The organism is Leptospira johnsonii (genome assembly GCF_003112675.1).
In the GTDB taxonomy this organism is placed as follows: domain Bacteria; phylum Spirochaetota; class Leptospiria; order Leptospirales; family Leptospiraceae; genus Leptospira_B; species Leptospira_B johnsonii.
In genome coordinates this window covers 460,387-508,309 of the sequence record NZ_BFAY01000005.1, presented here as the reverse complement: position 1 = coordinate 508,309, position 47,923 = coordinate 460,387, and the positions used below count along the sequence as shown (strand labels likewise).

Genomic DNA, 47,923 nt, shown 5'->3' with positions numbered 1-47,923 from the left:
CATGAATTGTTCATTATTTTTTCGGGTAAACTAAAATGATCGCTCACTTCAGTTTATGCGAGATTCTTAGGTTTAAAAATCTCGCGGGTCACGCTACTCTATATGTTTTCAAAGATCTTGTTAGATCCCCTCAGGTTCATTCCTTCCCAGGCGAACTCCTTCAGGCGTAAAGACCATATTAATTACGTCGCTCAACCGGTCAAATAACTTTTGTATCTATTTCATTGAGTTTTTCCCTTTTTTTTGGATTTTTAGAACTTCGATTTTGGATGTAAATAGACTGGAAATAAGGCGATGATCACGAATTGAAAGATGCTATCTTTATTCAACTTATGACCATTCTTCTGTCGCATAAATGGATTTCCAAGAGATGAGGATATTATTATTTTAGAATTATAAATAGAAGCTTGCTGGATTGGGAAAGTATTCTACGGACTTAAAGATAGGAGAATTCAATTGGGACCGGCAAAAGAATACATAGATCAATATCTAAAAGAAAATGTTCTGCAATCTGAAACAATTCATAGAATGAAACATGTGATCCGTGAATTTAGTTTAAGAACTCCTAAAGTATTAGTCACTAAATGTATAGACGGAAGAGTTCACGGAAGTAAGTTAAAAGGATATCCCGTTACAACGATCCGTTTCGGTAGAACGGATGGAAATATTGTTTCCACTAACATAAACAATTTTTGGTTTTGGAACCGTATTGATAGAGTTGTGAATGACGCGTTATGCAACACTCCCGGAATGCCCGCGTTATTCATCGCATATATGCATAGGTCCGATATTCCTGGTCTAGGTTGTGCGGCTCATGGAGGAAATGAAGAAGCTGCCCGTGCCGCCATCAAAGAACAGGCAGAAGCAGTCAGAAATGTTTTCCCAAAGGAACAACTCTACGTGATCGAAGGGATCACAAATACGGATCTGATGTCGGAAACTTTAGTTTTCGATGATGGGACGATTATAGATTCCCAGGAGATAGTCGCAAATTTCGGCTTCAACGAACCTTCTGAAATATTCCATTCTGCTTTTTTAAAATACCAAATTAAGGATCCTGCAATTTCCAAAAATGTGGGATTTAAAACTCCTGAAGAGTTGTTTTCGGGAAAGGTGCCAGATTTTTACGCGGATTTCCAGACTTCTCTTTCTCTTAAATCCTTTTTGATCCGAGAAATTTCCGGTATCATTTCTTCCGGAGAAATAGATTCGCAAAAATTGATACAACCGGATCTATTCCACGCTGTTTATCAGAAACTTTCCGGGATAAAGGATCTACCTTCTACACTTTTTCCTAGTTTGTTATATCAAATTATCTGGAATGTGGCTTATACATTAAACCAAAAACGTAAACTTTCCAAATTACCTGCGGAAGAGCGTTGGAAACATTTGGATCATGCTGAAGAGCTGATCTGTTATGGAGAAGGTTTCGAACTATTACAAAGAAATAAAGCGGTTCTTGTAAAAACGGGAAGAGGGGACGATACCGACGCCCTTCTCGTTGCCAAGAAAGTTTTGGAGAAGAATAGGCAGAATGATCCTAAGCCCTACCCTCCTATCATTCATTTGAATGTGGAGATCTCTGGGGAACTTAGGAGCTGGGAAGATTTTAATGAAAACGTTTCTTCCAGAGTGAATACGATGGTCCGTAATTTGGAAGCAGTCTTTAAAAATCAGGAAGTGGTGATCTTAACTACTTATTCCTATCTGGACCAAAAAAGATTTTATCCTATCCATACAAAATTGGATACAAGGATCTCTTATCCTACGGATGTGATCTCCGATATAAACGGCGAAGATAAATTTTCCGGGATTGGTTTAAAAACAAAGGAAGCGTTTTACGCAGGAGAAATGATCTCTTCTACGTAAAACCTTCCAGTTTGGGAGATTTAAGATTTAGAGCGCCGTTCCGAAATGAATTTGGAGAGTTCTTCTCTGAAGGAGAACTTCTTCCTGCCCATCAAATAACGAAACGCGCTTACTATTACATCCGGCCTAGGAGGGTCTCCTCCGATAAATAGATCCGGCTCTTTTGGCAATTTCCCTCTTTGGAATAATCCGCCGGAAACTGCTTCGGTTCCGCAGGCAATCAGAGCTTTAGGTCCAGGGGTTGTGTCCCAGGCGACTTGCAAAGGAATTTCCATATTCGGTCCTACAGGTCCTGCGAACACGACTGCATCCGAATGTTTGGGAGAAGCCACCACTCTTACCATACTTGCTTCGCTGTCAAAAACTGCATTGAAACTTGCATTAATCTCAGCTTCCGTTGCGTTATTCCCGCTTGCTGCAACTTCTCTGTATTGAAAACCTGTGTTTTTGGTGATCTTACGGAACTGTTTTACGTTTTCGGAAACTTCTTCCTCGTAGGCGACGGGGACCCCATCTATATAACGTACTTTTAAAGCTTCTCTATCGACGGAGTATACATGGACGAATCCTGAATTTTCCAATTGTCCGGAAGAGGCTTCTACGCAATGACCGCATTGTAAACAGGCGCCGTAATCGAATATTACTTCCTTAGAGGAAGATACCTTCAGTCCTCCGGTGGGACAAACCTTCTCTATCGATTTGTCCAGATGAAATCCTTTTTTAGATGCAGGTACTGGAATACCTCTCGCATTCGGATTAGTCGGTCCCATCTTTTCGAAATTTAGATTTTTTGCCGGACGGAATATATTGATGATTTCCTGGATTTGTTTCATAGATCCACTCCCACATAACTGAGGTTGAAAGATTTATTATTTAGAGGAAAGTCCCCTATATTCTCCCCTCTAACTGCAAGTTCTAAAGCATGCCAGTTCAGAACGGAAGGATCTCTTACATACGCTTCTGAAATATCACCGGAAGAATTTAAGGAGAAGGAAACTAAAACAGGACCTCTCCACCCTTCTGCAGAGCCGAAATACACTCCTGCTTTCGGTTTGGAAACTTTCGTTTTTTCTAAACTTTCATATGCTTTATGAAAATTCTTTAATACTGGAATTGCCTTGGTCAACCAGCGCCCGCTATTCTTCAATTCCTCGTAACGAAGATAGAATCTTGCCCAAGCATCCCCGCTCATTTGGCCTGCATCCAGACCCAAATTGATGGATTCTCCCGCGAGAGAATAACTAGGATCGTGATGACGAAGATCTCTGGAAAAACCTGTGCATTTTTCCACCATTCCCACAAAGCCTAAATCTTTGAGCTGTTTATGAGTGATCACTCCACAGATCTGCAATCTTTCTCTGTTGGTGGATTTGTTTGCTGCTCGTTCAAAATGGCCTGCCACATCTGAAGTAACGTCTTGGATCCTTTTTGCCAGATCATTTAAGAAAGATTCCGTAAGTTCTTTTTTAAGTCTGACTTTTCCTGGACTCAATGCACCTCTTCCGAAACGAGAACCTGTTAGAGCTTCCATCACTCCCAAAGGAACTCCTCTTTGCATGGCGCATACACCTTGGAGAGGATAATAGCCTATATCGCCCGCAATTGCACCCATATCTCCGATATGGATAGCGATCCTTTCTATTTCCAAAAGGACCGTTCTTGCGAAATTTACTTCTTCTGGAACTTGGATGCCATGAGCTTCTTCGAATGCTTTACTGAACGCAATTGTATAAGCGATCGTAGAATCGCCGGAAATTGCTTCCGCATAAGGAGAGATAGAGTCCTTGTTCAGTCCTTTCATTTTTGCAAGAAGGCCTCTTTTTTGAAAACCTAGACGAATATCCAGGTTTTGGATCTCTTCTCCTTCTACTATAAAACGAAAATGTCCAGGTTCTATCACGCCCGCGTGGATCGGTCCTACAGCGTGTGAATAAAAAGAAGAAGGAACAGGGACATTGATCCCTCTATATACTAAATCCTTGATTCCGGACTTGGTCAGGAATTTTTCGAGAAGATGTTTTCTATCCTGAGATAGATACCTCTCATAATCCATAGAAGAATAATCTTCCGCACCTTGGTCAATGCCTAGGCTATGTCTGAGGACCCAAATCGGATTCGAGTGATCCTCATATAAACTTTTTTCCGCGGTTTTAGAAAGAATTTCTTTCTCTATTCCATCTCGAGTTAGCCAGAAACGATGAGTCTGTTTCGTTTCCGAAGTGTGAAAAATTCCGGTAACGTTTTTCATAATACACCTTGTAATAACAGGTAAAATCCCCAGCATCCAGTGCTGAGAAGAAGTAGAAGTAGCAAAAAGCCGTTAGTCATTCTGATCCTAAGAATGGTGGAAAGATCCTTTGAGAATGGTCTTCCTTTGATATTCAATAAAGGGGCGAGCTTATACAACATCACTCCAAAGAATACGATCCCTAAGATCGGAACCAAGATTACGAATGTTTTTCCTCCGATCTGTCCGGCCTTGATCAGGATTATATCCATCACGAATATTGGCGAGCCAGGCATCACGAATGCTAAGAATAGTGCTAGAATGAATAAGGATAAAGCGGGTTTATTGATTGAATCCGCCTGTATGATCTTATGAAGCTCTCTTTTTCCTGCGTCCATTCTCACGATCCCCATGCTGATGAACAGTAGAGATTTCACCACAAGGTTAGTCGCCATCATGAATAAGAAAACAGTCTCGTTTAGATCCATCCAAAGAAAAACGGCCAAGGCTCCCGTATGGAAAAGAGCAACTTTTGCGGAAATTCTTCTGATATCGTCACGATCATATACTGCAAAAATACTTAATAAAATCGTTAATATCCCTAAGACCAGTAAGCCGTCCGCACCACTGAATGTATGTGGAAAAAGTTGGTGATCTAAATGTACAAAAGGTCTAAGTGCGAAACATACCGAAACAGGAATGAATGCAGAGAGTAAGGAAGAAACCTGTGTAGGACTTTCTCCATACGTATCTTCTATCCAAACATGGTTCGGAAAGAGTCCGAGTTTCGCTGTGTATCCGAAGATCGCAAGCCAGAGACCGATCTCGACCCAAATGATTTCTGGATGAGAAGCAGAATTTGCAGCCAAAAATTCGATAGGCTGGTTGATCACATGCAAAGAAGAGCGGATCAGAATGATCCCTAAGAATGCGATACCAAGTCCGAAAGAATTGATCAGTAAAAATTTCCATGCAATTGGGAAAGACTTTACGGTTCTGCTAGAAGAGATGAGTAACGCGCCTACGAAGGTCGTTGCTTCTATCAAGACCCATTGTAATGTAGTACCTTCTTCATTCCAATCCCGTATGATCCAGACAGCAAAGTTGATCGCTGCGCAGATAATCAGCAAGATCGACCAGAAAAGCAAATTTGTCTGGTTTTTTGTAGGAGCTAAGACATAGGTCAGAAAAATTAAGACGAAGACCGCGGCTCCGATCCCTAAAAGAATATCGAAGTTCATTTGGGCATTTCCCCCTTATATTGTTCGCTGTTGATCCTGAGAGCGGCACCCGCTCCAATGATCAAGACCGCATCCAAGAAGGATCCGAACTCGCTCCCTATCGGTACTCCCGATTTTAAAAGTAAGGTAAGTAAGAATGTTCCATTCTCAAAGATACTGAAACATGCGATTACGCCGATCCAGTTCCTTCTAACAATAAAGCCGATCACTCCGATATAGATCAGAAGAAGAACATAAAGTAATCCGTATTGATGGGACTTCCCGAAGAATGCGGAGACTATATCCATGAAGAAGTAGCATGCTGCCGCACCCGCAAATAAGAGCGCGAGTGTAGGAAGATATCCTACTTTAGGAAAAGTTGATTCTGGAGAATGTATCCTTCTTGCTGTCCAAAAAAGAATGATTGGAGTTAAGATCCCTTTGAAAACGATCACCATCGCCGCTAAAAAGATGGAATGGAAACCCTCCCCGCTTTCTTCTTGGTATAGAGGAAGAAGTAAAAGAAAACCTTGGATCCCCAAAAGGATGACTACCCTTTTGAGCCTGTTCTCTAAAAGAATGACCACACCGGTCAATAGAATGATAAGATAACTAAGGTCTGCGCTCATATTTATTTACCTAGTTTCAGAAGAATTCCCAAGATCAGCATGAAGATGAAGTTCAAGCCGAGTAATTCAGGGATCCAGATCCATTTTCTTCTGGTGCTGTTTGCTTCCCAGTAACCGATTAACGCGGAAAGAAGAATGGCTCCTCCGAAGGATGCCAATTCTTTCCAGATCGGGACCGAAGAAACTCCTAAGAATACTTCCACATGTTCCAGTCCTAGTTTGGTCAGAAGTAAGAACAAGGAAGCGGTTTTGAATTGGTGGGCCAGTTCGAAAAATGCTCTGGTTCTTCCTGAAGCTTCTAATAACATCGCTTCGTGAACCATTGTAAGTTCCAAATGTGTTCTTGGATCGTCAAACGGAGGTTTGGCGAGTTCGGAAAGAACGATCAAAGTTGCTCCCAAGAAGAACAAGATCGCAAAGGAAATATGTGCGAAGTTCTCGTGGAATACTACATTGGATTCCAATACCACGAGCACTAAGATCAGGATCGGTTCTCCAAAAATGAAAAGAAGAGTTTCTCTTGCCGCTCCCATTCCACCGAAAGAAGTTCCGTTTTCCACGGCATATGCCACAGTCGCAAATCGGATCATTCCTATCAAAAATGGGATCAGTAATAAAGAAGCCCATTCGAAAGAAACCAAGGACCATAAGACAAGTCCGAAAGCAAAAGCGAATATCGCCGAACTTTCTGAGAAAAATCCTGAGAAAGGACCGTCTATAGGGCTCTTTTTGATCATTCGAATTGTATCATATAGGATCTGTAGAACGGGCGCACCTTTTCTACCTTGGGCATACGCCCTGATCTTTTGGAGAACGCCTCCGCATAAGAACGGAAGAGATATAAAGGCTAAAATCTGGATCAGAATGCCCAATAAGAAAGTAGCTGTGACCATATGTCCCCCTCCGCAAGACGAACGATAATGATTACGATCAGAATGGCTAAGACAGTGAACGAAGAATAAGTTAAGTCCACGGAAATGGACTCGTCATCTGCTCCTCGGATCTTAGCTTTCAAAGAAGAAAGTATTCTTAATAGAATCTTAATGAACCCTTTGTCCAATCTGGAATTGCCTGCCTCGTCAGCAAAATATCTGCCTAAAGGAGCGACAAGCGGATCGGAAAGAGCAGAACTTGCGATCGCTACCTCCGATCCGCCGAATAAGCCGCCGCAATCCCACAGTTTTCTCTCTTTGATCCTATGTCTGAGTCCTAACAACCCTACGCTTAACAAAATGACTAGACCGATTACGTTCAATATCCCGATCCCTCTGAACCAAGAGAAATCCAACCATTCTACTCTTATCGCATAATAATTTGTGAGGCCCAGAATGATCAGTGGTGAGATCAGTACTAAGGCTCCCGTTAAGAATAGAGAAACGTTGATTGTAGTGTTCTTTCCATGGTCTTCGAAATTCGTGCGAGGTCTGGAAAGAACAAGTCCCAGGAAAAGTTTTAAGTGAGCGGCGGCTCCTACGGCTAAACCTGTGCAAACTAAAATGAGAAGTGGAAGAACAAGTGCAGCACTCGTATCAGTTACTTCTAAAACTGCGGATAATAATTTAATAAATGTGGATTCGGATAAGAAACCAGTGGTTCCAGGGATCGCTAGAAAACTCATAGTCCCGATCGCGGCTAGGAATGTTGGAATTCCACTGATCCTTCCCACTCCAGTATTCGAATCCGCTTCGGATCTGCCCGATAATTTGGTAAGGTATCCGAAAAATAAGAACTGGAAAGTTTTACTGATACTATGATGTACCAAAGAGATCAAGAAAAGAACTCCGAATGCCTTGCTGAGCATTCTTAAACTTTCCTGTTCACTCGATTGCCAATAAGCAGAAATGAGTAAGCTCAACCACAAAAAGTTCATATTTTCCACAGTGCTGTAAGCAATGGATTTTTTGACTTCTCGACTGAACAACGCCGTGATCCCTGCCCATAATACCCCGATTCCGGCTAACGGTATCAGTATGGTTGCATAATGGGTTCCAGGCAAAAGTGGAAGAGCGAATTTAGAAAATAATACCAGAGGTAGATTGACTAATAATCCAGAATAAGCCGCCGAAGCGTGTGCAGGTGCACCTGCGTGAGCTTCCGGCAGCCAAAAATGAACTCCGAAAAATGCGGACTTGATCAGAAGCCCTAAGATCAGGAAGAACAATCCCGATCTTGGATCATTTGAAAATATCCAGAACGTAAAACAGAAGGCGCCTATCCCTCCCGCTGCGACCAAGGCCACGAAACTTCTAATGGAAGCGTCATTCCATTTTCCTCCGATATAAAGAAGAAAGGCGCTTATCGTTGATAATTCCCAGAAGAGGATCAGCCATAAACTTTTTCCTACCAGGTAACAAATCCCTGTGCTTAGGAAAAAAGCTGCGTAGCCGAAAATGACCAACGCCTTTCTTTCTTTTTCATACCCGTATACATATACGGATATGAAACTGCCTAGTATCGCTTGGAGAGATAATCCAAGACCGATCGAACTATCTTTCCCGAAAAAATCCACTCCAAGCACATTTCCTATTAGAAAAGGTGCAAGGAGAGAAGTTATGACGGATAGATAAGCCAATACTGTCATACGTGTTCCTTTTTAGAAGCCTGCGTTCACTTGGAAGAAGAACATATGTGCCATAGAGGCCGTTCCGCTTGCTCCTGTCGCAACTCCTGTGTTCAAATGAAGACCTGCTGATTCTGTTCCTACAGCTTGAAGATTATAATGATAGAGAGCGTTTCTCTGATTTTTAACCGCATTACCCGCAGTCAAGATACCTCCTCCGATCCAGATGGAAACGTAATCATTTACGACATACATCCAAGTTAGGTCGAATTCGTTGTAGATATTTTTACCTGTTCCGCCTACTGCGATCGTGGTTTGTCCTACACCGTTACTTTCAGTAGAAGCTCCAGTGTTTGCAGTACCGTTGATCGCATACCAAGCGTCCTGGGTTTGTACCTTGTTATTAACGATATAAGCAGCATAGAATGTTCCGTAATGGTCTGTCTTATACGAAAAATTGAAATTGTAAGAACTTAAGTTTTTTGTATCTATGTTCTCTGAAAGACCTGCTACGTTATTCCAATAAGGAAATACTCCGAATCGTGGATTGGTAAGAGTTTGGAAAGTCCCGTTACTTCCATCCGTACGATTATTATCTCCCGACGCGTAAGTATATTGGAATCCTGCTCTTAACTTTTCAAAAAAAGTATAACCGGTTTGCAATACATGCATGGAACCTGAATATTTTTGAGCTTGGGTGCCGTAACTTTGGCCGGACATTCCTGCAATATTCTGCTGCACGTAAGAATCCAAAAGTGGATCTTTTACGTTTCTTTGTCCTGTAGCTCCAGTTTGCCAGGCACTTTCGAAAGCCCAGTCCCAAGCTCCCCAGAATCCGTCCTTAGGTAGATTATTATTCGCAGTTCGGTTCGTGATCCTAAAACCGGTGGTGATCAGATCGCTTTGTTGTTTTGCCCAAGAGTTATTGTAAAGATCCAGATCTGATTTGGCTCCTGCGATCGCAGTCTTTTTGGTCAAAAGTCCGATGGAATAAACATCCAGAGTAAACCAATCTTTTGCAGTTACCGAGTTATATGTACCTACTATATATTGGTCCGGTTGACCAGGATTTACCACAGTAGCTTTTTTAGTTACAGGGTCAGTAACAGTAATTGGAGCATTAGCCGAAACCACTCCGTTTACACCGTTCTGATTGGCTGCAATTTTAGTTCCGAAGAAGTGGATCTTGTAATTGTCCTGATCAAACATGATACGAGCTCCGTCATAAGACAGGCCGTTTATAGTCCAGTTCGCTCCACCCAGTAATCTCTGGTCCCCGTAGGCTAGAATTTGTCTACCCACCTGAACCTTTGCATCTAAGGGAAGTTTTTTCAAAAGAATAAAAGCTTCCCTTAGCGTGGTTTGGCTCGGGATAGTGGTCCCGGTTCCGCCAGCAGCAGGATTACTCGTCGTAGTAGCTCCTGCTCCGTCGAAAACGTTTGCACGAACGTCACCTACGCTAGCTGGAGTTTCTCCTCCCCAGACTCTTGCGTCTTGGAAGGTAACTTTTGCAGAAAAATAAGGGCTAGGATCGATGATGAAAAATACCTGAGAGGTTTGCATCGCTCTAGAGGTATAACCTTTATTCGATTTATCGAATGCTAGGTTATACCTGTCCTCATACCTAGGGCGAACATAGGCTCCGATACGGATCCAATCGTTTAACCATGCTTTTTTATGGTTCGCGACTTTCTTTCCCAACTCAGGTTCAAAGAACATGCTCCTAGTAAAATCCGGAGTTAAACCGCTGGATTTCATAGGAGAAACATAACTGTCTTCTTCCTCTGCTGTAGACTTTTGAGGAGCGGCGGCAGCTGGAGCAGTAGTCGCAGGCTCTGTAGTTACAGTACCTTTATTGGCTCCTTGAGAAAATACGCTTGGGGAACCTACAGTCAAAAACAGTAGAATTAAACTGAATTTGCCGATCGGTTGAATTTTATAGATTATCTTTATGAATTGAAACACTTTCATATGGTTCTCCGTGTTTTATTTGTCCCAAATATTAGAAAATCCTTCTAAAATTTAAAACCGGATACAAAACCCCTAGTTTTAGGGATCGTCCAAAGAATTTTACGTTTTTTTTTATATAAGCAAAAATAATCCCTCCGAGAGTTTGCTTCTCGGAGGGGAAAAATACCCTACATGATAGCTTTGACTAAGTAGTGATACAAAGGGATACCAAGGATGATATTGATCGGGAACACGATGGATAAAGCCACCGTGAGGTAGATACTCGGATTTGCTTCCGGGATCATATCCTTCATTGCCGCAGGAACCGCGATATAGGAAGCGGAAGCGCAAAGAACTACGAACATCAACGCATCTCCTTCTGGCATGTGGATCACTTTGGTGAGAATTAATCCTATACTTGCGTTGATTATCATTAATAAGATTGCCGCGAATATCAGGAAGAAACCAACGTGAGTAAGTTCTTTAAATCTTTTCGCTGCGGAGATTCCCATATCCAAGAGGAAGAATGTTAAGATCCCTTTAAATAAGTCCTCGGTAAACGGTTTCTCAGCATTCCATCCACTGTCTCCAGTCAGATAACCTACGATCAAAGCGCCTACTAAAAGGTAGATTGAAGATCCGAATAACGCTTCATGAAGAAGAGCTTTCCAGTTGATGGATCCGCCGCCGTTCGCTTTATTCTTAGAAAGTCTGTCCAGAATAACTGCAATCACGATTGCTGGAGATTCCATAAGAGCCATACCGGCTACGATAAAACCGCCATATTCTATATTTAGATTATGAAGATAAGCTCCTGCGGTTACGAATGTCACCGCGCTGATAGACCCAAACGATCCGGCCAAAGCAGCAGCGTTATGTTTTTCTAATTTGGTCTTAAGAATAAAATAAGCGTAGATTGGCACTATAGTGGCCATGATACTACATGCTAATAAAGTCAATGCATGTTCGGAACTAAAAGGGGTCTTGAAAAGTTCGTGGCCTCCCTTGAATCCGATCGCGAAAAGTAGATACATCGAAAAGAATTTCGATAGAGCCTCGGGGATCACCAAATCTGATTTGAAGATGATGACTCCCATTCCTAAAAAGAAGAACAGTACCGGTGGGTTAAGTATGTTCTGTAAAATCGCCGAATCTGCCATTTGGTTTTTCTCCTCGGGTTTTGTTGTCCAGGTTTCCCGACTTTTTTAGCTCTCTTCCTAAGTAGGAGACGAACTTATATAATACAAGACCTTCCAATCTTATAAAATTGGACACTAAAAAATTCTAAATTAGGAAAAATTTTCTAAGATTTATACCCTTGGACTTTTCTTGCTTAATTTCTCAGCAGTACATTTCGATTTTGCAAACTTAATGACAGCGTGGCATCATACCTTTGGGCTACTTTGACAAAGGAGATAGAATTAGTTTTTCCCGAGCTAATTCTGTTAGGATTGCTCCACAATTTCCTTATTTCTTCCTTCATTTTGCTTTTGAAAGTTTACCCGAAACGAGATAGGTGAGAATTCCAAGATTATAAATTTAGAAAGGTCAGTTTAGATTTTTGGAATTTCTTATAATTTTGAACGAAATTCGACTCTAGTATTACTTTTGGCAAAAAATGAAATGACTGCGGAAAAATACCTGGTATCCTACCTGGAAAAGGATTCACTGGTATCAGGCTTAAATGAAACAATCCAGTTATAGAATCCGAGATCTACTACTCTCCAATATCTATTTTCGATTTCTGATTCTATTCTTCTTGGGTCTTGTTGTAGCAATCGGAGCAAACTTATACGCGGCGCCTACTCTTCCCGTAGTAGACACCATTCGACTAACCCCTTCTTCCCCGGTTGAAAATATTAGTTCAAAAATGGAATACAGGTATAGAGGATACCAATTCCGTCATTGTAAACCGGAAACTATTACTTCTCTACATCAACTGGAATGGCATCATAATGCAGGAAATGTTTTACGTTTAAAAAGAAGTTCTTCCGGAAATTGGCTGAGATTTAGGCTCGCGAATGATGGAAAAGAACAACTTCACAGAACTTTGGTCTTACTTTGGCTAAATGTTCCAGATGCGGAACTTTGTTCTGTTGATTCGAAGGGAAATTTCGAAGCAGGGTTTGCCGGTTACGATTTGGATCCTATTTGGAACGACTTTATTTCTCCACTTCCGCATTTCAATATCCGTTTGGAGCCTAAGGAAGAAAGGACCTTCTACCTTTACGTATTGTCCAACGAGGACATCAACTTTCCTGTTCGATTATTATCAGAAGATGATTACATGGTGATCGTGAGATTACGCTCCGTTCTATTTTTGAGCGTAGGATTCGTGCTTCTATTAGCTTTTGGTTATAACTTATATTTGTATTTTAAATCCAGAAAACCATTGTTTTTAGCATTGCCCCTGCATTTGACTGCAGTAGGGGCCACGCTGTATTTTTTACATGGAAAAGAATTCGCTTCTATCGTAGGAAATGAGAACAATCTATTTCGTCATAACTACTTCCTGTTTTTAGGGATCACTCATATAGCATTCTTCTTCTATTTGGCCGCATGGAATAAGGAAAATTCAGGCTCGGTATATAGGTCTCCATTCTTCTGGTTGGTATGTTTTACAGGTATCTTATATCCTCTCATCCCACTCTACCAATTCTGGTATGACCATAGGATCTTAGTTTTAGTGCTCAATTATGGATGTATGTTATTCTATTTTGGGAAGACGCATATTTCTTCCATTCGGAATAATACTGTCTATGAAATGTTCTTTATCTCGGTCTGGGGGATCTTTCTTCTTTTGGATCTATACAAGACTATTTTCCATTTCGACTTCTATCCTTATAACAGAATGGCAGTTTACGGAGTATTGTATTATCTGCCACCTCTGACAGTATTTGTGACCTTATTGTCCAGAGAGATATTAAGAAGAAAAGAAGAAGAAGGTTCCAATCGTAAAACCCATCTTTCTTCCTTAGATGTAAAAGACTTTGTGCTTAAGATTGAATCCTTGCTGGAAAAAGAAAAAATTTATCTGACCAAGTCTTTAAAAGAAGAACATATGGCAAAAGAACTTGGGATCACTATCCATCAACTTTCAGAGCTGATCAATACCGAGTTCAAGACCAATTTCCCTTCTCTTATCAATCAATATAGAGTAGAAGAAGCTAAGGTATTGCTGAATGAGTTCCCGGACGAGAACACCACGGAGATAGGAGCAAAAGCAGGATTTAGTTCCAGATCTGCGTTCTATCTGGAATTCAAAAAACTAACCGGAACCAATCCTAATTCTTATCGTAAAGAAAGTAGCGGAAAAGGCGCTTAGGCGTTTACTCTGAAGAATATAACGTCTCCATCTTGGACGATATATTCTTTTCCTTCTATCCTGAGTTTCCCTTCTTCTTTTACTTTGTTCGGGCTTCCTGTTCTGTCCAGGTCTTCGAACTTCATTACTTCTGCGCGAACAAATCCTTTTTCGAAGTCTGAATGGATTACGGATGCAGCGATCGGTCCTGTGCTTCCCACGCCGGTGGTCCAAGCTCTTGCCTCTACTTCTCCCGCTGTGAAGAATGTTACAAGTCCCAGAAGTTTATAGGCTGCTTGGATCATTCTATCTAACCCGCTGCTTGTCTCTCCGATCTCACTTAAGAATTCTAATTGTTCTTCTTTACTTAGTCCGGAAATTTCCTCTTCGAATTTTCCGCAGAGAGTGACAACTTCGGCTCCTTCTGCCTGAGCCATTTTTTTTACGGATTCCACGATCGGATTATCCTTCGCGATCGCCGCCTTATCCGTGATATTAGCCACATAAAGAACAGGTTTAGAAGTGATCAGATTGAATGTTTTGACTAGCTTTTGTTCTTCTGGTTTGATATCTGCGAGTCTAGCCGGTTTTCCTTCTTTTAAAACCGCCATGATTTTATCTAAAAGTGCAGTAGCTTCTTGTGCTTCTTTATTTCCGGCCTTAGCGTTTCTGGAAATTTTTTGGTACTGCTTTTCTACGGATTCCAGATCCGCAAAAATAAGTTCCATTGTGACAACTTGTGCGTCTTCTACCGGATCTATCTTGCCGTGAACATGAGTGATATTCTCGTCTTCGAATGCACGGACCACATGACAGATCGCATCCACTTCTCGGATATGAGAAAGAAATTTATTTCCAAGACCCTCCCCTTGGCTTGCACCTTTAACGAGTCCTGCAATGTCCACAAATTCCATGATGGCTGGGACTTTCTTTTGGGGTTTGTAAATTTCTACGAGCCTGTCCAGTCTTGTGTCCGGAACTTCGACGATACCCTTGTTCGGTTCGATGGTACAAAACGGATAGTTTTGCATTTCGGCACCGGCCTTGGTCAATGCGTTAAATATGGTTGATTTTCCTACGTTTGGAAGTCCTACGATCCCGCAATTCAAGCTCATACAGGTCAATTTTTGGAAGAAAGAGAATCTGTAAATTCGTTTAGACTTACAGAAGGGAATAAGAAGTCTTTATTCCAGGATCCAGGATTTATTCGATTCTTTGGAATTTAAGGTTTGGACTTCTTCATTGATCCGGATCAGTCTTCCATTTCTAAAAAATAACTCTAAAACGCTGATCTTTAAGGAATCGGGGGTTGCCCCACATCCAAAACTATACTCTCCATTAAAAAAACGCAAAGCTCTTGGAGAGGATAGAAGAACGATAGAAGGTAGAGTATCCGAAAGGTCTTTTTTAAAATTGGAGAGTCCTTCTGCGATTGGGTTCAGATCTTCTTTTGGTTTTTCACTCGGATCTTGGGCGAGTAAAAAGTGGAATATCTGAGACTCGAAAGTTTTAGAGAATTGGGTCTTAAAGTCTCCGAGCCAGGAAGATGGATTTTTTTCCTCAGCTTGTACGGATTCCGGAGAAGGAGAATAAAATACGAAGTTCAGTCCAGCTTCTTCCTTTACTGTTAAAATTCCGGGAGGGATCACAGGTTGCTTTTTGGCGGAGAGTTTTGCTGCTTTCTTTTTGGATTTTTTCTTTGAAGAAACTTTCTTTTTAGTAACTGGTGCCTTCTCTTCTTGTTTAGAGGTAGTTTCCGTAGTTTGCTCTTCAGGTTTCTGAGTTTCTACTTTTGGTTTAGAATCATCCGGCTTTGGAGTCAGTTTCTCAGGCTGTTCTGGATTTGTCTTTGATTCTGAACTAGAAGGTTTCTTTTTGCGTTTTGTGACCTTCTTCTTTTTGCCTTTTTTGTCGGAAGGTTTTGCGGTTTCCTTTTTAGGAATCACAGAATGATGACCTGTGAATATGATCTCTGCGCCTAGATTTTTTTTCAGTCTTTCTATTTCGTCTGAAGTTTTAGGTAGATAAGGAGCGGAGACAAGTAGAATAGCCCCTCCTCCTTCTTGGATCTTTTGTTGTTTGTATCTTTTATACCAAAGGCCCAAGGTCCTTTCGAAATCAAACGGAGCTTCTTTCTCCGACTGCAGAGGACAGTAGACCACGAGTCCTATCGGAGAATCTTTTCTTTCCGATGAGTTAGACTGAGTTTGGAGAGAAGGTCCTAAAAGAACTAAAGCGGCTAAAACAATCAGCGCACCTAGTTTTTTGATCTCGAATTTTGGGATATAATCCATTTGGGTTAAGAGTATTGAAAAACTTCTTTTCTTAAATTTTGAAAGTACTTTTGGAAAAGTTTTTGTTCTTTTTCTCTGAATTCTAATGTTCTGGATCCGAATTTAGGGTCCATTTCAGAAAGTCGTGTATCCATTTCGGAAAGATGGGATTCTTCCTCTTTTATGATCCCTTTAACGGAGATCCCTATATCCTTTTGATCCAAAATTTGGTCGTAAACTTCGTAGACCAAACCTGCTCTTTCTTCTATTAATTTTGTGACATATAGATAGCAGAGAAATGATTTCGTATGTTTGGGAAAGTTTTCTGGTGCAAAAGATCTTTCTACAGAAAGATCTAATTTTTGAAAATAGGAAACCGCGGAGTATCCGCAGAGTAAAGAATCCTTTTCGAAATTTTGTGTGCCTTCCGGTTTTATTTTCAATGCTAATTTTTTAAAATAAGCGGCATGTCTTGCTTCTTCCGAAGCATGTCTTAAAACCATTTCGGAGAGTGACGGTCCGGATTGGCTGGTATGTATTTTACGAGAACCGATATGTTCCAAAAGAGAGAGAGTATTTAACCATTTAAAATGTAGTTCTGGAGAAGATACGATCTCAGTTAATAGAGAATCAATTTCCTCGGAAGAAATGTTTGGATTTGGCTTGGTATCCGTGTTTTGGATCATGAAAACTAAGATTTCTCCGGGAGGCCAAAAAATCATCCATTTTCGTTTTGGTTCTAAAAAATCTGCTTTCTAACTTATAGGTTTCTATGAGACTTCCTCTGATGGCTTCCAATACTCTTGCCGCTATAGGCAAATACGGTCGTTTTATAAAATTCTCCCATACTTTATTCGCTCTTCCATTTGCAGGTATCGCATTTGTTCTCGCGATCTTACAAGAACCAAGTCTTTCTCTTCTTGTCATGGGCCAAAAATTGTTTTGGATCTTGGTTTGTATGGTAGGTGCAAGAAGTGCCGCTATGGGATTTAATAGATGGGCAGATCGTAAGATTGACGCTAAAAACCCAAGGACCGCAAATAGAGAGATCCCAAGCGGTCAGATCTCCGATTTTATGGCGGTGGTTTTTATCGTTGGGTCTTCTCTTGTTTTTTTTATTGGGAGTTGGTTTTTAAATCCTCTTTCCTTTTATCTTTCCTTCCCTACTCTATTTCTTCTATTAACTTATTCTTATACGAAACGTTTTACGTTTTTATGCCATTTTTATCTAGGGCTAACGATCGGGCTTGCGCCTTTGGCTACTTGGATCGCGATTCGCGAAGAATTTTCCTGGATCGCAGGATTTTGGACCTTAGGACTTGCTTTCAATTTGGCAGGATTTGATATTCTATACGCTTTACAAGATAGAGAATTCGATAAAAAAGAAGGACTACATTCCGTCCCTGTTAGTTTCGGAGAGAAGAACTCGTTTATAATATCAAGAACTTCTCATATTCTTTCCGTTTCTTTCTTAGCGACTGCGGGCTGGTATGCAGGTTTTCAAGGAGCTTTCTGGGCTTTCTTGGTATTTGTAGCATACTTACTGTTTAAAGAGCAAAAAATCGCCTCCGAAAACAAGGACGGAAATTTTCCGCCTAGTTTCTATCAGATCCATTCTTGGATCTCTCTTGTGATCTTTTTGGGAATTCTTGCAGAAACAGGTCCAAGACTCGTTTCCCTATTTTCCAGGTTTTAGAGATGAGTGAAGAAAAACCATTAAGACTGGTACTTGCGATGGCTGGGGCAAGTGGCTCCATATATGCTGCCAGATTTTTGAGAGCTCTTATGGAAATTCCTGGGGAGACCTGGTTTGTTCCCAGTCCAGCTTCTATCCGAGTTTTTAGAGAAGAATATGAGGCGAATGTACAAACCGGAGAGGATGTCCTGGAATTTGTACGTAAAAAATGGAATCCTAAACAAACCAATCGTTTTCATTTCAGGAAATTCGAAGATATAGGAGCAGATATAGCCTCTGGTTCTAATATTTGGGATGGAATGGTCGTGCTTCCTTGCTCTATGAAGACTGTTGCTGCGATTAGGACCGGGATCACTGAAAATTTGATTGAAAGAGCGGCTGACGTTTCCTTAAAAGAAAGAAGAAAACTCATCTTGGTGCCGAGAGAAACTCCTTTTAATAGAATTCATTTGGAGAATATGTTGGCTCTTCATGATGCAGGTGCAATCATCGCTCCCGCTTCTCCCGGTTTTTATCAAATGCCCCAGAGCCTGGATGACCTGGGAGATTTTATGGCAACTCGGATTTTTAGATTACTCGGAAGAGAGATAGATCTTTATCCTCGTTGGAATCCTTAGATAAAGGGTTTAAAGAAAGGCACGTAACAAATAAGTGAAAGTTTCGGGACCCGATAGATCCCGAAATTATTAAGAACTAACTGATTCAATTGCTTGGATCTTTTTATTCAGATCGGAAGCATCTTCGTATCTTTCGTAAGAGATTGCATTGAATTTTTGCAGATACAACCCAACTAATTCTTCTCCGGTTTGGCCTGGAACTTCCAAGGCTTTACGGAAATTATGAAGATCGAACTCAGGATGTTTTCCGGAAAAAGTTTCTACCAATCTTTCCATATGTAGAAGAGAGGCTTCTCTAGCGATCCCACTAGAGCGTCTTACTTTTAAAGAAAGATTTGCTAAGGCGTCCAGATAATCTCTAACACCTTCAGGTTCTTTTTCCTGAACCGGGAAATTACTTCCTTCTCTGTTCTTACATAGTTCTACGTATCGAATGACAACATTTTCGAAATGATCCATTCTTTCTTTAATATAAGAATTGGAATCTTCTTGGCCCGCTGGCATTTCGAAATCTTTGATCTTTACCACATCATACTTATCGTAATGATCTGTGATGATCCTTTTTAAGTCATCATAACTGTCCAAGGAGACGGGAGGAAATGTTACAACTGGGAAATTTTCTCCTATTCTGAGAAAACTAACCACTACGTTGGAAGCGATAATTTTGCCGCCCGGAAAAAGCGGGTTTTCTCCAACAACGTTGCAATATACTATGAGGTTTCCGGATGGATTCTTCTCTGTGCCTTTTTCGAACTTCACGGTTTGCCTCCCTCTGTACTAACTGACTGACCCCAGACTATTATTCCCACTTTTTTATCTCTTCGGCCAGGTTTTGGAGTATGTTTTTGTAGGATTTTGCGATAATTCCGTCAGGTTCTTGAAAAACCAGGGGTTTTCCTGCTTCTCCTGCGTTCATCACATCCATAGTAAGTGGGACCCCTCCCAGGAATTTTGTATCGGCAGAATCAGCTAATTTTTGACCTCCGCCTTGAGAAAAAATTGCGGAAGAGTGTCCACAATTTGGACACACAAATTCACTCATATTCTCAACAACACCTAGTATCGGTACTTTGACTTGTTGGAACATGGATGCGGCTCTATTTGCATCCAAAAGTGCTACAGTTTGTGGTGTGGTTACCAAAATTGCACCGTCTAAATCTATGAGCTGAGCAAGAGACAATTGTACGTCTCCTGTTCCTGGCGGAAGATCTATAAATAAAAAGTCTAGTTCTCCCCAGACGATATCATACAAAAATTGTTCTACCGCCTTTCCTAACATTGGACCTCGCCATACTACCGGTTGTTTCTCTTCTATTAAAAAAGAGAAAGAGATGATCTTCAGTCCGTCTTTTTCTAATGGATAAATTTTATCTTCTTCTGCTTTGAGTGCGACCTTGCCGTTGACTCCGAACATTTTTCCGATAGAAGGTCCGTAAATATCGGCATCCATCACGCCCACTTTGTATCCCATTGCAGCTGCAGCAGCGGCTAGGTTTACTGTGACTGTAGATTTTCCGACTCCACCTTTTCCGGAACCGATCGCGATTACTTTTTTGACTCCAAGTATTTTATTGGAATCATCCAAGGTCATTTTAGGATCTACTTCGAACTTGATCTTTACTTTTCCGACTCCTTCTTTTTTAGAAAGTGTCTGGCGGATCTGCGCTTCTAGTCCGATTTGTATCCTTCTGTCCTGGCTAGGAGTTTTGACTAGGATATTTGTTTCTTCTTCTCCGATTTCTAGAGAACCGATCATTCCGAGAGAGACGATGTCTTTTTTTAGCTCAGGATGTTTGATTTTGGTGAGTTCTCTCTGGATATCGATTGGTTGGATTTTACCGGCCATTTGTTTCCTTTTCTTCGTATGAGATCGTTTGCGTTTCTGTAAATTCCCCTTCTTTATTAGAGAATGAGAATCTTTTAATATTAAATTGCGTTTCGTTCCATTCTAATAAATGGAAACCGCTTTGGTGCCTTTGGTCTGAAATTCTAGTGCTGGATGCAGAATTGATCACGTAATACGGTTTTTGGGGACCAGGATACTTTACCCAGTTCGTATGTACATGACCGTGTAAATAGGCTAAAGGTGGCCTTTTTTTCAGAAGTTCCGCTATCTCTTCCCTATTTTTCATTTTATGACCGGAGCTTTCCTGGCGTTCCGGAGGATTCCATATAGGATGATGGCAGATTAAAATATAATGATCCAGTTTTTCTTTTTCCAGATATTCTAATGTAGAATGTACTATCTCTTCTCCAACATAGCCGTACGCGTTCAATACGGAGAGTGGCATATTAGAGTCCCAGCCGACGAGCGCGAGTTTTCCTATTTTTTTGATCCTAAGATATCCGTTTTGCAAAGGAACACTCTCCCCCATCCATGGAGAGAAAAATTTTTCGTAATAAGGTAGATCCGTTCCTTTTTTCCCGGCAGCAATATTAGTATAACGATCATGATTTCCCGGGACCATGAATGTTTTGTCCCCGAGCACAGGCTTTAAGATCTTTAAGGCCTCTTCGTATTCTTTTAAATGAGAAATGTTCGTGATATCTCCGGAGATAATGATCGAATCCGGATCTAAAGACTGTATTTTTCTAACGATGGCATCCCAAAGAGAAATCGGATATTTTCTCATACGCCGAAAGGTATAGTTCATATATCCCGGGATCATCTTTCCTTTCAAAGTCATGAAAGGAAGTACTACGGGAAAATGCAGGTCCGATAAATGGACCAATTTCACTCGGAAACTTTCCTCCGGATCATTCCCAAAATTTCTCCTTTTTTGATGATGGAACCTTTTTCTCTGTCGATTCTCGCAAGTATTCCGTTAATTGGAGATTCCATCGGAAAGGAAGCCTTGTCTGTGACTAGTTCGCAGACTTCTGCTCCTACATTGATTTGATCTCCCAACCGAAAATTCCATCGAACTAGTTCGATTTTGTCGGTGTCTCCCAAATCGGGAGTGATTAGTTCGAAATCTTCGGTTTTTGATCCCATCTTTCTAAAACCAGCTTGCCGTATAGAGTCCACAAGCCAACGTGTACTAAATTTTCTAAGTTCCCTCCTATGGCAAACCAGAAATCTGTCCTCAAAGGGGCTCAAATCCTCCAAAATATAGAAGAACTCAAACAGAGACGATTCTTCCATTTAGAACTGAAAGGTCTAACTAAACCTACTAGGGATATTCTTTCCGAACTCGTAAACGGTCTCTTAGAAGAGATCGGTGCCAACCCTCTCGCTGCATTTCATCTTTTCAGCGGGCTGATGGAGGCATTATTAAACGCGATCAAAGGTAATATCCGTCATATTATTTTCAGAGACGAGCTTCTCAGAAAAATAGAAAGACTTGGTGAAACCCAAGAAGAAGCGGAAGAGCTGCTTGAGATCATCATGGACACTTCTCCTCTTCGTGATGCGATGCAGAGATATGTGGTTCCGGATAAGATCAAAAGACAGGTCCAGAACATTCTTCAATTGGAAGATAGGATCCGCGCAAAAAAGCAGATCTTAAAAGACGAAGAGAAAGAATTCCTCACAGATATCCGTTATAAACTTAAGAAAAACAGAATGAGAATTTCTGTTAAGATCAGGATCACCAAAGACGAACTGAATTTCAGGATCCGTAACGATTCTCCGATCCATAATATGGATTTTGGAAGGATAGAAGAGTCCCGTATTCGCCATAAGGAATTGTTCGACCAAGGGAATTCTGCTGATTTCTTCCGTCCTGAGTTCTTGGACGAAAAAGAAAGTGCAGGTTTCGGGATCGCGATGATAGACGAAGGTTATTATACTATGGGCCTGAATCCACTAGATCTGTTAACCATTACTTCCGGTTCCAGAACTACTACTGTATATATGAGATATCCATTAGAAGCGCTTCGCGAAATGGCCTTTTAAAGAATATAACGGCTTAAGTCTTTATCTTCTATAATTCCCTTTAACTTGGACTCGACTGCTTCTTTATTGATAGTTAACTTTCTTTGGTCTTCCGGTAGATCCGGGCCTTCGAAGCTTAAGTCTTCTAAGAGTTTCTCCATGATCGTGTTCAATCTGCGAGCGCCTATGTTTTCATGTTTTTCGTTCATGTCATAGGCGATCTTCGCGATCTCCTTGATCCCGTCCGAGGCGAATTCTATTTTGATCCCATCTGTTTCGAGTAATGCTTGGTACTGTTTTACTAAAGAAGATCTGGGAGCGGTTAAAATCTTTTCGAAATCATCCATTGATAATTTTTCTAGCTCCACTCGGATCGGAAAACGTCCCTGCAATTCAGGAATTAGATCCGAAGGTTTGGACATATGGAATGCGCCAGCTGCGATAAACAGAATATGATCTGTTACGATCGGGCCGATCTTTGTGTTTACAGTAGCGCCTTCAACGATCGGGAGTAAGTCTCTTTGTACACCTTCTCTGGAGACGTCTGCGCCTGCTCTTCCTTCTCTACTTGCGATCTTGTCTATCTCGTCTAAGAATACGATGCCCATTTCTTCGACTCGTTTTTGGGCTTCCCTTTGTACTTTGTCAGGATCTAAAAGTTTTTCCGCCTCTGCTTCTTCTAAAACTTTGAGAGCTTCAGGGATGGGTAATTTTCTTTTTTTCTGCTTTTTAGGCATTAGATCGCCCAAAACATTCTGGATATGACTGTCCAGATCTTCCATATTCCCGGCTCCGAATACTTGAAGCATTGGAAGTCCCTGCGGTCCTGCTTGCGGAATATCTATTTCAATGATCTGTTCGTTTAGTTTCCCGGACTTGAGCTTCTTTCTCATAGTCTCTCTGGTTTCCAAAAATCTTTTCTCTCTTTCTTCGTCCGCTTCCGCTGTGGAAAAACCGATAGAAGGCGGATGAGGATCTGCAATGGAAGTTTTAGCAGGAAATGGAAGTAGGATATCCAACAGAGCTTCTTCAGCTCTTTCCTTTGCTTTTGCTTCTACTTCTTTTCTGAATTCTTGTTTGACTAGGTTCAAGGAAACCATTGCCAGATCTCGGATAATACTTTCTACGTCTCGGCCTACATAACCTACTTCCGTAAATTTTGTACTTTCTACTTTTAAAAAAGGTGCGCCGCAGAGTTTGGAAAGTCTTCTGGCGATTTCCGTTTTTCCCACTCCTGTGGGGCCGATCATGATAATATTCTTAGGATAAATTTCTTCTCTTAGTTCCGGATCTAATTTTCTGCGTCTAGTCCGATTACGAAGAGCAATTGCGACAGCTTTTTTGGCGTTTTTTTGTCCAATAATATGTTCGTCAAGTTTGGAGACGATCTGTCTGGGAGTGAGTTCGTCATCCCCTAATTTGGTTTCGTTTGTTTGGGAAAGGAATTCGCTCATTGTCCGATTTCCTCTACAACTATATTATGATTTGTGTATATACAAATATCTGCGGCTATGTTCATGGCTTCTTTTACGATCTGAGAAGGTTCCAAATTCGTATGATTATAGAGTGCTCTTGCAGCGGATAGTGCGAAATTTCCGCCGGAGCCTATCGCTAAAATTCCATCATCAGGTGAGATCACATCTCCAGTTCCGGAAACTAAAAAGGATTCGTCCTTATCCGCTACAATAAGCATTGCTTCCAGTCTTCGAAGTGCTCTGTCGGATCTCCATTCTCTTGCAAGTTCGACTGCGGATCTGGAAAGACTTCCTCCGAATTCCTGCACTTTTTTTTCGAATAATTCGAATAAGGTGAATGCGTCCGCTGCGGAACCTGCAAAGCCCGAGACAATTTTGTCGGAGTAAAGTTTACGTACTTTTCTTGCGGTATTTTTCATGACGGTGTTCCCAAAAGAAACCTGTCCGTCGCCTGCGATCGCTACTTTTCCGCCTTTGCGAACGCAGAGTATCGTGGTTGCATGTATTTTATTTGGATTTATCGAGTCTTGCATGTGGGTGAGCCTTTCGGTAGACCTCTTTGATCTTTTCCTTACTCACGCTCAGGTAAACCTGGGTGGTGGATAGAGAGGAATGCCCCAAAAGCTCTTGGACTGCACGGATATCCGCGCCGGCATCGAGTAAGTCCGTTGCGAACGTATGACGGAATTTATGGGGGGTAATGGGTTTGTCCCATCCCATTCGTTTCCTTCTCTCGTTCAAAATATAACGAACCCCTCTGGTCGTCAGTTTATTTCCCTTTTGGTTCAGAAAAATTTCATCGGATCTGGGACGGAATCTAGGACGCACATCCAAGTATTCATTTAAACTTTGGATGGCTTCTTTTCCTAAATATACGTATCTTTCCTTTCTTCTTTTACCCATTACTTTTAAGATAGAATGATCTGCAGACAATTGTACTAGGGTCGCGTCTACTAACTCGAAGACCCTGAGACCAGAAGAATATAATACTTCTAAGATCGCTTTATCTCTAATGTTTAAAATTTCGGATGCGTTCTCGTTTTCGTATTCGTAATCTAAAATACTTTCTGTTTCTTCAATTCGGAAGTTTTTAGGGACTTGTTTTCTGGTTTTAGGAAAGTTAACGGAAAGGATCGGGTTTCCAGGAACCAAATTATCTTTTAATAATACTTTGTAGAATGTCCTAAGGCTGGAGAGTTTTCGGCTCTGGGTCCTTCTATCCAAACCTTGGTTTTTGGAAAGGAATGCGAAGTAAGAACGAACATCCACAGATTCTAATTGGTAAATTTCTATCTGTTCTTGTAGGCAGAATTCAAAGAATGATTTCAGATCGAGTAGATAAGCGTTGAGAGTGTTTTGTGAATAATTTTTTTCCACTCTCAGATATTCATAAAAACGGGAAGCGGCAGAATTCAGGATTTCGGAAGGAAATTTGGGAAGTTTGACCGCGTATTCGCTCACAGGTTTCTCCGGATAAAAATCCCCGGAGAGTTTACCTGTCCGGGATAGTTTATTTATCGGAGGCTTTCGAAAAAATGATCTGTCTTTCCCGGACCCAATCTTGGATTTTTTGTTTTGCCTGGTCGAATAATTCGGGCAATTTGCTCATTTCTTCCTGGTTAAAATTGGATAGAACATGTCCTGCTGTGAGTGCGCTATCTCCCGGTTTTCCTACTCCAAATCTGAGACGGAAAAAATCGGGCGTGCCTAGTTTTTCAGAGATATCCTTGATCCCGTTATGACCGCCGTTTCCACCACTTTGTTTGAATTTGAGTTTGGAGAATGGAAAGTCCACTTCGTCATGAATGACTAAAATGTTTTCGGGAGGGATCCCATTTTTACGCGAGAGTTCCGAGACCGCTCTTCCAGAAAGATTCATGTATTCGAGTGGTTTCAGAAAATAGTAGGAAACTCCGTCTTTATCTATTTTCCCTTTTTCTTCTTTTGAAGAATGGTTTAAATCCACTCCCCAGTCTTTGGCAAGATTGTCCAAGACCAGAAAGCCAATATTATGCCGGTTTTTTTCGTATTTTTGGCCAGGATTGCCCAGACCTACGATCATCAGTTTTAAGTTTGCCATGTAGGAAGAATTAAGTTCAGCATTTTTTCGGTAGCTAATACTGCAGCTACTGTTTGGTCGCAATGGATCCCCATGGTCTTGAAATTTTCTTCTTCATGATTTTCCTGAGCCTTGTTCCAGGTAATCATTGTTTCCACGAGTGCATCCGTCTTTCCGCCGGGAGGAATACGAACCTCATAGTCGACTAGTCTTGGGATAGAAAGACCTGCTTTGGAAGCGATGCTAGTCAGTGCGGACATGAATGCGTCGTAACCTCCGTCTCCTTCTCCTTCCTCCGAATATTTTTTACCATGAAGTTCTAATTCTACGATTGCTTTTGGGCGAATTCCAATTCCTGAGTTGATCTTACATCCTAGGATCTTGATCGCCTGGACGCTGGAATTTCCGGAAACGTCTGCGATGATAAATGGAAGATCTTCCGGCGTGATATTTTTGTTTTGGTCCCCAAGCTCGATTACTTTTTCCAAAACCTTTTTTTCGACCTCCGGAGAAAGTACAAGTCCAAGTTGTTTTAGGTTTTCGGAGATACTCGCTTTTCCTGCGAGTTTGCCTAAGGCGTAACTTCTCTTTCTACCGAAACGTTCGGGCAGGATCGGATTTGCGTATAAATTCCCTTTTTTGTCTCCGTCTGCGTGTACTCCAGCGGTTTGGGTGAATACATCTTCTCCAACTACTGGACGATTGGCAGAGATCCTTTTCCCACTGAAAACTTCTACCAGTCGGCTTGCTTCTGAAATTGATTTTTCGTCCACATCGGTGAGAACACCTGCTTTATCATGTAATGCAGTGATCACTGCTTCTAAAGGAGAATTTCCGGCTCTTTCTCCTAAGCCGTTTACACTAACATGTACACCTTTTACTCCTGCCTTAACTGCAAATAAACAGTTTGCTACGGAAAGATCGTAATCGTTATGCCCGTGAAATTCGAAATGCAGATCCGGATGTTTTTGGGTGAGAAGAGAAATCCCTGAAAATGTTTCGTCAGGAGAAAGAACTCCCAATGTGTCCGGGAGAAAAATTTTGCCTAACGGTTCTTTGGAAAGATGTGATACAAAATCCAAAACGTAGTCTTTGCTATTTAGATATCCGTTGGACCAGTCTTCCAGATAAACATTCACTTCCAGGCCATTCTTCTTAGCATAGTGAATTGTTTCGGATACTTCTTCGAAATGTTCTTTTGGAGTTTTTTTAAGCTGTCCCTCTAGATGTTTAAGAGAACCTTTTGTGAGTAGATTTAAGGTTTTTGCACCGGAAGCCAGGATCCAATCCACACTTTTGTGAGAATCTACGAATCCCAGGATTTCGATCCGTTTTTCCAAACCTTCGGAAGCGGCCCAAGACATGATGCCTCTGACACTTTCCAATTCTCCCTGAGAGACCCGAGCGGATGCGATCTCCACTCTATCTACTTTCAGATTTTGTAATAAAAATTTTGCGATATTTAATTTTTCGGAAGCGGAGAAACTTACACCTCTGGTCTGCTCTCCATCTCTGAGAGTTACGTCCAGGATTTGGATTTTAGGTCTTGTAGTTCCCATTATTTTAAGTACTTTTTTAGATCTTCAGAGGATGGGCCCATGATCTCCACAAGTGTGGAACCCGGATTATTTCCGTGATGAAGACCCCCGTCTTCTAAAATTTTTAGAAAGGAATGTTCTCGGATATAATCCTCGGTCATTTTTTTCAAAACTCCCTCGCCTATCCCGTGCACCACTTCTACCAGGGTGTCTCCCTTCATGAATGCAGCTTGGATTTCCCGGTCTAAGAGCCGATATGCCTCTTCATATCTCATTTTACGGATATAAATCGACTTGGGACCTTTCCGGTTTTGATCCGAATGTTTCCCTCTCGCCATCCTGAGACCATCCTAGGCGGACCTTTTCTCTCGAAAACAAAGAAATTGGATTTTTGCTTTCCCTTTAGAACCCCCATGGTAGAGTTTTCCTTTCCCGAAATGTTAAAAAGGAATCCTGCAAGATTGTGACGGAAGAAACTGAACGCAAAATTTCCAAGAATACGGAAAAACGTAGGGCCGCAATTTGCGGAGGAACTCTCGGAAGAGAAAACCGTTACTATATCCGAGGCCAAGTAGTGGATATTTCCGTCAGCGAAGAAATGACGGATCCTAAAAAATGGGACCTTCTCACAGGGCTTTTCCAAGGACAAGAGAAAGAGATCACTCCATTTTTAGACTACGGACTCGAGTCAGTGCGTAAGCCTATCCTTGTAGCGGAAATTGTGGATGGGTCCGGTAAAGTTTTACATCGTTCTCCTGAGATCAGAGGGGACGAAAGTGGATTTTTTTTCCATGAGTTTACCTTTCCTTTGGCTCCCGGAAATTATGTATTTCATATTCATTTTCTAAAACCGGATTCTTACAGACAGTTCGGAAAAGACCTGGCCTATTTAAACACTCCCGGTAAACACGAGTTAGTTTCCCAAAGCTTGATCGGAATGGGAGCCTTACGCATTTTAGCGGAAGAATATACAGGGATCGTAACTACTTCCGATATCGACCAGACTTACCTGGCCACGGATATACATTCAAATAAGGGAAAAATTTCTACATTATTCGAAACACCTGAACAGAAGTTACCTTTGCCTGGAATGCCTACCTTATTCAAAGAATTGAGAGAGGCTACGTCGGATTCTCCACTTTGTTTTATTTCTGCGAGTCCGCATTTTTTCAGAAGGACCCTACTTTCTACATTCAGGACCCAGGGCGTCAAAACGGAATCGCTGCACTTAAAGTATCTGGAAGGTACCTTGAAAGGAATGGTGGATAAGTTTTGGGACACTCTTTCTCATCCTACCAGATTTTTGACGGAAGGTCTTTGGGGTGCCCTGGAGAGGGTTCGTAAATTTGCCGGTTCTTCTTTTCAAAGTTTATTCGATCAATTAGCATACAAACTCACGATTCTTTTGAGAGATCGGATTTATTTGCCTACTAACTCCAAGGAGATCTTACTTGGGGACAATACAGAAAGCGATTATCTGATCTTCATTCTATACCAGTTCATTCTGACCGGCGCCTTACAAGGGAAAGAACTGGAAGATTATCTCTATAAATTGAACTTTTTAGGAAGAGATGCGATTACTAGAGATAATGCAAAACTCATCCGAGAACTTGCGGAAGAAAATCGCAGGATCCACGGAGATATCAATCCGGTACAGTTGGTGCTTATTAACAAAACGGAACTTGGCCCTCCTTCAGATGAAATGAAATGGAATGTGAGAAGTGCTCTTCCTACTGGCTTAGATCCTTGGAAGACGGAAGGAATTGCGCCTTACATTCCTACAGATGGAGCCTTGGGTTTTGCGCTTGTGATGGTAGAAAAAGAAATTTTAGATCTTTCTTCTGTTCTCAAAATTTCGGGAGATATGGCGGGACAATGGTTCGAAGGAAAAGTGATAGAACCGAATATTCTCTTGGAACTCGCAAAAAAATTAGAACTTCCTAAAGAAACCGAGCCTATTCATAAAAAATTTGTAAAAACGTTAAAAGAAGTTTTGGAAGCCTAGGCTTCCTTCTTTCTTTCAAAAAACTTTTTGTAGATTATAAATCCAAGAACTGCGGTCACGAAGAAGCCCGTAAAAATTTTGTTATACAGAGCTAAAAATTCCAGGACCTTTTCCCAGTGAGATCCTAAATAAAATCCACCATAGATCAGTATGCCACACCAGATACTGACCGCTAAAGTGAATACTGAGAAGAACAGCAAAGGTCTCATATCCACCATTCCCGCTACTATGGAAACGAAGAATCGTATCCCTGCGGAGAATCTGGAAAAGAGCACTACTACGACTCCATTCCTAGAAAACCAAGCCAAGGTTTTTTCTATGGCTTCTTCGTTGTACAGTTCCGATTTGAATGGGAAGTTTCTATTCTTCAGCCAATCTAATAGTTTATGGCCGAATGCATACATTACCCAGGCGCCTGCAAGATTTCCAACTAAGGTGCTTGAGACCAATTCCCAAAAACTTAAGGCGCCTCTTGCTAGTAAAAATCCTCCGAATGCAGTGACTGTATCACCCGGCCAAGGAGGAAAAACGTTTTCGGTAAAATTGGAAAAGGCGAAAAAAAACCAGACCAGAGCACTGGGCAGACCGGATACCCAATCCAATAGAGTTTGGATATAAAAATCGAATCCGGCGAATTGCATCTAGAAAAGGATTGTCAAGGGGGAAGCGTTAGATTCAACTAAATTTCGTGGAAGGCCGCAGTTTCTCGCAAGTCCTCGGTTTGGTTCTAGTATTTTTACTGATCGGGAATTTTTCTCTTTTTTCTCAAGAACCCAAATTACCCGATTTGATGAACCCTGACCCTGTAAAAACCAAAAAGGTCAAGGACAGACCTAAAATTTTCAGGCATAACCAACTCACCATAGTTGAAAAACCATATAAGGCACCTTCTTCCATTCCGAGCAATTTTGTTCCGGATGATTCTGAGGTATTGTTTTTTACCGAATTGAAAGCGGATCGTTTGCTGGATAATAAGGAAGCGGTTGTAGTTTTTAAAACTTCTCTTCCAAAAACCACGATGGAGAGATATTACGAATATTTGATCTCCAGTTTCGGTCATAAAATTTTACAGAGTCAAAAATCTGAGGAGAAAAGTCTGTATTTGGTGGACGTTCTTAGGCATAAGATACTCGCGATCACCATCCATTCCGAAGAAAAAGGAAGTATCGTAAAATTATTCCAGAAAACTGCGAACCGAGGATTTTGATGTCCCCCAAAGAAGGACAGGAAACCAACCGAAAACTTTTTAACCTGATCCTAGGCATATTCTGCATCGGGACGGGACTTTTATTATTCGTAGTTTTAAGGCCTTATTTCTATTCCGCACTTGTCGCTTTGATCTTATACTTAGCTACACGTAAACAATACAAACAATTGAGAAGATTGGTCGGCCCCAGATTCGAGCCAGTGGCCCCATGGATCATGATCGGTTCTGTTTGTATGATCGTAATTTTGCCTTCTTATTTTATGATCCGCACTCTGATCGAAGAATCTCTTTCCATTCTATTCAAGATCAGGATCTCTCTTTCGGAAGATAAGATCATAGATACGATCATGAGTTTGAATATTCTTACGGATCTATTTACGGATAATCCATTCTTTTGGGTAAAACTTCCTGAAATTTACGGGGACTTTGCTAAGAATTATATAGATATCCTAAACTTGGATAGCTTGTACGCAGTTTTGAGTAATGCTTCTTCTTTTATTCTAGGTTCTATCGATCTTCCAGCCGGGATTATCATGAATCTCTTCTTCTCACTTTTACTTTTGTTCTTTTTTTACCAAGACGGAAGAAAGATAGAAAGGTTCATTTTGGACAATCTCCCCTTCTCCACCGAGGTGGAAGAACAAGTTGGTAGAAAGGTTGCCGCCGCGGTTCAGACTGTATTTAAAGGAAATCTAATTGTTTCCATTATGCAGGGGGCTGCTGTTTATATTCTTCTTTTATTCGCAAAAATTTCCAACCCGTTCTTATACGCGAGTCTTGCTGCATTCTTCTCTTTGATCCCTGTGATTGGAACTTCAGTGGTTTGGTTGCCGATTGGACTTTATTTGATGTTCATCGAGAATAATATCATTGGCGCCAGTTTGTTTATGGTAATGGGTCTGACCTTGTATATCGTTTTAGAGAATGTAGTAAAACCGAAGATGTTGGATAAAAAGCTTAGGATCCATCCTCTGTTGATCTTCTTGTCTTTGATCGGAGGGATCCAAGAATTCGGGATCATGGGATTGGTTTTAGGACCAGTTGCAGTCACAATGGTTGTGATCCTTTGGGACTTCTGGAAATTGTACAGAAAAGACTTTTTCGCCAGTTAATTTTTGATGGAAGAAACAAAAACATATTCAGTTTCCGAGATCAATTCTATCGTTAAACAACTTCTGACCGGTCCGGATATTCTTCGAAATATCTGGATACAAGGAGAGATCTCCAATTATTCCAAGTCCCACCAGGGCCATATTTACTTTAATCTAAAAGATCCAAAGTCACTTATTGCCTGTACTTTTTTCTCCTATAGCAATGGAAGGTATAAGGGAAAACCTCTTGAAAACGGAATGGAGATAAAAGCATTCGGTGCGATCTCTGTTTATGAACCTAGGGGACAGTATAATTTAAACATTTCTAAAATAGAAGAGTTGGGACAAGGAGACCTTCTACTCCAAATAGAAGAATTAAAAAGAAAACTTGCTGCCCAAGGTGTATTCGATCCGGAGAGAAAACGTAAGCTACCTGCTTTCCCTTGGAGGATCGGAGTGGCCACTTCCCCTACAGGAGCGGCGATTGAAGATATTATCCGGATCTCTAAGCAAAGATTTCCTAATATAGATATTTTGATCTCTCCTTGTTTAGTACAGGGAGATGGAGCGCCTGAGTCTATTATTTCCGCAATCAAGCAATTGAATGATCCGAAATGGGATGTGGATCTGATCATTGCAGGCAGAGGTGGGGGAAGTACAGAAGACCTAATGGCCTTCAATGACGAAAAAGTGGTCCTTGCATTCGCAGAAAGTAGAGTTCCAATCATTTCCGCAGTGGGCCACCAGATAGATTCTGTTCTTTCAGATCTGGCAGCGGACCATTTTGCTCCTACTCCAACTGCTGCCGCAGAAATGGCGGTGCCCGAAATGGAACTTGTAGAATCGGGACTTATAGAATTTGAAGTCCGGCTCAAGACCGCTTTAAAAAACCAGGCGAGCAATTTGAAAGAAAGGCTTAGGATCCTTACGAATAAAAAAGCATTTTTAGATCCTAGATCCATGTTGAATGATCGAATTTTGCAACTCGACGAGATCAATTCCAGGATCCATCTATTGGGCAAAAACTATCTGATGAGTGCCCAGAATAAATTCAGTCCCGTATCGAATGGACTTATAACTTCTTTTAAATCCCAGTTGGAAAGAAAGAAGAAGGAGTTCCAACTTCTCTCTGGAAAACTGGAAGGATTTTCTCCTTTGGGAACCTTGAAAAGAGGATATTCTGTGGTCCGCAAGAAAGGAAAAAAAGTCGTTACATCTCCGGCTCAATTGGAGAAAGAAGAAGAACTAGAGGTCATATTAGCGGAAGGTAGGATTCGGGTTTCTTACCAAGGTGAAATACAATGAGTAAAAAGACAGAAATCAGTTTTGAACAGGCCTTAACCGAATTGGAACAGATCGCAGAAAACTTGGAAAGAGGCCAATTGACCTTAGAAGAGTCAATCAAATCCTATGAAAGAGGGATGGAACTTAAGATCCTTTGCCAATCCATTCTCGCAGAAGCGGAAGGAAAAATAGAATATCTTTCCAAATCAGGAAGCGGAGAAACTCAGAAAAAGACCGCAAGTCCTAAGTCGGAAACTTCTTCTAGAGCGGCAACTCCGCCTAACGACGATGACGAGTTGTTTTAAATAAATTAGAACTTATACAAGATCGAAAAAAAGGCGCCCATCCGGCGCCTTTTTTGTTAGAATTATAATCCTGCTTCTTTAGCCAGCGTATTATAAATATATCCGTTAGACGAGATAACGATCGGAAAGAAGGTCACATAGATCACAAAGAATATTAGGTAAGTTAAATATTGGCTGATCAGACCTGCAATATATCCAAGAATGAAAGTTCCAATTGCAATACTAAGTACTAATGCTACTGAGCCTAAGAATATAATCCATTTTTTACCATAGGTGATCTCATTACTCTTTTTGATCGCTTGGATCGGATCATATCCCTTATCGAATAATAGATAAGTTGCTTGGCCCCATGCTACTGCGATAACGAATGCAGGAATAACAAAGAAAAGTACTCCCGCATAAAACCCTAAAATCACAAAGCCAGTGGTAAGAAAGAATTCACCAATGTATTTCCTATTTTCTTTGTTAAAGATATCCGTAGGTGAAAAAGATTCTCCTCTTCCGATCTTGATCGGGATTAGAAAAAATAGTCCGATCGATGTTCCTACGTTCAAGTATGGTATCCATACTGTTACTAACCAAAGAATAAAAGCAACGAATAGGGGTACGAAGTTTTTTAACCCTAACTCAATGCTGTTTTTAATGATACCGACTATACTTAGTGGTTCGCTTGTTGACATCCGTTTTGCTCCTTAATGGACCTGGAAACGGAAAGATAAGGCCGGAGAAGCGATTGTCAATTATTTATTAAACTATGGTCGTGAATTCACTGCACTGATAACGTGATGGTTCCCGCATCCGTGACGGGGATGACCAAACAACGAGTGGAACCGCTTGCAGTACTTACTCCGGAATGGGATTCGGTCCCGATATTTTCACTTCTAACTTCTACCTGACTGAAATCCGTTGGGATGAGCACTGCATTCTCCGTACCGATCCAAAGGTCTGCTTCTCCGCTAGTAAAACTAACATTGAAGGTATTTGTTGCGCCGTTTCCTGTAAAAGAATAGAAATAATAATAATAGCTAGCACCGGAGAATGTGTTGGATCCTCCCGTAACGATAGATGGAACTGCTGAATCCGCACATCCACCGGTAGGCACGGGAGTAAAACTGGCTCCATAAGCAGAGTATAATAGGCTCGCTGCAGTATCGTCCGTGGAATCTGTGTCTCCGTTGGAGCAGGCTACAGTAAGTAAAAGGAATAAGGAAGGAATTAGGGTCTTTGGGTACAATAAAAGCCTCATAGAAAATAAGCTCTTTTTATCTTAGAACCTATTCTTCTCTTTTCGTTCCAAAGACCAAACTTTTTCTTTGGGGCTTGAGGATAGAAAAAGGCCCGCTGTGCAGCGGGCCTTAGCTTAAGTTACTGGATACTTCCGCTTCTATTTACCGCGTTCTGCCACATCGTAGTGAAGAAGTCTGCGGATCTATAGACCGGTTCCAGATCGGAACGTTTGAGTCCCTGTTGTCTTAGGTCTTCAAAGAAGTCAGGCATGAGCCCTATATGGGATGCACCTTCCGTATTGAAGTCGAATGTCCTGTTCCCGAAGGAGTATTTTCCAAGAGAAGGATTCGCCGCAAGAGTTGCCGCTAATCGAATGGAAGAATCCGGAGAGAAAGGATAACCTACTTTAGAAGCTTCTGGTTGTGCAATGACTGAGGTTCCTCCAGGACAAGCACGGGTTCCATAACGAGGTCCAGGCATATGGGCAAATCCGTTAAAATCTGTTCCGACAGCGATCCTTCCATCGTAAGCAGGATCACCTATTAGAGTTTTGAGATATTGGTAAGATTGGGCGAATGTTTGACTAGTTCCGCCGCAAGCATGTGCGATATAAGAACCGTCGCTATTTTGTCTCCACTCACCTATCTCTTCCAGATTTCCTTGGCCTGTGATAAGCCCGATCATTCCACCTAAGGTGCTGATACGTTTGAGAGCTGCACCTGTTGGGTTTGCCTCATGACGATTTCCTTTATTCGCCATATCATATACACCGGTGTGACCTGTTACGATACCTGGATAAGACTGTTGCTCAGCAAATGTAAGAGCTCCGTCCAAAGATTTTGCGGACATATGACCCACGTCGATGATCATTCCTTTTTTCATCAACTCTCTAAGTACCTTCTGTCCGTAAGTGGTTAGACCAGCAGTGTTACAATCCTGTCCGTAATGTTTACAATCATACTTGGTTCCACTTCCCAGGATATTATAGAGACCTGCCCCACCGAATCCGTTGGTTTTTAAGTGGATCGGGAACACATAACGTAGTCCCAGGTCATATAGTTCCTGAACGCCTTGTGTGATCATAGAATCGTTACAGTTGCTTCCGGTACAATCTACCAGATAGTCCACTTCCGCGCCTAAGACCACTGCAAGTTTACCGCCAGAAATTACACTCTGCGCTTCTGCAGGAGTTTTAACGATACGGAACCAGCCTTGTCCAGGACCGCCGCTTTGTTCGTCGATCCAAGCTTGCATATCATACACTGCCTGAGTCTGGCGGCGTAAAGTGTTCATATCGTTCAGGTCATAGACAGGATCGGTAGCGATCGCTATTCCTTTGATGATGTCTGGAAGTCCGTTATCCGTTGCTCCGAACATATAGTCACCATTTACAGCGAGTACTACCATGGCTCTCATCCCGCCTTCATATGCGCGTTTGATCCATTCATAATACATAGTTTGGTGAGTGTAGCTATTGTTAGCAGGCCAATAAGGAAAGCTGCTATAGCCTCGGTTATCGTGGCGAACGGTTCCTAATAAGGCTCCGATAACATCGTCTTGTACGATTGCTTCTACCCTAGAGTGTCCTGCAGAATGTCCCTCGTCGGAAACGCTAGGACAATCAGCTAATGCAGTTGCAGGTGCCCCGAATGGAGAACCATGAAAGATAACTCCACCAAAACCTAAATGAGCCATCGGGTGAGTATGAAGATCTACATAACCTGAAAGAGTGCCGGTTCTTTTAAGAGAATCGTTAGCTCCTCTGGTGTAAGCTTGTGGAGCGGTTTCACAACTAGAATCTGCGACATACCATTCTCCCCACATTCCTGTTGCACCGCCTGTGTTCACACATCGATGAGGAGTTGTATAGGTTTTTCCCGCGATAGTAATCGGCATTTTGGCACAGGCTTCTTCCCAGGTAACACCTACTATATTCCATAAACGTGAAGAATACTTTCTTTTACCTGCATAAGTCCCAGAGGATTGACAACCGTCATTCTTATGAGTGTAATTATAGATCCCGCCTTCGTCCGGTGCAGCCCAGTTCGCTTCGCAAGAATCATCGACCAGATCGAATTCTCCCCACATATTGAATCCTGTGTTTTTACAACGGCTTGGCTTAGTAAATACTTGGCCGTTGATGGTTGCTCCCATATTTGCGCAGGTTGTTTCCCAACTCTGGCCGGACGGGATCCCGTAAAGGATTGCTGAATATTGACGCTTCCCAGGAAAAATTGCGGTGCAACCATCCTTCTTAAATGTTCCCCAATATGGATCACCGAAAATGGACGTACTCGTGACAAAAACAGCCAGGAACACGACGCCTAACGCAGGACCTCGTAAAAGCCGAGTTTTCATACGTTTCTCTCCCTACTTACTAGTTTGTATGTTTTTTGTATTCTTCGGTTACGTTTTTCAGCTTTTTGCCGTACAGTTCTTTGCCGGCTAAGATCATTCTGCGTTTTTCGTCATCAAGGCGCTCTGGATATCTTTCTTCCATTAAGCGCAATAGTTCTAGTTGGTCCTCTTGGAGCTTTATCTGAGAGGTATAATATTCATCGATCTCTTTGCGGGTAGCTTTGTTGGAGTAGATCTTTCCATACAATGTTGCCCAATGTTCCAGGAGTTCTTCCTGAGCTTTTTTTTCTCCCGCATCTTGGGGAGTAGCAACTGCAACCCAATATAGATTATCAGGAGTCTCACTTTTTAAAAGGGATGCGGATACAACTGCGTTATCTTCGTTATAGGGAGAAGAAGAAGTTCCCAATTTGATAAATCCAGAGAAAATAGAGAGCCCTTCCGAAAAAACATTCTTGGAAGAGGATTGAGTGGCTCCGGCCTGGCTTCTAGTGAAAATAAAAATAAGAACAACTACAATAAAAGCAGAAGAGATCAGTAATGCGTTTTTCTTAGATGGCATCGGCCGAACAGTATATTACATTTCGCTCCGTTATGCAAATTCTTTGTAATTATTTATTAGAAAAATGTTATAAATATTTGAAAACATGCTCTAGTATTTTTGAAGCTAAAAAGAAGAAGTAAAATCGGTACTTAAGTCATAAAATTATAAACTAGAACGCGCAGTTCTATGATAATTGCTTGTATTCTTGGGGATAAGTTCATTCTTTTTTCTGGAATGTATGGCTTTTCTTGTTCATCTTTTTGACAAAGTTTTTTCACTAGTTTTCCTAAATCGAATGATTGGGCAAAAAAGGGAGTTTTTTAAAAGGGAAAGGGACAAATCTGGGAATATGTGGGCGCTATTTCGATTTTTTTTCGGACTCAATTATCGTTTTGCACTTAGACAATATAGAAAGGCGAAGATACTTTCTTCCGTAAATTTTGCTCCCGTATTTACTCGAAACGCTTACTTAGAAATTTTAATCGTACTCAGATATGTTTATCTGATCCTGCCTATCATCATTCTTCCTTTTGCATTTTATGATATCGTGGATGCATTTTCGGACGCAAAGGACAATTCATTCGTTCTATTCGATCTGGTATTTTATGCCGTTTTTTTGACGATGAATGTTCTTTTGAATTCGGGTCGTTTGCATAGAGCGGGTCTGGATCGGATCAAATTACTTTGTAGGATTGGGGTCCTTCTTCTTTCCTTAACCGGAACCTGTATCACAGTTGTGGTATTTCCTCGACTTCCGGAAATTTCACTTTTCTCCACTGCTATGTTTAGCGTTGCGATCATGTTTAGATTTCCGGACCATACTAAGTATTTTATCTACGCGATCAATTATACGATCCTATACAGTTTTATTTATTATAGCGGAAATAGAGAACCGGTACTTTTGCAAAACCCTTTGGTGACTCTGTTTCTGATCTTAATTTTCGATCGTGTTTCTTTCTTAACTTTGGCGAATACTTATCTCAAAACCCAGAGGATCATCCGTTTGAACGAAAGGTTAAAAGAAGAAGATACCAATAAGAGTGATATGATCAGTATTGCAGTTCACGACCTGAAAAGTCCACTTTCAGGGATCATGAGTATTAGCACGATCCTTCGTAAAAACCTAAAATCGTTCTCGGATAAGGAGAAGAAGGAGATCCTAACCGATATTGAAAGTTCTTCCCGAAAAATTTTGGGGCATATCGACGATCTAGTCGGAATTGCAGCTTCCGGTTTTGAAAATATAAAAATAGATTATAATATTTTGAATATCAATTCTTATATTAGATCTACCATCCAGAACTTCGATTACCAGGCTTCTTTAAAACGTATCCAATTTCATACTCAATTTGAAAAAGAAGACCTAAAGATCCGTTCCGATAGAAAAGCGGTCGCAAGTATTTTAGACAATTTGGTTTCAAATGCGGTAAAATATTCTCCTATAGGCGGTTCCATATTCATTCAATCCAAATTGATAAAAGACAATGGAGACTTTGTCCAGATCCAGATCAGAGATGAAGGAAAAGGATTCACAGACGAAGATAAAAAACTTTTATTCTCCAGGTTCACTCGTCTATCCGCGAAGCCTACCGGTAACGAACCTTCTAGCGGTGTGGGGCTTTATGCAGTTCATAGATTGGTAGAACTACTCGGTGCAAAGATCAGCTTGGAAAGTAAACCTGGGCAAGGAGCGACCTTCACTGTTCTATTTGCCAGAACCAAAATTTCAGATTGACCTTTTGAGAATTTTTTACAGAAATCGCTAAGCATGGTGAGAGCTGTTTTAGTCGAAGACGACAAACTGATGGCAAGGACCATCCAGCATTATTGCAGAGAGGCATTCGGAAAAAGTCTAGTATCTCTCAAAACCTTCGACGAACTGACTCCTGCACTTTATAGTATTCGTGAAAACCCTATCGACCTTCTTCTTTTGGATATCAATCTAAAAGGACAATCAGGCTACGAGATACTAAAGTTGCCTGAAAAAGATTCCTTCTATACGATTGTTATCTCTTCGGATAAACAAAACGCAGTAAGCGCATTTGATTTCGGTGTTTTGGATTTTGTGGCAAAACCATTCACAAGAGAAAGATTTATCGCAGCAATTGATCGTATGAAGTCTGCGTCCGCATCCAAAGCGGATTCTATACGTAAAAATAGTATCTCTCTAAAAAAAGACGGAATGATAGAAGTGATCCGATTCCAGGACATTCTATACTTAGAAGCTTCCGGTAATTTTACCGAGATCCATCTCAAGTCTGGACGAAAGGAAATAATACGCAAAACGATGGAGTCGGTTCTTTCCGAACTTAATTCCGATTTTTTCCGCTCTCATAGATCTTTTATAATCAATCTTTCCGAAGTGAAGAAGATACTACATGGAAAAGGAAACCATTTTAAAGTTCTTCTAGGCGATTCCGCAGAAGTTGCTTTATCCAGATCTAGATATAATATTCTAAAAGAAATGTTAGGATAAAAAAAAGCCCGCAGGGTTTGGCAGGCTGTAAAAAATCTATTTCGTTTTAGATTTCTTTATTGGATGCTCGCACCTCTTGTGACTGCATTCTGCCACATAGTAGTGAAGAAGTCGGCAGAGCGATAAACCGGTTCCAGATCGGAACGTTTTAAGCCTTGCTGTCTCAAATCTTCAAAGAAGTCCGGCATAAGCCCTATATGAGCTGCTCCTTCCGTATTAAAGTCGAATGTCCTGTTCCCGAAAGTATATTTTCCAAGAGAAGGAAGAGCTGAAAGAGTTGCAGCTTTTCTAATGGAAGCATCCGGTGCAAAAGGATACCCTACTTTAGCCGAATCAGGCTGAGCGATCGTAGATACTCCTCCTGGGCATGCGCGGGTTCCGTAACGAGGTCCAGGCATATGGGCAAATCCGTTAAAGTCTGTTCCGACAGTAATTCTTCCGTCATAAGCTTGGTCTCCGATCAGATTTCTAAGATACTGATAGGATTGTGCGAATGTTTGAGTGGTTCCTCCACAAGCGTGGGAGATATAGGATCCGTCAGAGTTTTGTCTCCATTCCCCTACCTCGTCCAGATTTCCTTGTCCTGGGATGAGTCCGATCATTCCACCTAAGGCAATGATACGTTTGAGTGCTGCACCTGTTGGGTTTGCCTCATGACGATTTCCTTTATTCGCCATATCATATACTCCGGTGTGACCTGTTACGATACCTGGATATGCTTGCTGTTCAGCGTATGTTAGTGCTCCATCCAAAGATCTTGCGGACATATGCCCCACGTCTATGATCATCCCTTTTTTCATAAGGGCTTTCATGATCTTAGGTCCGTAAGAAGTTAAGCCAGCAACGTTACAATCTTGTCCGTAGTGTTTACAGTCATACTTGGTTCCACTTCCTAGGATATTGTAAAGACCTGCACCGCCGAATCCGTTGGTTTTCAAGTGGATCGGGAAGATATAACGTAAACCTGCGTCATACATTTCCTGAACACCTTGTGTGATCATTGAGTCAGTACAAGTGGTTGTAGTACAATCTACTAGATAGTCTACTTCTGCACCTAAGACAACTGCGAGTTTACCCGCCGCTATTACACTTTGAGCTTCTGCAGGAGTTTTTACGATACGGAACCATCCAAGACCTGCACCGCCGCTTTTCTGATCAATCCAAGTCTGCATATCATATACTGCTTGGGTTTGACGACGTAAGGTGTTCATGTCGTTTAGATCGTAAATTGGATCTGTTGCAATTGCGATCCCTTTGATAATATCCGGAAGACCATTGTCCGTTGCTCCGAACATATAATCACCGTTAACCGCAAGCACGACCATAGTTCTGAGGCCACCTTCGTAGGCGCGTTTGACCCACTCATAATACATTGTTTGGTGAGTGTAGCTATTGTTCGCCGGCCAATAAGGGAAACTTGCGTATCCTCTATTATCATGTTTTGCAGTAGAAAGTAGAGCTCCGATAATATCGTCTTGTACGATTGCTTCTACTCTGGAGTGTCCTGCAGAATGCCCTTCGTTAGACATACTCGGGCAATCCGCTAGTGCAGTTGCTGGTTCTCCATAAGGAGCTCCATGGAAGATCACTCCTCCAAAACCTAGGTGAGCCATTGGGTGAGTATGAAGATCCGCATAACCAGAAAGAGTTCCTGTTCTTTTGAGAGAATCCTGAGTACCTCTTGCGTAAGCTTTAGGAGCGGACTCACAACTGGAATCTGCAACATACCATTCTCCCCACATACCTGTGGTTCCGGTATTCACACAACGAGTTGGAGTTGTATAAGTTTTACCTGCAATAGTAAGAGGCAATTTAGCACATGCTTCTTCCCAAGTAATACCTACTACGTTCCAGATACGTGAAGAATATTTTCTTTTGCCCGCATAGGTTCCGGAAGTTTGGCAACCGTCATTTTTATGAGTCCAGTTATAACCTCCGCCATCGTCTGTTGCCGACCAGTTCGCCTCGCAGGAGTCATCGATTAGATCGAATTCTCCCCACATATTTAAACCAGTGTTTTTACAACGACTAGGCTTTGTAAATACTTGGCCGTTAATGGTTGCTCCCATATTAGCGCAGGTAGTCTCCCAACTTTGGCCCGAAGGGATCCCGTAAAGGATGGCAGAATACTGACGTTTGCCTGGGAAAATCGACGTGCAGCTATCCTTCTTGAATGTTCCCCAATAAGGATCCGCAAACACGGATGCACTTCCTGCGAAAAACATCGTACATACTACGAAGCCGAATACGGATCTTCGTATTGACCGATAATTCATAATTCTCTCCAAATCTATTTTTGGTTTATGTGTTTTTCATATTCATCTTTTACATTTTTTAGCTTTTTAGCATATAGTTCTTTGCCTGCCAGGATCATTCTTCTCGAATCGTCGTTCAAACGTTCCGGATATCTATCCTCCATGATCTTCAATAGCTCCAATTGGTCTTCTTGCAGCTTGATCTGTGCCGTATAATATTGATCTATCTCTTTACGAGTTGCTTTGTTGGAGTAGATCTTTCCGTAAAGAGCCGCCCAATCTTCTCTGAGTTCATGTTGGGCTTTTGTTTCAGCGGCATCTCTAGGAGTTGCCACTGCTATCCAATATAAATTGTCAGGAGTTTCATTTCTGAGAAGAGAAGCAGGTATAAGTCCTTCTTCTTCATTGGAAGATGATAATGAGCCTAGGTTAAGAATGTTCGAAAATGAGGAGAAGCCTTCGGAAAAAACGTTTTTTCCGGAATTAGAAACGGCTGCATTCTTGGAAGAAGAAGGCACCAGCAATAAAAGTAAAATACCTGAGATCAAAAGGGCTGAAACAAGTATGGTTATTTTTCTAAAAGACATATGTAGGAACATACTAGGATTCTAAGGCACCTGCAATGAGTTTGGGATGAAAGTGGATCTAGGTATGATGAATGGAAAAATTCTTATTAACCCCTTATATAAGAGGATTCTTTATATTCGATCGGTTGTTATATAAAAGACTTTTGGCCGTATCCCTTGATTTCGATTAACAACGCCTTTGTTATGCGAAATCAGTAAGAGAAAAGGCGTTTTTGGAGGAAATAGTCGGTCTTTTTCTCGGATTCTCTGTAAATTTGTAGGAGCTTCTACATAAAATAGTCAACCAGATGAGGCAATAACCTACTGAAATTCCCTCGATTTTGGGAACTTTACCCTATGATATCATAGGTCCAATGGTTCATTTTTTAAAAAATAACGTAAATTATATCTAAAAGACTAAACAAATGTGGATCTACAGGGTCTATTATGAAGATCGTAAATTTGCTGAAATTTGGTAAGATTTGAAGGAAGGGAAAAGATGGCTCCCCCTGCAGGGCTCGAACCTGCGACCCAGTGATTAACAGTCACTTGCTCTACCGACTGAGCTAAAGGGGAGTGTCGTGGTAGCAGGATCCAGTTTTTAGAAATGAGGCAGGCTGGCAATGAAAAATCTTCGAGACATAGGTATTTTCTGATCGGATCTACAAACAATTTTTCCGGCAAAAACCGAACAGCTTTTGGAAAAGTGCTACCTGAAAATGCGAAAGCTATAGTAGCGTGACATAATCCAAAAACGCACTATATTTTGCCGGAGTTTCATAAGGAGCATGCTATGAAGCTAAATAAACATTTCACTTCACCTGAGAAGGGATTTTCCAAGGACTTAACTTGGGTTAAAAGGAATTCTAAGATCTCTAACCCAGACGGTTCTGTCGTTTTCGAAGCTAAGGACATACTTGTTCCGGACCAATGGTCTCAAGTTGCAGTAGATATTCTTGCCCAGAAGTATTTCAGACGTAAAGGAGTGCCTAAATACTTAAAAAAAGTAGATGAAAAAGGCATTCCAGAATGGTTACAGCGCTCTGAACCAGACACCGAAAAACTTTCTTCTTTAAAAGCAGAAGATCGTTTCGTTGGTGAGGGATCAGCACAGGAAGTTTTCCACCGTTTAGCGGGCTGTTGGACCTATTGGGGATATAAATACGGTTATTTTTCCGACGAAGAAAGTGCGAAAACTTTCTATGAAGAAGTCTCTTTCATGCTGGCTTCTCAAATGGCTGCTCCCAACTCCCCTCAATGGTTTAATACCGGATTACATTGGGCGTACGGGATCGACGGCAAGTCCCAAGGACATTTCTATGTGGATCCTACCAGTGGAAAATTGGTAAAATCTTCTTCCGCATACGAACATCCACAACCTCATGCATGTTTTATTCAAAGTGTAGATGACGATCTAGTCAATGAAGGCGGTATCATGGATCTTTGGGTCCGTGAGGCTCGCCTATTCAAATACGGTTCCGGAACAGGAACCAACTTCTCCAACCTGAGAGCGGAAAACGAATCTCTTTCTGGCGGAGGAAAAAGCTCCGGTTTGATGAGTTTCTTAAAGATCGGAGACCGTGCTGCCGGTGCGATCAAGTCCGGAGGAACCACTCGTCGCGCTGCTAAGATGGTATGTTTGGATGTGGACCATCCGGATATCGATCGTTTCGTAGATTGGAAAGTAGAAGAAGAGAAGAAAGTAGCTTCTCTTGTGACTGGATCCATTCTGAACAACAGACATTTGAATGCGATCATGAAAGCTTGTTACGAAATGGAGGGAGAGGATCGTTTCGAACCTAAAAAGAACTCCGCTCTTAAAAAGACCATCGTAGAAGCAAAAAAAGTCCTGATCCCTGATAATTATATCAAAAGGGTGATCGATCTTGCGAGACAAGGATACAAAGAGATCCTGTTCGAAGAATTAACCACCGACTGGCAATCCGAAGCATACAATACTGTTTCCGGACAGAACAGCAATAACTCCGTTCGTCTTCCGAATGAGTTCATGAATGCTGTAGAGCAGGATCTTCCTTGGCATTTATATAATAGAACGGAAAAAGAAAAAGCTCTGAAGGAAAAAAGAGCTGCTAAACCTGTAAAAACGATCCGAGCAAGAGATCTTTGGGATAGAATTTCCTTTGCTGCTTGGTCTTCTGCCGATCCGGGAACCCAGTATCATACTACCATCAACGAATGGCATACTTGTCCAGAAGATGGAAACATTAACGCTTCCAATCCATGTTCAGAATACATGTTCTTGGATAATACCGCATGTAACCTGGCTTCTGCGAACTTACAGAAGTTTATCGATCCGGAAACCTTAGTTTTCGACGTAGAAAGTTTCCGTTATCTTTGCCGCCTTTGGACAATCATTCTCGAGATTTCCGTGACCATGGCTCAGTTCCCTTCCAGAGAAATTGCAGAACTTTCCTATAAGTTCAGAACTCTTGGACTCGGATATGCAAACCTAGGTTCCGCATTGATGATCATGGGAATTCCTTATGATTCTAAGGAAGCTATGGCGATCACCGGTGCTATCACTTCTATCATGCATATGACCGCTTACGCTACTTCTGCGGAAATGGCAAAAGAGTTGGGACCATTCCCTGGTTATGAAAAGAACAAAAAGCATATGCTTAGAGTTCTGAGAAATCATAAAAGAGCGGCGTACAATGTTCCTTCCGAAGATTACGAAGGACTTACAATCACTCCTGTCGGAATTGATCCTGCATACTGCCCTTCTTATCTTTTGAAAGCTGCTCAGGAAGATTCTGACAAAGCGGTTATATTGGGAGAAGAATCCGGGTACAGAAACGCACAAGTTACCGTGATCGCTCCAACCGGAACCATTGGTTTGGTAATGGATTGTGATACTACCGGAATTGAGCCTGATTTCGCTCTCGTGAAATTCAAAAAATTAGCGGGTGGCGGTTATTTCAAAATTATTAACCAGTCCGTTCCTCTGGCTCTTCGTAAATTGGGATACTCCCCTTCCGAGATTGAGTCTATCGTGAATTATTGTAAGGGACATGCTACCTTAAACGGTGCGCCTGTAATCAATACCCAAAGCTTGAAAGAAAAAGGTTTCACGAATGAGATCTTGGAAAAAGTAGAATCCTCTCTTCCATACGCTTTCGATATCAATTTTGCGTTCAACAAATTCAATTTGGGTGAGAACTTCTTACAAAAGAACCTTGGTATTGCAAAAGAAACATATGATTCTTTTACGTTCAATCTGTTGGAACATTTAGGTTTCTCTAGGGATGATATCAATAAGGCTAACGACTATGTATGCGGGACAATGACCATTGAGAACGCGCCTTACTTAAAAGAGAAAGATTATCCTGTATTCGATTGTGCGAACAAATGTGGTAAATATGGAAAACGTTATCTTTCCTACGAATCCCATATCCGCACGATGGCTGCTGCTCAGCCGTTTATCAGCGGTGCGATCTCTAAAACAATCAACCTTCCGGAAGATGCAACTGTTGAAGATATCAAAAGTGCATATTATATCTCTTGGAAGATGATGGTAAAAGCGAATGCTCTTTACCGTGACGGATCCAAATTGTCCCAACCTCTCAATTCCGTAATGGAACTTCTGAATGGGATCGAGTTGGAAGAACAGGAAGAGATCGCAGAAGCTGCGGTTGCGAAAGATCCGTCTCAATTCGCAGAAAAGATTGTTTATAAGTATATCTCTCATAGACGTAAACTTCCGAACAGACGTGCTGGTTATACGCAAAAAGCGGTCGTAGGCGGTCACAAAGTTTATTTAAGAACCGGAGAATACGAAGACGGACAACTCGGAGAGATCTTCGTGGATATGCACAAAGAAGGTGCAGCATTCAGAAGTTTGATGAACGCATTTGCGATCTCTGTATCTTTAGGTCTACAACATGGGGTCCCACTAGAAGAGTTTGTGGATGCATTCACATTCTTCAAATTCGAACCGAACGGTATCGTGACCGGAAACAAACATATCAAGATGAGTACTTCCGTGATCGATTTCATCTTCAGAGAACTTGCGATCACTTATCTGGGAAGATACGATCTTGGCCAAGTGGCTCCGGAAGATCTAAGAGGAGACGAGATCGGATCCAGAAAATCTTCCGAGTCCATCCAGCCTAAGCAAGCGGTGCAACCTGCACCTTCTGCAGTAGTGGAAACTGCTCCTGCTTCCGAGCCGGAAACGATTTCCTACTCTCAGATGATGAGGACGGAAAAACCTACTTCAGGGATTGCCTTGATGGAAGAGATCAAACTTGCAAGGATCAAAGGATATACTGGAGATTCCTGTACAGAATGCGGATCTTTCGAAATGGTAAGAAACGGTTCTTGTTTGAAATGTATGTCCTGCGGGGCAACTACTGGATGCTCTTGATCTAAGAGCCCAGTGTAAAAAAGAAAAACCTCGGGTGGCGGCTAGCGCGATTCGAGGTTTTTTTATACCTTTAGAAAAAGTGAATATTCTCCCTGGCCTGTTAAAGTTTAGGGAAAGTTTGAAAATTTGTTAAATTGATTAAGGAACAGGACCTGCGCCCGGCAAACCTGCAGGAGCGTTCAGACCAGGGATCTTGAATTCAGGTCTTTGGAAAGTCCCAGTGATCGGGATACATTTTCCACTTCCGCTTTTTTCTAGAAGATCTAACGCACCTACTATAATTTGGTTTTCGGCGGCGGATGCAAAATTTCTTTCTAACTCGAAGCAGGCTCTTAAATTTAATTGGGAATTGGAAAAAGAATCCGAAAGTCTGACGTTTCCGTGTAGATCCAATCTTGCAACGGAAGTATCGATAATAAATTCTTCGAATTCCACCATCCCTTGGTCTATTTTAGAAGTGATGAGTATCTTATTTACGAAAAAGTTCTCTATTTTTCCTACAAAAGGAATTTCAGGAAGATTGGGAAAGGATCCGAATTTTCCTTCCGGCATTTTAAGAGAAAACGCTCCACCGAATCTGCTAGCCGGGACGCTCAAAGAGTCCAACTGTAGGTGACCTTCTAATTCCCCTATGTTTCCAAGAGTTTGGCCGTCATAGTCTAGTTCCAATTCTTCTATTTCGAAATCACCGTTCACCTTCTTTCTCAAGAGGGAAAAAAGTCCAGCTTTGATCTGAGCGTCCTTGGATCTGACCTTGAATGTTTGGCCCATGATCTCCATAGATTTTACGGAAACTTTTCCGAGTAGAACGGAGACTGATAACTCGTTAAAAAATACACTGCTTGGTTGTCCGGAAGAGGAATTCATGAATTGACGGACTATATTTTCGTAAGGGAATAATAGTATTAAAAAAAGAAGAAAGGA

Annotated in this window: 42 protein-coding genes and 1 tRNA gene (1 of these 43 cut by a window edge); 13 read left to right on the top strand and 30 right to left on the bottom strand. The window is 41.5% G+C overall.

Features of this window, described 5'->3' with window-relative positions:
* Nucleotides 1-456: 456 nt before the first annotated feature.
* Nucleotides 457-1,869 (top strand): hypothetical protein, encoded by a 1,413-nt coding sequence (locus LPTSP_RS03610; RefSeq protein ID WP_108927457.1) that lies wholly within the window; start codon nucleotides 457-459, stop codon nucleotides 1,867-1,869.
* A gap of 20 nt (nucleotides 1,870-1,889) precedes the next feature.
* On the opposite strand, the gene LPTSP_RS03605 is transcribed toward LPTSP_RS03610, so the two are convergent.
* The 8 genes from LPTSP_RS03605 to LPTSP_RS03570 form a co-directional block, all read right to left on the bottom strand.
* Entirely contained in the window at nucleotides 1,890-2,702 is an 813-nt protein-coding gene (locus tag LPTSP_RS03605; protein ID WP_108927456.1) for an NADH-quinone oxidoreductase subunit B family protein, read from the bottom strand.
* Nucleotides 2,699-4,117, bottom strand: a complete 1,419-nt coding sequence (locus LPTSP_RS03600) for a hydrogenase large subunit (RefSeq protein ID WP_108927455.1) — start codon at nucleotides 4,115-4,117, stop codon at nucleotides 2,699-2,701. The genes LPTSP_RS03605 and LPTSP_RS03600 overlap by 4 nt, the downstream gene beginning before the upstream one ends.
* Nucleotides 4,114-5,337, bottom strand: coding sequence for a proton-conducting transporter transmembrane domain-containing protein (locus tag LPTSP_RS03595; protein WP_108927454.1), 1,224 nt, complete (start codon nucleotides 5,335-5,337; stop codon nucleotides 4,114-4,116). The genes LPTSP_RS03600 and LPTSP_RS03595 overlap by 4 nt, the downstream gene beginning before the upstream one ends.
* Nucleotides 5,334-5,945 carry a formate hydrogenase gene (locus tag LPTSP_RS03590; RefSeq protein ID WP_108927453.1) on the bottom strand — a complete coding sequence of 204 codons (612 nt, stop codon included), beginning with the start codon at nucleotides 5,943-5,945 and terminating at the stop codon, nucleotides 5,334-5,336. Before LPTSP_RS03590 ends, LPTSP_RS03595 begins: the two co-directional genes overlap by 4 nt.
* Nucleotides 5,946-5,947: 2 nt before the next feature.
* Complete coding sequence (locus LPTSP_RS03585) at nucleotides 5,948-6,838, bottom strand: NADH-quinone oxidoreductase subunit H (RefSeq protein ID WP_108927452.1); 891 nt, start codon at nucleotides 6,836-6,838, stop codon at nucleotides 5,948-5,950.
* A complete protein-coding gene (locus tag LPTSP_RS03580) occupies nucleotides 6,805-8,526 on the bottom strand; it encodes a proton-conducting transporter transmembrane domain-containing protein (protein WP_108927451.1) in 1,722 nt (573 codons plus the stop codon). The genes LPTSP_RS03585 and LPTSP_RS03580 overlap by 34 nt, the downstream gene beginning before the upstream one ends.
* Nucleotides 8,527-8,538: 12 nt before the next feature.
* The gene (locus LPTSP_RS03575; RefSeq protein ID WP_108927450.1) at nucleotides 8,539-10,476 is read right to left on the bottom strand and encodes an alginate export family protein; all 1,938 of its coding nucleotides are present in this window, start codon (nucleotides 10,474-10,476) and stop codon (nucleotides 8,539-8,541) included.
* Nucleotides 10,477-10,643: 167 nt separating this feature from the next.
* Nucleotides 10,644-11,615 carry a sodium-dependent bicarbonate transport family permease gene (locus tag LPTSP_RS03570; RefSeq protein WP_108927449.1) on the bottom strand — a complete coding sequence of 324 codons (972 nt, stop codon included), beginning with the start codon at nucleotides 11,613-11,615 and terminating at the stop codon, nucleotides 10,644-10,646.
* A 524-nt stretch (nucleotides 11,616-12,139) separates the two neighbouring features.
* Between LPTSP_RS03570 and LPTSP_RS03565 the strand changes: the two genes are divergently transcribed.
* Nucleotides 12,140-13,780, top strand: a complete 1,641-nt coding sequence (locus LPTSP_RS03565) for a helix-turn-helix domain-containing protein (protein ID WP_108927448.1) — start codon at nucleotides 12,140-12,142, stop codon at nucleotides 13,778-13,780.
* Here LPTSP_RS03565 and ychF read toward each other — a convergent pair.
* From ychF to LPTSP_RS03550, 3 genes are all read right to left on the bottom strand, one after another.
* Nucleotides 13,777-14,874: a redox-regulated ATPase YchF gene (ychF, locus tag LPTSP_RS03560; RefSeq protein ID WP_086448654.1), complete on the bottom strand. Its 1,098-nt coding sequence runs from the start codon at nucleotides 14,872-14,874 to the stop codon at nucleotides 13,777-13,779. The genes LPTSP_RS03565 and ychF overlap by 4 nt on opposite strands.
* 69 nt (nucleotides 14,875-14,943) lie before the next feature.
* Entirely contained in the window at nucleotides 14,944-16,053 is a 1,110-nt protein-coding gene (locus LPTSP_RS03555; protein WP_108927447.1) for an LIC11612 family fibronectin-binding protein, read from the bottom strand.
* A gap of 5 nt (nucleotides 16,054-16,058) precedes the next feature.
* Nucleotides 16,059-16,718, bottom strand: coding sequence for a hypothetical protein (locus LPTSP_RS03550; RefSeq protein ID WP_108927482.1), 660 nt, complete (start codon nucleotides 16,716-16,718; stop codon nucleotides 16,059-16,061).
* 101 nt (nucleotides 16,719-16,819) lie between these two features.
* Between LPTSP_RS03550 and LPTSP_RS03545 the strand changes: the two genes are divergently transcribed.
* Nucleotides 16,820-17,728: a UbiA-like polyprenyltransferase gene (locus LPTSP_RS03545; RefSeq protein ID WP_108927481.1), complete on the top strand. Its 909-nt coding sequence runs from the start codon at nucleotides 16,820-16,822 to the stop codon at nucleotides 17,726-17,728.
* A gap of 2 nt (nucleotides 17,729-17,730) precedes the next feature.
* Nucleotides 17,731-18,345 (top strand): UbiX family flavin prenyltransferase, encoded by a 615-nt coding sequence (locus tag LPTSP_RS03540; protein ID WP_108927446.1) that lies wholly within the window; start codon nucleotides 17,731-17,733, stop codon nucleotides 18,343-18,345.
* A gap of 69 nt (nucleotides 18,346-18,414) precedes the next feature.
* On the opposite strand, the gene LPTSP_RS03535 is transcribed toward LPTSP_RS03540, so the two are convergent.
* The 4 genes from LPTSP_RS03535 to LPTSP_RS03520 are packed head-to-tail and all read right to left on the bottom strand — an operon-like array spanning nucleotide 18,415 to nucleotide 21,340.
* On the bottom strand, nucleotides 18,415-19,104 hold the full coding sequence (locus LPTSP_RS03535) for a hypothetical protein (protein WP_108927445.1): 690 nt from the start codon (nucleotides 19,102-19,104) through the stop codon (nucleotides 18,415-18,417).
* 40 nt (nucleotides 19,105-19,144) lie between these two features.
* On the bottom strand, nucleotides 19,145-20,191 hold the full coding sequence (locus tag LPTSP_RS03530) for an Mrp/NBP35 family ATP-binding protein (RefSeq protein ID WP_108927444.1): 1,047 nt from the start codon (nucleotides 20,189-20,191) through the stop codon (nucleotides 19,145-19,147).
* Nucleotides 20,181-21,083: a metallophosphoesterase family protein gene (locus tag LPTSP_RS03525; RefSeq protein ID WP_108927443.1), complete on the bottom strand. Its 903-nt coding sequence runs from the start codon at nucleotides 21,081-21,083 to the stop codon at nucleotides 20,181-20,183. The genes LPTSP_RS03530 and LPTSP_RS03525 overlap by 11 nt, the downstream gene beginning before the upstream one ends.
* Nucleotides 21,080-21,340: a lipoyl domain-containing protein gene (locus LPTSP_RS03520; RefSeq protein WP_108927442.1), complete on the bottom strand. Its 261-nt coding sequence runs from the start codon at nucleotides 21,338-21,340 to the stop codon at nucleotides 21,080-21,082. Before LPTSP_RS03520 ends, LPTSP_RS03525 begins: the two co-directional genes overlap by 4 nt.
* 69 nt (nucleotides 21,341-21,409) lie before the next feature.
* On the opposite strand from LPTSP_RS03520, the gene LPTSP_RS03515 reads away from it, so the two are divergent.
* Nucleotides 21,410-22,243 (top strand): hypothetical protein, encoded by an 834-nt coding sequence (locus tag LPTSP_RS03515; RefSeq protein ID WP_108927441.1) that lies wholly within the window; start codon nucleotides 21,410-21,412, stop codon nucleotides 22,241-22,243.
* On the opposite strand, the gene hslU is transcribed toward LPTSP_RS03515, so the two are convergent.
* Genes hslU through LPTSP_RS03485 form a run of 6 tightly spaced genes read right to left on the bottom strand, consistent with a single transcriptional unit; the run spans nucleotide 22,240 to nucleotide 27,632 of the window.
* Nucleotides 22,240-23,676, bottom strand: a complete 1,437-nt coding sequence (gene hslU, locus LPTSP_RS03510; protein ID WP_108927440.1) for an ATP-dependent protease ATPase subunit HslU — start codon at nucleotides 23,674-23,676, stop codon at nucleotides 22,240-22,242. The genes LPTSP_RS03515 and hslU overlap by 4 nt on opposite strands.
* The gene (gene hslV / locus LPTSP_RS03505; protein ID WP_439956978.1) at nucleotides 23,673-24,230 is read right to left on the bottom strand and encodes an ATP-dependent protease subunit HslV; all 558 of its coding nucleotides are present in this window, start codon (nucleotides 24,228-24,230) and stop codon (nucleotides 23,673-23,675) included. Before hslV ends, hslU begins: the two co-directional genes overlap by 4 nt.
* Nucleotides 24,205-25,158, bottom strand: coding sequence for a tyrosine recombinase XerC (locus LPTSP_RS03500; protein WP_108927439.1), 954 nt, complete (start codon nucleotides 25,156-25,158; stop codon nucleotides 24,205-24,207). Before LPTSP_RS03500 ends, hslV begins: the two co-directional genes overlap by 26 nt.
* 49 nt (nucleotides 25,159-25,207) lie before the next feature.
* A complete protein-coding gene (gene pth, locus LPTSP_RS03495) occupies nucleotides 25,208-25,777 on the bottom strand; it encodes an aminoacyl-tRNA hydrolase (RefSeq protein WP_108927438.1) in 570 nt (189 codons plus the stop codon).
* Nucleotides 25,765-27,315: a (R)-citramalate synthase CimA gene (cimA, locus tag LPTSP_RS03490; protein ID WP_108927437.1), complete on the bottom strand. Its 1,551-nt coding sequence runs from the start codon at nucleotides 27,313-27,315 to the stop codon at nucleotides 25,765-25,767. The genes pth and cimA overlap by 13 nt, the downstream gene beginning before the upstream one ends.
* Complete coding sequence (locus LPTSP_RS03485; protein WP_108927436.1) at nucleotides 27,315-27,632, bottom strand: Smr/MutS family protein; 318 nt, start codon at nucleotides 27,630-27,632, stop codon at nucleotides 27,315-27,317. Before LPTSP_RS03485 ends, cimA begins: the two co-directional genes overlap by 1 nt.
* A 125-nt stretch (nucleotides 27,633-27,757) precedes the next feature.
* Here LPTSP_RS03485 and LPTSP_RS03480 point away from each other — a divergent pair, with 125 nt between their 5' ends.
* A complete protein-coding gene (locus LPTSP_RS03480; protein ID WP_108927435.1) occupies nucleotides 27,758-29,299 on the top strand; it encodes a phosphatase domain-containing protein in 1,542 nt (513 codons plus the stop codon).
* Here the strand turns inward: LPTSP_RS03480 and LPTSP_RS03475 are convergent.
* Complete coding sequence (locus LPTSP_RS03475) at nucleotides 29,296-29,940, bottom strand: DedA family protein (RefSeq protein ID WP_108927434.1); 645 nt, start codon at nucleotides 29,938-29,940, stop codon at nucleotides 29,296-29,298. The genes LPTSP_RS03480 and LPTSP_RS03475 overlap by 4 nt on opposite strands.
* Before the next feature lie 149 nt (nucleotides 29,941-30,089).
* On the opposite strand from LPTSP_RS03475, the gene LPTSP_RS03470 reads away from it, so the two are divergent.
* From LPTSP_RS03470 to LPTSP_RS03455, 4 genes are read left to right on the top strand one after another with little or no spacing between them, the layout of a single operon-like run.
* Nucleotides 30,090-30,506, top strand: coding sequence for a hypothetical protein (locus tag LPTSP_RS03470; RefSeq protein WP_245915451.1), 417 nt, complete (start codon nucleotides 30,090-30,092; stop codon nucleotides 30,504-30,506).
* Nucleotides 30,506-31,618 (top strand): AI-2E family transporter, encoded by a 1,113-nt coding sequence (locus LPTSP_RS03465; protein ID WP_108927432.1) that lies wholly within the window; start codon nucleotides 30,506-30,508, stop codon nucleotides 31,616-31,618. Before LPTSP_RS03470 ends, LPTSP_RS03465 begins: the two co-directional genes overlap by 1 nt.
* A 6-nt stretch (nucleotides 31,619-31,624) precedes the next feature.
* Nucleotides 31,625-32,902: an exodeoxyribonuclease VII large subunit gene (gene xseA, locus LPTSP_RS03460; protein WP_108927431.1), complete on the top strand. Its 1,278-nt coding sequence runs from the start codon at nucleotides 31,625-31,627 to the stop codon at nucleotides 32,900-32,902.
* Nucleotides 32,899-33,186 (top strand): exodeoxyribonuclease VII small subunit, encoded by a 288-nt coding sequence (locus LPTSP_RS03455; RefSeq protein WP_108927430.1) that lies wholly within the window; start codon nucleotides 32,899-32,901, stop codon nucleotides 33,184-33,186. The genes xseA and LPTSP_RS03455 overlap by 4 nt, the downstream gene beginning before the upstream one ends.
* A 62-nt stretch (nucleotides 33,187-33,248) precedes the next feature.
* Here the strand turns inward: LPTSP_RS03455 and LPTSP_RS03450 are convergent, their stop codons facing one another.
* The 4 genes from LPTSP_RS03450 to LPTSP_RS03435 form a co-directional block, all read right to left on the bottom strand.
* Complete coding sequence (locus LPTSP_RS03450) at nucleotides 33,249-33,866, bottom strand: hypothetical protein (RefSeq protein ID WP_135354746.1); 618 nt, start codon at nucleotides 33,864-33,866, stop codon at nucleotides 33,249-33,251.
* Nucleotides 33,867-33,952: 86 nt separating this feature from the next.
* A complete protein-coding gene (locus LPTSP_RS03445) occupies nucleotides 33,953-34,432 on the bottom strand; it encodes a hypothetical protein (protein ID WP_108927428.1) in 480 nt (159 codons plus the stop codon).
* A 119-nt stretch (nucleotides 34,433-34,551) separates the two neighbouring features.
* A complete protein-coding gene (locus tag LPTSP_RS03440) occupies nucleotides 34,552-36,771 on the bottom strand; it encodes a membrane dipeptidase (RefSeq protein WP_108927427.1) in 2,220 nt (739 codons plus the stop codon).
* A 19-nt stretch (nucleotides 36,772-36,790) separates the two neighbouring features.
* The gene (locus LPTSP_RS03435; RefSeq protein WP_108927426.1) at nucleotides 36,791-37,333 is read right to left on the bottom strand and encodes a hypothetical protein; all 543 of its coding nucleotides are present in this window, start codon (nucleotides 37,331-37,333) and stop codon (nucleotides 36,791-36,793) included.
* A 331-nt stretch (nucleotides 37,334-37,664) separates the two neighbouring features.
* Here LPTSP_RS03435 and LPTSP_RS03430 point away from each other — a divergent pair, with 331 nt between their 5' ends.
* On the top strand, nucleotides 37,665-39,050 hold the full coding sequence (locus LPTSP_RS03430) for a sensor histidine kinase (RefSeq protein WP_245915450.1): 1,386 nt from the start codon (nucleotides 37,665-37,667) through the stop codon (nucleotides 39,048-39,050).
* 33 nt (nucleotides 39,051-39,083) lie between these two features.
* Nucleotides 39,084-39,791: a LytR/AlgR family response regulator transcription factor gene (locus LPTSP_RS03425; RefSeq protein WP_108927424.1), complete on the top strand. Its 708-nt coding sequence runs from the start codon at nucleotides 39,084-39,086 to the stop codon at nucleotides 39,789-39,791.
* A 56-nt stretch (nucleotides 39,792-39,847) separates the two neighbouring features.
* Here LPTSP_RS03425 and LPTSP_RS03420 read toward each other — a convergent pair whose 3' ends face one another.
* From LPTSP_RS03420 to LPTSP_RS03410, 3 genes are all read right to left on the bottom strand, one after another.
* On the bottom strand, nucleotides 39,848-42,067 hold the full coding sequence (locus tag LPTSP_RS03420) for a membrane dipeptidase (RefSeq protein ID WP_108927423.1): 2,220 nt from the start codon (nucleotides 42,065-42,067) through the stop codon (nucleotides 39,848-39,850).
* Between the two features lie 14 nt (nucleotides 42,068-42,081).
* A complete protein-coding gene (locus LPTSP_RS03415) occupies nucleotides 42,082-42,633 on the bottom strand; it encodes a hypothetical protein (protein WP_108927422.1) in 552 nt (183 codons plus the stop codon).
* A 479-nt stretch (nucleotides 42,634-43,112) separates the two neighbouring features.
* A tRNA-Asn gene (locus LPTSP_RS03410) sits at nucleotides 43,113-43,188 on the bottom strand.
* A 217-nt stretch (nucleotides 43,189-43,405) separates the two neighbouring features.
* Between LPTSP_RS03410 and LPTSP_RS03405 the strand changes: the two genes are divergently transcribed.
* Complete coding sequence (locus tag LPTSP_RS03405) at nucleotides 43,406-46,999, top strand: vitamin B12-dependent ribonucleotide reductase (RefSeq protein ID WP_108927421.1); 3,594 nt, start codon at nucleotides 43,406-43,408, stop codon at nucleotides 46,997-46,999.
* Between the two features lie 138 nt (nucleotides 47,000-47,137).
* On the opposite strand, the gene gspN is transcribed toward LPTSP_RS03405, so the two are convergent.
* Nucleotides 47,138-47,923, bottom strand: partial view of a type II secretion system protein GspN gene (gene gspN, locus LPTSP_RS03400; protein ID WP_108927420.1) — the 3' portion only. The gene runs 174 nt beyond the window's last position; 786 of the gene's 960 nt are visible here — the last part of the coding sequence; its start codon lies off the right edge, out of view — the gene reads right to left on this strand; the stop codon is at nucleotides 47,138-47,140.

Excerpts from the sequence above, each read along its gene's own strand:
- LPTSP_RS03605 (WP_108927456.1), bottom strand. The coding sequence starts at position 2,702 with ATGAAACAAATCCAGGAAATCATCAATATATTCCGTCCGGCAAAAAAT.
- LPTSP_RS03600 (WP_108927455.1), bottom strand. The coding sequence starts at position 4,117 with ATGAAAAACGTTACCGGAATTTTTCACACTTCGGAAACGAAACAGACT.
- LPTSP_RS03595 (WP_108927454.1), bottom strand. The coding sequence starts at position 5,337 with ATGAACTTCGATATTCTTTTAGGGATCGGAGCCGCGGTCTTCGTCTTA.
- LPTSP_RS03590 (WP_108927453.1), bottom strand. The coding sequence starts at position 5,945 with ATGAGCGCAGACCTTAGTTATCTTATCATTCTATTGACCGGTGTGGTC.
- LPTSP_RS03585 (WP_108927452.1), bottom strand. The coding sequence starts at position 6,838 with ATGGTCACAGCTACTTTCTTATTGGGCATTCTGATCCAGATTTTAGCC.
- LPTSP_RS03580 (WP_108927451.1), bottom strand. The coding sequence starts at position 8,526 with ATGACAGTATTGGCTTATCTATCCGTCATAACTTCTCTCCTTGCACCT.
- LPTSP_RS03575 (WP_108927450.1), bottom strand. The coding sequence starts at position 10,476 with ATGAAAGTGTTTCAATTCATAAAGATAATCTATAAAATTCAACCGATC.
- LPTSP_RS03570 (WP_108927449.1), bottom strand. The coding sequence starts at position 11,615 with ATGGCAGATTCGGCGATTTTACAGAACATACTTAACCCACCGGTACTG.
- LPTSP_RS03565 (WP_108927448.1), top strand. The coding sequence starts at position 12,140 with ATGAAACAATCCAGTTATAGAATCCGAGATCTACTACTCTCCAATATC.
- ychF (WP_086448654.1), bottom strand. The coding sequence starts at position 14,874 with ATGAGCTTGAATTGCGGGATCGTAGGACTTCCAAACGTAGGAAAATCA.
- LPTSP_RS03555 (WP_108927447.1), bottom strand. The coding sequence starts at position 16,053 with ATGGATTATATCCCAAAATTCGAGATCAAAAAACTAGGTGCGCTGATT.
- LPTSP_RS03550 (WP_108927482.1), bottom strand. The coding sequence starts at position 16,718 with ATGATCCAAAACACGGATACCAAGCCAAATCCAAACATTTCTTCCGAG.
- LPTSP_RS03545 (WP_108927481.1), top strand. The coding sequence starts at position 16,820 with ATGGCTTCCAATACTCTTGCCGCTATAGGCAAATACGGTCGTTTTATA.
- LPTSP_RS03540 (WP_108927446.1), top strand. The coding sequence starts at position 17,731 with ATGAGTGAAGAAAAACCATTAAGACTGGTACTTGCGATGGCTGGGGCA.
- LPTSP_RS03530 (WP_108927444.1), bottom strand. The coding sequence starts at position 20,191 with ATGGCCGGTAAAATCCAACCAATCGATATCCAGAGAGAACTCACCAAA.
- LPTSP_RS03520 (WP_108927442.1), bottom strand. The coding sequence starts at position 21,340 with ATGGGATCAAAAACCGAAGATTTCGAACTAATCACTCCCGATTTGGGA.
- LPTSP_RS03515 (WP_108927441.1), top strand. The coding sequence starts at position 21,410 with ATGGCAAACCAGAAATCTGTCCTCAAAGGGGCTCAAATCCTCCAAAAT.
- hslU (WP_108927440.1), bottom strand. The coding sequence starts at position 23,676 with ATGAGCGAATTCCTTTCCCAAACAAACGAAACCAAATTAGGGGATGAC.
- hslV (WP_439956978.1), bottom strand. The coding sequence starts at position 24,230 with ATGCAAGACTCGATAAATCCAAATAAAATACATGCAACCACGATACTC.
- pth (WP_108927438.1), bottom strand. The coding sequence starts at position 25,777 with ATGGCAAACTTAAAACTGATGATCGTAGGTCTGGGCAATCCTGGCCAA.
- cimA (WP_108927437.1), bottom strand. The coding sequence starts at position 27,315 with ATGGGAACTACAAGACCTAAAATCCAAATCCTGGACGTAACTCTCAGA.
- LPTSP_RS03485 (WP_108927436.1), bottom strand. The coding sequence starts at position 27,632 with ATGGCGAGAGGGAAACATTCGGATCAAAACCGGAAAGGTCCCAAGTCG.
- LPTSP_RS03475 (WP_108927434.1), bottom strand. The coding sequence starts at position 29,940 with ATGCAATTCGCCGGATTCGATTTTTATATCCAAACTCTATTGGATTGG.
- LPTSP_RS03470 (WP_245915451.1), top strand. The coding sequence starts at position 30,090 with ATGAACCCTGACCCTGTAAAAACCAAAAAGGTCAAGGACAGACCTAAA.
- LPTSP_RS03465 (WP_108927432.1), top strand. The coding sequence starts at position 30,506 with ATGTCCCCCAAAGAAGGACAGGAAACCAACCGAAAACTTTTTAACCTG.
- xseA (WP_108927431.1), top strand. The coding sequence starts at position 31,625 with ATGGAAGAAACAAAAACATATTCAGTTTCCGAGATCAATTCTATCGTT.
- LPTSP_RS03455 (WP_108927430.1), top strand. The coding sequence starts at position 32,899 with ATGAGTAAAAAGACAGAAATCAGTTTTGAACAGGCCTTAACCGAATTG.
- LPTSP_RS03450 (WP_135354746.1), bottom strand. The coding sequence starts at position 33,866 with ATGTCAACAAGCGAACCACTAAGTATAGTCGGTATCATTAAAAACAGC.
- LPTSP_RS03445 (WP_108927428.1), bottom strand. The coding sequence starts at position 34,432 with ATGAGGCTTTTATTGTACCCAAAGACCCTAATTCCTTCCTTATTCCTT.
- LPTSP_RS03440 (WP_108927427.1), bottom strand. The coding sequence starts at position 36,771 with ATGAAAACTCGGCTTTTACGAGGTCCTGCGTTAGGCGTCGTGTTCCTG.
- LPTSP_RS03435 (WP_108927426.1), bottom strand. The coding sequence starts at position 37,333 with ATGCCATCTAAGAAAAACGCATTACTGATCTCTTCTGCTTTTATTGTA.
- LPTSP_RS03430 (WP_245915450.1), top strand. The coding sequence starts at position 37,665 with ATGTGGGCGCTATTTCGATTTTTTTTCGGACTCAATTATCGTTTTGCA.
- LPTSP_RS03425 (WP_108927424.1), top strand. The coding sequence starts at position 39,084 with ATGGTGAGAGCTGTTTTAGTCGAAGACGACAAACTGATGGCAAGGACC.
- LPTSP_RS03420 (WP_108927423.1), bottom strand. The coding sequence starts at position 42,067 with ATGAATTATCGGTCAATACGAAGATCCGTATTCGGCTTCGTAGTATGT.
- LPTSP_RS03415 (WP_108927422.1), bottom strand. The coding sequence starts at position 42,633 with ATGTCTTTTAGAAAAATAACCATACTTGTTTCAGCCCTTTTGATCTCA.
- LPTSP_RS03405 (WP_108927421.1), top strand. The coding sequence starts at position 43,406 with ATGAAGCTAAATAAACATTTCACTTCACCTGAGAAGGGATTTTCCAAG.